Source organism: Barnesiella sp. An55 (assembly GCF_002161555.1).
In the GTDB taxonomy this organism is placed as follows: domain Bacteria; phylum Bacteroidota; class Bacteroidia; order Bacteroidales; family Barnesiellaceae; genus Barnesiella; species Barnesiella merdipullorum.
In genome coordinates this window covers 1-57,671 of record NZ_NFHZ01000014.1, presented here as the reverse complement: position 1 = coordinate 57,671, position 57,671 = coordinate 1, and the positions used below count along the sequence as shown (strand labels likewise).

50 protein-coding genes and 2 tRNA genes (1 of these 52 running past the window's edge) are annotated in these 57,671 nt (G+C 51.6%); 39 read left to right on the top strand and 13 right to left on the bottom strand.

The genetic code is table 11. The features are described from left to right. The 5 genes from B5G10_RS09415 to B5G10_RS09395 all read left to right on the top strand — a co-directional run. On the top strand, window positions 1–1,744 hold the 3' portion of the coding sequence (locus tag B5G10_RS09415) for a M6 family metalloprotease domain-containing protein (protein WP_087424486.1). Its footprint begins 1,070 nt before the window's first position; the window shows 1,744 of its 2,814 coding nt (coding positions 1,071–2,814); the start codon falls outside the window, past its left edge; its stop codon occupies window positions 1,742–1,744. Continuing rightward, window positions 1,741–3,783: a fibronectin type III domain-containing protein gene (locus B5G10_RS09410; RefSeq protein ID WP_143241114.1), complete on the top strand. Its 2,043-nt coding sequence runs from the start codon at window positions 1,741–1,743 to the stop codon at window positions 3,781–3,783. The genes B5G10_RS09415 and B5G10_RS09410 overlap by 4 nt, the downstream gene beginning before the upstream one ends. Before the next feature lie 260 nt (window positions 3,784–4,043). Beyond that, complete coding sequence (locus tag B5G10_RS09405; RefSeq protein ID WP_087424484.1) at window positions 4,044–4,514, top strand: hypothetical protein; 471 nt, start codon at window positions 4,044–4,046, stop codon at window positions 4,512–4,514. After that, window positions 4,504–4,704: a helix-turn-helix transcriptional regulator gene (locus B5G10_RS09400; protein WP_087424483.1), complete on the top strand. Its 201-nt coding sequence runs from the start codon at window positions 4,504–4,506 to the stop codon at window positions 4,702–4,704. Before B5G10_RS09405 ends, B5G10_RS09400 begins: the two co-directional genes overlap by 11 nt. Window positions 4,705–5,038: 334 nt before the next feature. Next, window positions 5,039–5,578, top strand: a complete 540-nt coding sequence (locus tag B5G10_RS09395; protein ID WP_087424482.1) for a hypothetical protein — start codon at window positions 5,039–5,041, stop codon at window positions 5,576–5,578. A 190-nt stretch (window positions 5,579–5,768) separates the two neighbouring features. Here the strand turns inward: B5G10_RS09395 and B5G10_RS09390 are convergent, their stop codons facing one another. The 3 genes from B5G10_RS09390 to bioB all read right to left on the bottom strand — a co-directional run bounded on the left by B5G10_RS09390 (window position 5,769) and on the right by bioB (window position 7,798). After that, window positions 5,769–6,149, bottom strand: coding sequence for a hypothetical protein (locus B5G10_RS09390; RefSeq protein ID WP_087424481.1), 381 nt, complete (start codon window positions 6,147–6,149; stop codon window positions 5,769–5,771). Beyond that, window positions 6,146–6,616, bottom strand: coding sequence for a hypothetical protein (locus B5G10_RS09385; RefSeq protein ID WP_087424480.1), 471 nt, complete (start codon window positions 6,614–6,616; stop codon window positions 6,146–6,148). The genes B5G10_RS09390 and B5G10_RS09385 overlap by 4 nt, the downstream gene beginning before the upstream one ends. A 222-nt stretch (window positions 6,617–6,838) precedes the next feature. Next, on the bottom strand, window positions 6,839–7,798 hold the full coding sequence (gene bioB / locus B5G10_RS09380; RefSeq protein ID WP_087424479.1) for a biotin synthase BioB: 960 nt from the start codon (window positions 7,796–7,798) through the stop codon (window positions 6,839–6,841). Between the two features lie 324 nt (window positions 7,799–8,122). Here bioB and B5G10_RS09370 point away from each other — a divergent pair. Together B5G10_RS09370 and B5G10_RS09365 are read left to right on the top strand one after the other, a co-directional pair. Then, a tRNA-Thr gene (locus B5G10_RS09370) sits at window positions 8,123–8,196 on the top strand. Between the two features lie 142 nt (window positions 8,197–8,338). Further along, window positions 8,339–8,911, top strand: a complete 573-nt coding sequence (locus B5G10_RS09365) for a 30S ribosomal protein S16 (RefSeq protein ID WP_087424477.1) — start codon at window positions 8,339–8,341, stop codon at window positions 8,909–8,911. A 97-nt stretch (window positions 8,912–9,008) separates the two neighbouring features. Here the strand turns inward: B5G10_RS09365 and B5G10_RS09360 are convergent, their stop codons facing one another. Next, the gene (locus tag B5G10_RS09360) at window positions 9,009–9,377 is read right to left on the bottom strand and encodes an arsenate reductase family protein (protein WP_087424528.1); all 369 of its coding nucleotides are present in this window, start codon (window positions 9,375–9,377) and stop codon (window positions 9,009–9,011) included. A 132-nt stretch (window positions 9,378–9,509) separates the two neighbouring features. Here B5G10_RS09360 and B5G10_RS09355 point away from each other — a divergent pair, with 132 nt between their 5' ends. The 15 genes from B5G10_RS09355 (at window position 9,510) to B5G10_RS09285 (ending at window position 26,652) form a co-directional block, all read left to right on the top strand. Beyond that, window positions 9,510–11,954 (top strand): ATP-binding protein, encoded by a 2,445-nt coding sequence (locus B5G10_RS09355; protein WP_087424476.1) that lies wholly within the window; start codon window positions 9,510–9,512, stop codon window positions 11,952–11,954. Continuing rightward, window positions 11,951–13,279, top strand: a complete 1,329-nt coding sequence (locus B5G10_RS09350) for a sigma-54 dependent transcriptional regulator (RefSeq protein ID WP_087424475.1) — start codon at window positions 11,951–11,953, stop codon at window positions 13,277–13,279. Before B5G10_RS09355 ends, B5G10_RS09350 begins: the two co-directional genes overlap by 4 nt. Window positions 13,280–13,547: 268 nt before the next feature. Next, entirely contained in the window at window positions 13,548–14,003 is a 456-nt protein-coding gene (locus B5G10_RS09345; protein WP_143241112.1) for a hypothetical protein, read from the top strand. 350 nt (window positions 14,004–14,353) lie between these two features. Then, on the top strand, window positions 14,354–14,875 hold the full coding sequence (locus B5G10_RS09340) for a UpxY family transcription antiterminator (protein ID WP_087424473.1): 522 nt from the start codon (window positions 14,354–14,356) through the stop codon (window positions 14,873–14,875). 44 nt (window positions 14,876–14,919) lie between these two features. After that, window positions 14,920–16,287 carry a hypothetical protein gene (locus B5G10_RS09335; protein WP_087424472.1) on the top strand — a complete coding sequence of 456 codons (1,368 nt, stop codon included), beginning with the start codon at window positions 14,920–14,922 and terminating at the stop codon, window positions 16,285–16,287. After that, window positions 16,280–17,524, top strand: a complete 1,245-nt coding sequence (locus B5G10_RS09330) for a glycosyltransferase (protein ID WP_087424471.1) — start codon at window positions 16,280–16,282, stop codon at window positions 17,522–17,524. The genes B5G10_RS09335 and B5G10_RS09330 overlap by 8 nt, the downstream gene beginning before the upstream one ends. Before the next feature lie 102 nt (window positions 17,525–17,626). Then, on the top strand, window positions 17,627–18,625 hold the full coding sequence (locus B5G10_RS09325) for an EpsG family protein (protein ID WP_158098808.1): 999 nt from the start codon (window positions 17,627–17,629) through the stop codon (window positions 18,623–18,625). A gap of 2 nt (window positions 18,626–18,627) precedes the next feature. Continuing rightward, the gene (locus B5G10_RS09320) at window positions 18,628–19,785 is read left to right on the top strand and encodes a glycosyltransferase family 4 protein (protein WP_087424469.1); all 1,158 of its coding nucleotides are present in this window, start codon (window positions 18,628–18,630) and stop codon (window positions 19,783–19,785) included. Beyond that, window positions 19,782–21,065 carry a glycosyltransferase family 4 protein gene (locus tag B5G10_RS09315; RefSeq protein WP_087424468.1) on the top strand — a complete coding sequence of 428 codons (1,284 nt, stop codon included), beginning with the start codon at window positions 19,782–19,784 and terminating at the stop codon, window positions 21,063–21,065. The genes B5G10_RS09320 and B5G10_RS09315 overlap by 4 nt, the downstream gene beginning before the upstream one ends. Window positions 21,066–21,169: 104 nt before the next feature. Beyond that, complete coding sequence (locus tag B5G10_RS09310) at window positions 21,170–22,162, top strand: glycosyltransferase family 4 protein (RefSeq protein WP_143241111.1); 993 nt, start codon at window positions 21,170–21,172, stop codon at window positions 22,160–22,162. 4 nt (window positions 22,163–22,166) lie between these two features. Then, entirely contained in the window at window positions 22,167–23,189 is a 1,023-nt protein-coding gene (locus B5G10_RS09305) for a polysaccharide biosynthesis protein (protein ID WP_087424466.1), read from the top strand. A gap of 12 nt (window positions 23,190–23,201) precedes the next feature. Next, complete coding sequence (locus B5G10_RS09300) at window positions 23,202–24,338, top strand: NAD-dependent epimerase/dehydratase family protein (RefSeq protein WP_087424465.1); 1,137 nt, start codon at window positions 23,202–23,204, stop codon at window positions 24,336–24,338. Between the two features lie 29 nt (window positions 24,339–24,367). Beyond that, window positions 24,368–25,498, top strand: a complete 1,131-nt coding sequence (wecB, locus tag B5G10_RS09295) for a UDP-N-acetylglucosamine 2-epimerase (non-hydrolyzing) (protein WP_087424464.1) — start codon at window positions 24,368–24,370, stop codon at window positions 25,496–25,498. Between the two features lie 16 nt (window positions 25,499–25,514). Beyond that, window positions 25,515–26,255: a glycosyltransferase family 2 protein gene (locus B5G10_RS09290; RefSeq protein WP_087424463.1), complete on the top strand. Its 741-nt coding sequence runs from the start codon at window positions 25,515–25,517 to the stop codon at window positions 26,253–26,255. A gap of 4 nt (window positions 26,256–26,259) precedes the next feature. Then, the gene (locus tag B5G10_RS09285; RefSeq protein ID WP_087424462.1) at window positions 26,260–26,652 is read left to right on the top strand and encodes a WbuC family cupin fold metalloprotein; all 393 of its coding nucleotides are present in this window, start codon (window positions 26,260–26,262) and stop codon (window positions 26,650–26,652) included. Between the two features lie 82 nt (window positions 26,653–26,734). On the opposite strand, the gene B5G10_RS09280 is transcribed toward B5G10_RS09285, so the two are convergent. From B5G10_RS09280 to B5G10_RS09245, 8 genes are all read right to left on the bottom strand, one after another. Next, window positions 26,735–26,807, bottom strand: a tRNA-Lys gene (locus B5G10_RS09280). A 133-nt stretch (window positions 26,808–26,940) separates the two neighbouring features. Next, a complete protein-coding gene (locus B5G10_RS09275) occupies window positions 26,941–27,633 on the bottom strand; it encodes an LrgB family protein (protein WP_087424461.1) in 693 nt (230 codons plus the stop codon). Beyond that, window positions 27,630–27,995 carry a CidA/LrgA family protein gene (locus tag B5G10_RS09270; protein WP_143241110.1) on the bottom strand — a complete coding sequence of 122 codons (366 nt, stop codon included), beginning with the start codon at window positions 27,993–27,995 and terminating at the stop codon, window positions 27,630–27,632. The genes B5G10_RS09275 and B5G10_RS09270 overlap by 4 nt, the downstream gene beginning before the upstream one ends. Before the next feature lie 60 nt (window positions 27,996–28,055). Then, window positions 28,056–29,966 carry an ATP-dependent DNA helicase RecQ gene (locus B5G10_RS09265; RefSeq protein ID WP_087424460.1) on the bottom strand — a complete coding sequence of 637 codons (1,911 nt, stop codon included), beginning with the start codon at window positions 29,964–29,966 and terminating at the stop codon, window positions 28,056–28,058. A 206-nt stretch (window positions 29,967–30,172) separates the two neighbouring features. Next, the gene (recJ, locus tag B5G10_RS09260; protein ID WP_087424459.1) at window positions 30,173–31,894 is read right to left on the bottom strand and encodes a single-stranded-DNA-specific exonuclease RecJ; all 1,722 of its coding nucleotides are present in this window, start codon (window positions 31,892–31,894) and stop codon (window positions 30,173–30,175) included. Between the two features lie 249 nt (window positions 31,895–32,143). After that, entirely contained in the window at window positions 32,144–32,677 is a 534-nt protein-coding gene (locus tag B5G10_RS09255) for a GNAT family N-acetyltransferase (RefSeq protein WP_087424458.1), read from the bottom strand. 143 nt (window positions 32,678–32,820) lie between these two features. Continuing rightward, window positions 32,821–33,693: a mechanosensitive ion channel domain-containing protein gene (locus B5G10_RS09250; protein WP_241147748.1), complete on the bottom strand. Its 873-nt coding sequence runs from the start codon at window positions 33,691–33,693 to the stop codon at window positions 32,821–32,823. A 75-nt stretch (window positions 33,694–33,768) separates the two neighbouring features. Then, window positions 33,769–34,956: a clostripain-related cysteine peptidase gene (locus B5G10_RS09245; protein WP_087424456.1), complete on the bottom strand. Its 1,188-nt coding sequence runs from the start codon at window positions 34,954–34,956 to the stop codon at window positions 33,769–33,771. A 116-nt stretch (window positions 34,957–35,072) separates the two neighbouring features. Between B5G10_RS09245 and B5G10_RS09240 the strand changes: the two genes are divergently transcribed. From B5G10_RS09240 to B5G10_RS09175, 14 genes are all read left to right on the top strand, one after another. Next, on the top strand, window positions 35,073–35,900 hold the full coding sequence (locus B5G10_RS09240; protein WP_087424455.1) for a tetratricopeptide repeat protein: 828 nt from the start codon (window positions 35,073–35,075) through the stop codon (window positions 35,898–35,900). A gap of 100 nt (window positions 35,901–36,000) precedes the next feature. Further along, the gene (locus tag B5G10_RS09235) at window positions 36,001–37,002 is read left to right on the top strand and encodes a hypothetical protein (protein WP_087424454.1); all 1,002 of its coding nucleotides are present in this window, start codon (window positions 36,001–36,003) and stop codon (window positions 37,000–37,002) included. A 60-nt stretch (window positions 37,003–37,062) separates the two neighbouring features. Then, window positions 37,063–37,821: an RNA methyltransferase gene (locus tag B5G10_RS09230; protein ID WP_087424453.1), complete on the top strand. Its 759-nt coding sequence runs from the start codon at window positions 37,063–37,065 to the stop codon at window positions 37,819–37,821. 3 nt (window positions 37,822–37,824) lie between these two features. Further along, window positions 37,825–39,198, top strand: a complete 1,374-nt coding sequence (gene radA / locus B5G10_RS09225) for a DNA repair protein RadA (RefSeq protein ID WP_087424452.1) — start codon at window positions 37,825–37,827, stop codon at window positions 39,196–39,198. 16 nt (window positions 39,199–39,214) lie between these two features. Then, complete coding sequence (locus B5G10_RS09220) at window positions 39,215–40,786, top strand: FAD-dependent protein (RefSeq protein WP_087424451.1); 1,572 nt, start codon at window positions 39,215–39,217, stop codon at window positions 40,784–40,786. Between the two features lie 31 nt (window positions 40,787–40,817). Next, on the top strand, window positions 40,818–41,540 hold the full coding sequence (locus B5G10_RS09215) for an MBL fold metallo-hydrolase (protein WP_087424450.1): 723 nt from the start codon (window positions 40,818–40,820) through the stop codon (window positions 41,538–41,540). Between the two features lie 6 nt (window positions 41,541–41,546). Further along, window positions 41,547–41,924, top strand: a complete 378-nt coding sequence (locus tag B5G10_RS09210) for a VOC family protein (RefSeq protein WP_087424449.1) — start codon at window positions 41,547–41,549, stop codon at window positions 41,922–41,924. 232 nt (window positions 41,925–42,156) lie between these two features. Next, window positions 42,157–43,593, top strand: a complete 1,437-nt coding sequence (locus B5G10_RS09205; protein ID WP_087424448.1) for a carbon starvation CstA family protein — start codon at window positions 42,157–42,159, stop codon at window positions 43,591–43,593. A gap of 1 nt (window position 43,594) precedes the next feature. Further along, complete coding sequence (locus B5G10_RS09200) at window positions 43,595–44,437, top strand: histidinol-phosphatase (RefSeq protein WP_087424447.1); 843 nt, start codon at window positions 43,595–43,597, stop codon at window positions 44,435–44,437. Between the two features lie 112 nt (window positions 44,438–44,549). Beyond that, window positions 44,550–47,984, top strand: coding sequence for an isoleucine--tRNA ligase (gene ileS, locus B5G10_RS09195; RefSeq protein ID WP_087424446.1), 3,435 nt, complete (start codon window positions 44,550–44,552; stop codon window positions 47,982–47,984). A 103-nt stretch (window positions 47,985–48,087) separates the two neighbouring features. Further along, window positions 48,088–48,471 (top strand): TraR/DksA C4-type zinc finger protein, encoded by a 384-nt coding sequence (locus tag B5G10_RS09190; RefSeq protein WP_087424445.1) that lies wholly within the window; start codon window positions 48,088–48,090, stop codon window positions 48,469–48,471. 167 nt (window positions 48,472–48,638) lie between these two features. Next, window positions 48,639–49,268: a lipoprotein signal peptidase gene (locus B5G10_RS09185; protein ID WP_087424444.1), complete on the top strand. Its 630-nt coding sequence runs from the start codon at window positions 48,639–48,641 to the stop codon at window positions 49,266–49,268. A 6-nt stretch (window positions 49,269–49,274) separates the two neighbouring features. Further along, on the top strand, window positions 49,275–50,123 hold the full coding sequence (locus B5G10_RS09180) for a DUF4296 domain-containing protein (protein WP_087424443.1): 849 nt from the start codon (window positions 49,275–49,277) through the stop codon (window positions 50,121–50,123). Window positions 50,124–50,135: 12 nt separating this feature from the next. Then, window positions 50,136–50,519, top strand: a complete 384-nt coding sequence (locus B5G10_RS09175) for a hypothetical protein (RefSeq protein ID WP_143241109.1) — start codon at window positions 50,136–50,138, stop codon at window positions 50,517–50,519. Between the two features lie 131 nt (window positions 50,520–50,650). On the opposite strand, the gene gdhA is transcribed toward B5G10_RS09175, so the two are convergent. Next, entirely contained in the window at window positions 50,651–51,985 is a 1,335-nt protein-coding gene (gene gdhA / locus B5G10_RS09170; RefSeq protein ID WP_087424441.1) for an NADP-specific glutamate dehydrogenase, read from the bottom strand. A 177-nt stretch (window positions 51,986–52,162) separates the two neighbouring features. On the opposite strand from gdhA, the gene B5G10_RS09165 reads away from it, so the two are divergent. From B5G10_RS09165 to B5G10_RS09155, 3 genes are all read left to right on the top strand, one after another. Beyond that, window positions 52,163–55,150 (top strand): PEP/pyruvate-binding domain-containing protein, encoded by a 2,988-nt coding sequence (locus B5G10_RS09165; protein ID WP_087424440.1) that lies wholly within the window; start codon window positions 52,163–52,165, stop codon window positions 55,148–55,150. Between the two features lie 105 nt (window positions 55,151–55,255). Further along, entirely contained in the window at window positions 55,256–56,809 is a 1,554-nt protein-coding gene (locus tag B5G10_RS09160; protein WP_143241108.1) for a hypothetical protein, read from the top strand. 12 nt (window positions 56,810–56,821) lie between these two features. Next, window positions 56,822–57,307, top strand: coding sequence for a pyridoxamine 5'-phosphate oxidase family protein (locus B5G10_RS09155; protein ID WP_087424438.1), 486 nt, complete (start codon window positions 56,822–56,824; stop codon window positions 57,305–57,307). Window positions 57,308–57,671: the final 364 nt, after the last annotated feature.

Genomic DNA, 57,671 nt, shown 5'->3' with positions numbered 1-57,671 from the left:
GACCGTACTCAGCGAGACGCAGGATATCACGAACATGCCGGCCGCTACCGATGAGCCGGTAGCCTATGTCGTCAATACCTTGAGAGAGGGCGATTACTATGTGCTTGAGAACCGTCAGCAAACCAGTTTCGACCGGGCTTTGCCGGGGCATGGACTCATTATCTATCATGCCGACGAGAGCCGCATTTCCCCGCGGGTAAATTCAAATAAGGTGAACTCCAGCAGCCAGCAAGGACTATATACCGTGTGTGCGTCGGCCAATTGCCAGCCGGCCGACACCCCCGAGTCGTATGGCAATATCAACTCGCAGGGAGCCCCGTTCCCGGGAGCGTCGGGTGTGACCTCCTTCTCCGATGCCACTCTGCCCGCCATTCACTCCAACGACGGCAAATACTCCTATGCAGCCCTGAACCATATAGCCGAGAGTAACGGCCTTATATCCTTCTCGTTTGTCAAGGGCGAGGAGCCCGAGCGTGTGAAGAATTTTGTAGCCGTGGCCAAGCGGGGTGTTGTCACCTTGACTTGGGAACGGCCCGAGACCGGCAGTGTGAAAAACTATCGGGTTTTCCGCGACGATAAGCTGATGGCCCAACCTACTACCGAGGGCTATATCGATGAGGCGTTGACCGCAACCCAGGCCGTGTATAAAATCGATGTCGCCTATACCGACGGGCTGTATTCACCCTTTGTAACCGAGACGGTGCGTGTGCCCGAGAATCGGGTCGAGACCCTCTCGGGCAGCTCGCCCTATGGAGGTATGTTCCTGCAGTGGAATTTGGACCCTGTCTTGACCCGCACCAGCGTCACGCTCTCCAATGAAAATATTTCGTACCAGACTTTGGACGGCGCCGAAATCGATGTCGCACAACGTTTCAATGCGTCGGATCTGAAGTCCTACGTAGGCTATCGTTTCGACAAGTTGGGATTCTTGCCGTTTACCAGTTATAAACAGACGGTCTATGAGTTGCGCGTATGGCGTGCCGTGGCCGGTACCGACGACTTTGAGGTGGTGGCTACCCGCGAAGCTTCGGAGTATGCCACCGGTTCGTGGCGCGATATGCTTCTCAAAGATCAGGTCGAGATTGAGGCCGGTTATGACTATCTGATAGGCTTCCATGCTTCGTCGAATATCAATTCGCTTCAAGTTATTTGCGATGGCGAGTCGGTCGATAAGGGCTTGGGCAATCTGGTCCTGGTCGATGGGGTGTGGCGCGACGACCTTTTGTCGGCCAATATCTTCTTGCGGGCCACACTGGCCGAGCCGGCTCCGAGTACCGATTTCGTAGCCGATGAAAAACCCGTGTTCAACGACAACTATGACCCGCTGCGCGATACCCGCTATCCCATAGGTTTCAATATCTATCGCGACGATGAGTTTATCGGTTATACTTCGACCCGCTGTTTCTTCGATAATACGGCATCCGCAGGATATCACACCTATGGTATTGCCTGCCTGTACGAGGGCAATAACGAGTCGCGCATCATCGAGAAGTCGTTCATGGCCTCGAGTGTGACCGATGTTGCGCTCGGTCATGGAGCCGATGTGGTGGTGACCGGCCATGTGGTAACGGTGACCCTCGAGGCACCTGCCCGCATGAATCTATATACAACCGATGGCCGTCACATTCTCGCGCGGCAGCTGCCCGCCGGGCAGTCGCAGATTTGGGTCGAGGCTCAAGGCATATATCTGCTGCATGTGGAAAATGATCAATTAATGGAAACAGAAAAAATAGTAATTCGATGAAAACAAATTTATTAAGGGGACTTCTCCCAGGCCTTATGGGCTTGTTGAGTTTGACGGTGGCCGCTTCGCCCACGGTCGATACAAGCTGGAGCAATAGGGCGGTGATTAAGAAAGATAGCAAAGAGTTGCGTGGTGTGTCTCCGGCTCAAAATATGATGCGTTATCCTGCAATCGGGGTGCAGTTGATCCCGTCGGTCAATCGTTTGGCCGCACCTGCCGCGCAGGCCGAAGATACCGAGTGGTCAACCGTTGTGGAGGAAGATTTCAGCCTGTTTACGGCCGGCTCCGAAGATGAACCCGATATGACCAATATCCTCTCGTCTGAGGGGTATATACTCTATGATTATGTACACACCTATGGCTGGGTGGGAGTCTCGGTCTATCAGGCCGGTGGTTGCGCCTATGTTGTGGGCGACGGCATTTCGGTGCTGATGACCCCGGTGCTTAACCTGTCGGGCGATAATGGCCATTTCAAAATCACCTTCTCGTATCGCACCAACACAGAGTCAACCTCGGTTTATGTGATGTGGGGCTCGGGTTCGTCACTGATCGACGGCCGCAAGGCTACGGCCACGACCACCTGGAAAACCGGTACCATCGAGACCGATGGTGGTGTAGCGAACATGGCCATCCAGTTTTATGCCGATGCCGACATCTTCCTCGACGATATTAAAATCGAACAGATGGGCACTGTCGAGCCTGTTGAGCCGGTAGAGCCTACGTTGGATTCGCCTTCGGCCCTGGCTGCAACCGATATTACGGCCACCGGCTTCGTGGCCAACTGGGAGGTGACCGAGGGGGCAACGGGCTATTTGCTCGATGTCTATTACTACGACAACAACGAGCCGCAATATCTGTTGAAAGATGAGCCCGTGACCGAGACCAGCTATACCGTGACCGGTACGCTCGAGGGTAAAGTCTATTACTACACGGTGCGAGCTACCGATGGCACGTTGGTTTCCGAACCCTCCAACGAGGTGCTGGCCAAGGCTGCCTCGACGTCGATAGGTTCGGTAACGGCACTGCCGGCAACCGAGGTGAGCGATGCCGGTTTCCGGGCCAACTGGACGGCTGCCGAAAATGCAGCCTACTATGAGTTGACCACGCTTTCGCTATACACCATCCCCACCGCTGGAAACTTCACGCTCGACGACGAAACATTCGACCGCGTGACCGAAGGTACCGAGGCGTCGCCCGTCTATGGCGCCATCCAGGGATACCTGAACGATTATACCGAGTATGCCGACTGGTCGGCCATTACACCGGTCTTTGCCAACGGCATGGTGGGTTTGAAAAACTACTATAAGGTGATGGGGTATTACAGCATGCTCTATACCCCCATATACTACATCAGTTCCAATACGGCATCGACCGTGACGATTCAACTCGATGTGAAGCGGGTGGACTGTTCGGCCGCTACCGAGGTGGGAGTTTGCCTGGTAAATGCCGAGACCAACGAGTCCGGTGAATGGCAGTTTGCCACCTTGACCGATGCCGAGATGTCGCTCTCTTTCGATTTCGAACCCCTCGAGGGCTACTACCTGGCCATTGGCTTCGACGATCCCAATAATACCGATTACGGTACGACCGGTGTTGTATATATCGATCGGGTGAAAATATCGCAGGCCAATATGTCGGCCGGCGATCAGGTGTTGCGCGTCTATGCCTACGATATGGTATATAACGAGTCGTATTATGTGGATACGCCCAACAAACGGGCTACGGAGCAAATGTCGTATTATGTGATGGCTGTGACCAACGGGGAGTCGGAGTATCTCTATTCCGACCCGTCGAACGAAATCGTGGTGGGGGCAACCGGTTCGGTCGATGAACTTGAGTCCAGTTCTGCCCGGGTGTATGGCGCCGAGGGCATGCTCTATGTAGAGACCGATACCGACGGTATGGTCGAGGTCTATGATGCAGCCGGTATGGAGGTGGCCCGACAGGAGGTCTCCGCCGGAACCACAGGCATTACGTTGCCTCGCGGGCTCTATGTGGTCCGTCTCGATGGAGCGGTTACCAAAGTATTGGTGAAGTAGAAGCTGTATATATTTCTTATATACCTCTGTAATCGAATAGAAAACGGGAGCTCTTGCGAGAGCTCCCGTTTTTTGCATGGAATCGGGGCCGATTGTACGATTGTCCAGGAGAGTAGGGGAGCGGGATCGGTTCGCTACGGAGCGCTTTAATCTTTTTTAGTTTTTTAAATGTCGTGTTTGCTTGTCTAAATGTAAAATATACTTTACATTTGTAGCATGAGAGAAATCAATTTATCTACGAACCGAAATCAGTCATGCTTATGAAAAAGATTTTTCTGTTGCCCCACAGCTTTAAGAAAGTCGGTTGGGCTATTCTCATTCCCACCTTTATTATTGGGCTTATGATGTTCATAGACGGTTGCAACGGTTTTCCCCGATATTTACTCAAGGGGATAGACCCCGCCAGCGGGTTGTATCGGGCATTGGTATCGTATGTGATGACCGGTCTCCTCAACAACATAGCTATCATAGGTATCAGCGTGGGCAGTCTGTTTGTGGTCTGTTCGCGTGAGCCGATTGAAGATGAGCTCATCACCCAGGTGCGGCTCAACTCGTTGCTGATAGCGCTTTATTTGAATACAGCCTTTGTTGTCGTGTCGGCCCTCTGTTTCTATGAACTCGACTATCTGTATGTAATGATCGGGAATATATTCACGGTCTTGCTGGTCTTTTTGATCGTGTATGAGGTAAAGTTGTGGCGGCTGAAAAAATCGATGGAGTATGAAGAATAGGATACGGGCCGAACGGGCCGAGCTTCGCATGACCCAGCAGGCATTGGCCGAAGCGACCGGTGTGAGCCGGCAAACCATCAATGCCATCGAGACGGGGCGGTTTGTCCTCTCGACCATCCTGGCGCTGAAGATAGCCCAGGTATTCCAGAAGTCGGTCGAGCAGATTTTCCAGCTGGAACCGGGCGACTGAATTCCGTAATTATATACTCATTTGAAATTTGCAAATCAGTATAATAGTATCTTACTAAAAATAGTTATATTTGTAATTGAATTTGTGCGCTTGCACTCTTTTCGAACATACAGCCTAATGTCGTCGAACTACCACAACAAGACTATAAAGGCTGATAATCAACTTACCCAATGGGTGAAGTGTGTTCAGCGTCATAGACGTAGAATTGTTCCTATGGGTAAGTTGGCTGTGGTAGGCCACGACGATGTTAGGCAGTGGCTTTACGTTTTCGTTTATCCATTTCGTTCTGCTGTTGCTGTTTTATAGATTGTTGTCGAACAAAATAAAATGTGGAATGAAAACAAAAAAACAAAAAAAGTTTCTGTTGGTGATTCTATTCGCCTTTATCGGTCAATTCAGTTTTGCACAAAACGAAGAGGTAATCACTCCTGAAGAAAAACGGGTGGCATTCCTTACCCCCGAGTACTATACAAACTGGTTAGGAGCTTCGTTTTTCACAATTCCGACAATAGAAAAGGAATTTGATGTTACTCCTGTTCAAATTTTAGATCTGACTTTCTTTTACGATTTCGGTAGTTGTTTTGTAGGTATGGAATCCAACAAGAATGGTGTAGTGGTGCAAATGACCCTTAGACTTTTTGGAGACCAAGCCACAGACTTCATACAAAAAGCCGTTGATTACGGCTATGAATATATCACCAAAGGAGAGAATGTAAACGTGCGCTCAAACACTGGTAAATTGCTTCCCGACATATATGACACGGAAGTGAAACAGTACCGAAAGACTACAAAAAACGGAAACGTCTATATGGAAATAGCGAAGAGTAAAAAATACGCGAACGAATACGATATTGCTATTTATCGGGCGAAATAATTACTATTCCAAAGTTGCATCTGATCAATTGATTTTATGTGCCTACTATGTTTATAGCTGATACGGATTAAAGATTTTATCTATTATTGGGTTGAATTTTGTCAATGGTGTTTTTTATAGCAATAAAGACAAAGAAACCAACTATAAATACCTTTTTGAGCCGTTTTTTTTATTTATAATTCTTGTTATGTTACTTTTCTGTTTTGTTGTCCGCAGAAGAAATACCCTTTACTCTCCAAGAAGTTTCGAGTAATACTACACAGGATTTTTCTGTACTAGTTAGAGGTTTATCTAAACCCCAATAATAGAAATAAGTAGTAGAGCCATCTTTGTTTATAGTACTACGCTTTTCTCCTTTTTTAGTATATAAAACCACCAAATCACCAATTTTTAATTCTTGATCAGGTAACCAATATATATTTTTAATATTCGAAGAGAATGTGGTGCTTGATGTTTCTACACTTTGAGAAACAAGGTATAATCCAAGATTAGTAGGTTGAGTAACTTTAAAAACTGTTCTTTCTTTTTCAAGATTCCCACTATCCTTTATGTATGCAATTTCTAATTTCATTTTTTCTTCAATAACCTTGTTAAAATACCACTAACTAATATAATGAATCCAATCACTCCTATAACAAAACTCATATAGTAAACATTACCTTCTTTATTTTGTATAGACGGAACCATCCCCATAAGAGCGGAACCCAAAGATAACATTACACTATATAATATGTCAAAGTTATTACTTGCCTTTAATTTTGTTTCTAATACTGCATTGTCCTTGTCTTTTTCATGAAACTTGTTTTTATAGTTATCAAGTTGTGATTTACAATCTTCATAATTGTCTAAATCACGAAGAATAAGACGTAATGTCCCAGGCGATTGCAAATCTTCATCTGTTAATTCTCTTTTAAGATTTGAAAATGCGTTCCTACGTTTGTTAGTATCTGGACTAATATATTGTTCAGGATGCTCATCTACTTGTAAAGAAATCTTAGACGGTTCTTCGTCAAACTTTTGTGATTCACGGGATGTCATATAATCGCAATTTTCTCGACAAATATACGCAGATTTCTCTATTCTCAGTTATCTTTATTAGAATAACAATTATATGGCAATTTGTTTCTTGTTTTGGTCAAGATTGTGTATAATCACGATAAGTTATATTTGAATAAACGCAAAAGGCTGCTGCCTCATAAAGGGCAACAGCCTTTTTTATGCGAGTGGGGCAGAGTGTGGAGCCCCGGGTGTTATCGCTTTTTACAGCGGGTCGTATCCGGCCTCGGCAATCAGGGCCTTGTCGTCGTTGACACCCGACCCCAGGGTGGTGAGCATATCGCCCATGAGCAGACCGTTGAGCCCGGCCAGCAGTGCCTGTTTCTGAGTGTCGCGTGAGAGTCGGGCCCGGCCGCCGGCAAAGCGGATGAAGGCGTGGGGCAACACGAAGCGGAAGACGGCTATGGTCACCAGTATATCCTCGTCGCCTATGGGAGCTGTGTGCTCCAGCGGAGTTCCCGGTATGGGGCTGAGGATATTCATGGGTACGGAGCAGACGCCCAGTTCCTTCAGTTCGAAGGCCAGTTCGATGCGTTGTTCCATCGATTCACCCATGCCGATGATACCACCCGAGCAAATTTCGAGTCCCACCTCTTGGGCCGCACGGATGGTCTCCTTCTTTTGAGCCGAAGTATGGGTCGTACACAGTTCGGGGAAGTAGGACGAAGCCGTCTCGAGGTTGCAGTGGTAGCGCTTCACGCCGGCATCTTTCAACTTTTGAAGCTCCTCCCGCTTGAGCAGACCCATTGAGGCGCACAGCCGCAAGTGGGTTTCGCGGCCCATGCGGCGGTACAGGTTGCAGAAGTAGTCGAGATCGTCGCCCCGCACACTGCGGCCGCTGGTTACCAGCGACAGTCGCTTGATACCCTGCGACTCGTGGAGCCGGGCCATCGTCATGGCCTCCTCTTCGGGAATAGCGTCGTAGGTCTCAATATGGGTGTTGTAGTGGGCCGATTGTGCACACCATTTGCAATTCTCGGGGCAGTGCCCCGAGCGGGCATTGATAATCGAGCAACTGTCGAGAGTGTGGTTGCAGAACTTGCGGCGAATCTCGTCGGCCGCGGCGTAGAGCTCGGCGCGGTTGGCGTGTCGTGCCAGTTCGATAGCCTCGTCGGGAGTAATCTCCCCGCCGGCCAATATGCGGTTTTTAATCTCTTGTAGCATGGCTTTCTATGTTTGATCGAAACACATGTCGCGTTTCGGAGGTACAAATGTAGATTTTTTTACCGAACAATCGAAGGTGAAAGAGCCTATAAAAATTCTCACACGAAATATGCAATTCTGAAGCCACCGATGTAAACTATTTGTTCTTAGGAGGATAAGAAAAAATGCACATTTTTTTTGTCCAAACTATTGCTATGTGCGAAAAAATATCTACTTTTGTGCCCGGGTAAGTCCTATACGGCCAGCTCCTTGTGAATCCCCCAGGGCTTGACCGCAGCAAGGGTAGCCGGTTGTAGCGGCGCGATGTAGATAGCTTACCCACCTGCCTCTTTAGCTCAGTTGGCCAGAGCACGTGATTTGTAATCTCGGGGTCGTTGGTTCGAATCCGACAAGAGGCTCAAGAAAAGGCAACCACAATTTCGTGGTTGCCTTTTTCTTTTATCATCTCATTAAAAATAAAGGCCTTTTATTTGTTCGATTCGCAAAGAAGTGCTACCTTTGCGCCGCTAATGCAAATACTAACCAATTAAAAAATTTCAAATGGCAACAAAAATCAGATTACAACGTTTTGGTCACAAAGACTATGCGTTCTACCAAATTGTAATCGCCGATAGCAGGGCACCACGTGATGGTAAGTTTATTGAAAGGATAGGTTCTTATAATCCGAACACTAATCCTGCTACAATAAATTTGAATTTCGAAAGGGCTTTGTATTGGCTGACGACGGGTGCACAACCCACCGATACCGTTCGCAACATCCTCTCTCGTGAAGGTGTGCTGTTGAAAAAACACTTGCTGGGCGGTGTAAAGAAAGGCGCTTTCACCGAAGAAGTTGCCGAGCAACGCTTCGAAGCCTGGTTGAAGAACAAGAAATCGGTTACCGATGCCGAAAAGGCTAAGATCTCTGCCGCCAAAGACGCTGCTGCAAAGAAACGTCTCGAAGAGGAAGTAGAGAAAAACAAAGTGAAAGCCGAAGCTGTTGCAGCTAAGAAAGCTGCCGAAGCTGCCGCCAAGGCCGAGGCCGAAGCCGCTGCCAAAGCAGAAGCCGAAGCTGCCGCTGCTGCCGAAGCTCCCGCCGAAGAAGCAGCTCCTGCTGCCGAGAGTGCTGAATAATTACCCTTATACAGCATATCGAAAACGGAGTAGCCCTCGTGGGCTACTCCGTTATTTTTTATCAATCATGCATGGGGCAATTGTCGGGGATGGGGGACTATCGCGAAAGCCCGCTCAAAGCCTCCTCCCACTGCTGGGCATTGAATCCTACCAGCACCCTATTGTCGGTCACAAGCAGCGGCCGCTTTATCAGCATCCCGTCGGAAGCCAGCAGTGCCACCAGCTCCTCGGGCGAGTCGGTCGAGAAACGCGCCTTCACATTCAGTTCTCGATAACGCTGTCCGCTGGTATTGAAAAACTTCTGCAACGGCAATCCGCTGCGGGCAATCCATTCTGTGAGTTCCTCAACCGAAGGTGGCGCCTCGACGATATGTCGGGTAGTCACCTCGATATGGCGGTCGCGCAACCATTGAGCCGCTTTGCGGCAAGTGCTGCATGGCGGGTATTGAAAAAACAAGATTTCCATACTTCTTTTCTGTTTGATAATTTCCAGATAAAAGTAACCAAAAAAATCGAACGACAATAGTAAGGATTGTTAATACTTTGGGCGGTAGAGTTTTTGCAGAAAATTTTTATCTTCACCGCCAAATCGTGAACTATGACTTCATACTCCAGAAAAGCGACCCGCAATAAAGCGTTGTGGGGATATCTGCTGCTCGTGGCCGTTCTGCTTGCCTCCTCGTGGTTTGTCTATCACGAGATAAGCCTGTTGGTTGCGATACGCGATGTCGAGCAGGATATGGGTGCGAAGCGGCATCGGGTTTCCGACGCATTGTCGTCGCTCTATCGTACCGAGACGTTGGGGCAGTCGCTGGTGTGGGGCCGATATTCTGACTATCCGACGTACAGAGAGAAGATGAACGAGGTGGTGACCGAGGTCGATTCGTTGCGCAGCATTACCACCGACTCGGTGCAGTTGTCGCGTATCGACAGCATCGTCTATCTGTTGAACCGGAAGAATACGGTAATCAGGAGGTTGATGAGTACTTCGATCGATGTGGCCGAGGAGCAGAACCGTAAAATCGAGAATATGATGCGGCAACAGGACTCTTTGCTGCTTATTCATAAATATCAGCAGGCTTTGGCTCAGCAGAGCGACTCGCTGGTCGAGAAACACAGGAAGCGCAATGTGTTTGGTCGCATTGCCGATGCTATCTCGGGCAAGTCGCCGGTGAGTCTCGACAGTATTCGGGTGGAGTCGAAGCGAATAGGTGCATTGAGTGATTCGCTGGCGTCGGACTTGAAGGCGATGGAGAGCGGCTACCACGAGAGTAGAGAGCTGTCGAAGCAGGCCCTCGAGCGGGAGCGCTGGCGATTGCGGAACGACAACCAGCGGTTGAGCGGTCAGATAAGTCGCTTGATGAATAGTTTTGAGCAGGAGCAACTGCTGGTCTCGGAGCGTATTCTCGACCGTAACGAGGCTATACGTCAAGAGTCGATGAATACGCTGCTGGGGGTGACCTCGGGGGCGATTGTGCTGGCTGTAATTTTCGGGATAATGGTTTGGCGTGGGTGGATGCGAGACGATAGGTGGCGCCGCGAACTGGAAGAGGCTCGTCGTCGGGCCGAGGAGCTGCTGGAGGCTCGCGAGAAGTTGATGCTGACGATTACGCACGACTTCAAGGCTCCGTTGAGTTCGATTATCGGCTATGTCGAGTTGATGATGCGACTCGACAACAGCGAACGGCAACGCTTCTACTTGCAGAATATGAAGGCCTCGTCGGATCATCTGTTGGCCCTGGTGAGCGACCTGCTCGACTTTTTCCGTCTGGAGTCGCACAAGCTCGATGTGAATCACATGACATTTAACCCGAAAGCTCTTTTTGAGAAGATTGTTTCGGCCATGCAGCCGGTAGCCGAGAAGAAACAGTTGAAGCTGATCCTGAAGGCCGAGCCTTCGGCCAATGCCTCCTTCTCGGGCGACCCGTTGCGAATCCAGCAGATTGTCGATAACCTACTGTCCAATGCCTTGAAGTTTACCACCCGTGGCACGGTCACCGTGCATGTGTTTGTGCGGGTGCGGTTCCTTGTGTTCTCGGTGAGCGACACGGGGCGGGGAATTGCCCGCGACGACCTCGAGCAGATATTCCAGGCCTTTACCCGACTGTCGTCGGCGCAGGGTGTCGAGGGATTCGGGTTGGGATTGACGATTACCCGGCAGCTGGTCGATTTGATGCACGGTCGTCTCGATGTGCGTAGCCGGGAGGGGGTGGGAAGTACCTTTACGGTAGAAATTCCGCTCGACAAGGTGGCCGAAGAGGTGGCTCCGCCGGCTTTCTCGGGGCGTCGCTGCCTGTTGCTCGACGATGATAAGATACAATTGACTCTTTTTGAGAATCAATTGAAACAGTTGGGCGTAGAGGCTGTTGCCTGTATGCGGGCCGAGGAGGTACTCGGTTATCTGGAGCATGAACCGTTTGACGTCGTGTTTACCGATATGCAGATGCCCGAGATGAACGGGGTGCAGTTCTTGAAGTTTTTGCGGGCCTCTGCGGTATCGCAGGCTCGGAGTATTCCGGTGGTAGTGGTTACGGCACGCAGCGATTCGGACAGGTTGCAGGCCGAAGGCTTTGCGCGTGTGTTGCGCAAACCTTTTTCGTTGGCTCAGCTCGCCGAATGTCTGTCGGCCATTGGCTACAAACCACAAGAGCGGCTGGTGCAGCCGATATTGGAGGCCGACACGGCGGACTCGTCGGGCCGTTATGATTTTTCGCCGCTCACCGCATTTGCGGGTGACGATCGGGCGGCTCGCCATAACATATTGACAACCTTTTTGCAGGAACTTACGGTTCAAATCGATGAGCTGAAGATGGCTTGCGAGAAGCACGACGGGATAGTCGTGACCCGTATCGCCCACAAGTGGCAGCCTATTTTTGCCATGCTGAAACTCTCGGACATGCTCCCGCTGCTCTCGCGGGTCGAAGAAGAGGGGGCCGAGGTCTGGACCGATGCCCTTGCGGGACATTTGACCCGATTGCTCGCTTGTGCCGGGCAGATTCGGGACGAACTTCAATCCATATTAGAGAAGGAGGAACAACGATGAAACATATTCTTATCGTCGAGGACGATACAACGTTTGCCTTGATGTTGCAGACGTGGCTCACCAAGAAAGGCTTTGCCATTACCTCGGCAGCCAGTATTGCCGCGGCTCGCAAGGCGTTGCACGACGGGGCGGTCGATTTGGTGTTGTGCGATTTGCGTTTGCCCGACGGCGAGGGTATCGATTTGCTGGAGTGGCTCAGGAGCTGTCGCCGTTTGGTTCCGGTAATCGTGATGACAAGTTATGCGGCTATCTCTTCGGCCGTTCAAGCCATGAAACTGGGGGCGAAAGACTATGTGGCCAAACCGGTCAATCCCGAGGACCTGTTGCAGAAAATCAACGAGGCGCTTGGGGCTGCGGTTTCTGCTCCCGAGCCGGAGCAGTCGATTGAGAAGGTCCCGGGCGAGTCTGAGGCGGTGGGCTATCTCGAGGGACAGAGCGAAGCGGCTCGGCAACTCTACTCCTATGTGCGCCTGGTTGCACCCACCAACATGTCGGTATTGATAAATGGGGCAAGCGGTACCGGCAAGGAGTATGTGGCCAAGCGCATACACCAGTTGAGCAAGCGGGCCGACAAGCCTTTTGTGGCAATCGATTGCGGAGCTATACCCAAGGAGTTGGCTGCCTCGGAGTTTTTCGGGCACAAGAAAGGTTCGTTTACCGGGGCTATCGAAGATAAGGTGGGTGCCTTTTTCGAGGCCAACGGGGGTACGATATTTCTTGACGAAATAGGCAACCTCAGTTACGATGTACAGATACAGCTGTTGCGGGTATTACAAGAGCGGAGGGTCAAACCGATAGGCACAACGGCCGATATCAAGGTCGATGTACGCTTGATTGCCGCAACCAACGAGGACCTGAAGGCTGCCATAGCCGCAGCTACCTTCCGCGAAGATTTGTATCATCGCATCAACGAGTTTACAATCCATATGCCGCTTTTGTGCGAGCGAGGTGAAGACATCCTGCTTTTTGCCAACTTCTTCCTCGACCAGGCCAATCGGGAATTGGAGAAGCCCGTGCCGGGATTTTTGCCCGATGCCATGGCGCAAATTTGCCGCTACCGCTGGCCGGGCAATCTGCGCGAGATGCGCAACACCGTGATGCGGGCAGCTTTGCTATCGCAGGGTGCTCCCATCGGGGTAGAGCATCTGGGGCTGGATGTCGAAGTCGGGAATCGGGTTGCCACCTTGCACGACCCCGAGAGCGAGCGGGCCAAGATCGTATCGGCTTTGCAACGTTGCGCAGGCAACAAGAGCAAGGCGGCCGAGATGTTGGGTATCGATCGCAAGACGCTGTACAACAAACTCAAATTGTACCAAATCGAGTAGAGATATCTTTTTTGTGAGAGCGCGTTGACCGCTGGTGGGCATTGCGTTCTATACCGACGATAAACTTTTTTGTGGAGCAGTGTGGAATTTTTCCACACTGCTCCACACTTTTTTCTACAAGATTCCACACTCCCCAATATCTGGAGGTTGTCTATAGATAGCTGTTATACAGCATGTTATATTCTGTTTGTGTCGCTTGGCACGACGATTGTATTTTTATTGGGCGAAGAATGGAATAATAGAGTGTATAATTAAAAATGTAAGAATTATGAAAAAGTTAATGTTATCAGTAGCGGTATTTATGATGACGGTTAGCGTTTCGTCTTTTGTTTCGTATGCACAAAGTCCGAGCGAGGAACCGGCACAAACCGATAGTGTCCCCACACAAGAACCCAAGAGTGAAGTGTCTTTGTTTTGTCTGACAGAGGAGCCGGCTCCCACCGACAGTGTCCCCTCTCAAGAACCCAAGAGTGAGATCTCTGCGTTCTTTTTGGCTGAGGAGCCGGCTCCTTCCGACACAGTACCTTCACAGGAACCCAACAGTGAACTCTCGCTGCTTTGCCTGACTGAAGAGCCTACCGACAGTGTTCCCACCCAAGATCCGCAGAAGGATGAGCCCCAGGCAAATATCTCGCTGCTCTGCCTGAGCGAGGAGCCTACCGACAGTGTTCCCACCCAAGATCCGCAGAAAGATGAACCCCAGGTAAATATCTCTATCGCATAACTTTTGTATTAGATAAGTGAGTTAATCTTTAGATACGTTCTTATTTTTTATCTGTTTTAGTGAAGATGATGGGTCTCGTCACTCTCCTTGGGAAAAGGGGGGGTGGCGAGATTTTTTTTGCAGAGGGGGAGAGAGTGGGTAAAATGCAATCGTTTTTTATTTCGATGATGAGGGATAATGGGGCTATTAATATTAAAGAATAACTATTTCTTTCTATATTTGCAGTATTAAATTGTGTTTATAACTCTGTTTAAGAGATAGAAATGCAAGAGATAGCAGGAGAGCCTGATTTTGTCGAGGACGACGTTTTGTTGCCTGGAAGCTTAGGCTTTGTCAAAACCGAACCGAATATGCCGGAGATCGAAGAAGAAGGGTGGTACGTGGCGAAAACCTATCGCCAGGAGCGCAAGATCAAAGAGCTGCTTACCCGCATGGGGGTGAAGCACTTTGTCCCTTTTCACGAGACGGTTAAAGAAATCGGCGGGAAACGCAAAAAAGTCGAAGTTCCCTTTATTAGCGGGTTGATATTCGTGCATGGTCGTAAAAAAGAGTGCATTTCGCTCATCAACGACTATGGTTACCCCATGCGGTATGTGCGCGACTTTTCCAGCCGTTCGCTGCTGCGGGTACCCGGCAAGCAGATGGAAGATTTCATCTATCTGGTCGAACAGCACGAGAACGAGATAGAGATATTGCCTCACGACCTGCGGAGGGGCGATCGTGTGCGGGTAGTTGCCGGCAGCTTTGCCGGCATTGAGGGTGAGTTGGTACGTATTGCCGGTCATCGTCGCGTAGTCGTGCGGCTCGACAACCTGTTTACTATAGCCACGGTCTATATCCCGGGCAGTTATTTAGAGAAGATATGCGATTGACAGTTCTACTGCTCTTGTTTTCTATAGCAGTTGTATAAACCCATATGATAGACTATAATATCATAAGACAAAAATATATAGGTAACCGCAATCTGGTCGATAACGTGTTGGGGGCTTTTGCTGTGCGAGGATTGGGCTTTCTCATATCGTTTGTATTGTTCCCTCTCTATCTGCGCTATTTCAACAACAATGCCATTTTGGGTTGTTGGTTTACCATGTATTCGGTCCTGACATGGATTAATATGTTCGATTTGGGCATTGGTCATGGCTTGCGCAACCACTTGACCGCCGATTTGAGTCTGAAAAACTATGAGAGTGCCCGTAGTCATATCTCTTCGGCTTATATTTTAATGGGGGGTATTACCCTGTTGGTTACTTTGATCGCACTCGTTGTGAGCCGATATATCGACTGGAACCGTATTTTCAATATCTCTACCGATGAGCTGTCGTCTGCAGAACTTTATCAAGGGGTGATTGTAACGCTTTGCGGTGTATTCTCCTTTTTCTTTTTCAAGCTTATTCTATCGGTGCTGTATGCGTTGCAGAAGTCAGCATGGCCCAATCTGCTCAATCTGATTTCGACGGTGCTGATGTTGCTCTTTTTGTGGGTATATACCCCTACGGGCAAGATAGGCAGAGATTTTGTAACTCTGTCGTGGGTGCAAGCCATTTCTGGGACTTTGCCTTTGTTGGTGGTGACGGCTATTGTTTTCGGTAAAGAATTGAAAAGTTGTTTGCCCTCTTTTCACTGTTTTAAATGGAACAAGGCGAATGATGTCTTGTCGCTCGGTTTCCTCTTTTTGCTGGTGCAGATGGTCTATATGGCGATTACGGTGACCAATGAATTTATCATTTCTTACTTTTTTGGCCCTGCGTTTGTAGTCGAGTATCAAATCTATTTCAAGCTCTTTTCTATTGTAAGTTCGTTGGTCGCTTTGGCTTTGATACCGGTGTGGTCGGCTGTCACAAAAGCCTTTGTCGAGAAGCGATATGGTTGGATACTCAAATTGATACGTTTCCTGTATGGCATAGCTGCGCTTTCGGTGCTGTTGCAGTTGGCCATTATTCCCTTTCTCGACCCGATATTGAAACTCTGGTTGGGTAGTAAGGCTATTGAGATCGATTTGCCTGTCGCTTTGCTGTTTGCCTTGATGAGTTGCGAGATGATATGGGTATCGGTGTTGACCAGTATTTCCAACGGTCTGGGCAAGCTTAAATGTCAGTTGTATGGATTCCTGTTTGCGTCAGTCTTTAAGATAGGAGCCATTGTCGCTTTGGCGTCGCACACATCGTGGACGATTGTGATTATTGTGACAATTATTGGCTTGTTACCCTATTGTATTGTCCAACCTGTATTGATGCATAGACAATTGCAGGCTTTAAATAAAAAAGAGGAGGTGCAACATGGCTAAGAAATTGCTTATCGTAAATACTTATGGGAATATGTGGTCAACCGGTCGCATTGCCGCCGAGATAGGTGATATAGCCGAGAAGCACGGCTGGCAATATCGTTTTGCTTATGCCCGTGAGGCCAATCTCGAGGAGTCGCGGGGGATAAAGATAACTCGCAGCACATTGTCAGGGTTGCTGCATACCTATCTGTTTTCACGCATTCTCAATTTGAAAGGATTCGGTTCGATAATCGATACTTGGCTTTTTATCAGGGAGATCAAGAAGTTCTCTCCCGATCTGATACACCTGCACAATATCCATCAGAATTTTTTGAATTTCCCGTTGCTCTTCTCTTTTTTGCACAAAGCCAATATCCCGGTCGTGTGGACGTTGCACGACTGTTGGGTAGTTACGGGCGGTTGCACTCACTTTGCCTATTACGGATGTGAGCAGTGGCGCAATGGCTGTCACCGGTGTCCCCGCTGTGGAAATAGCGATACCGGCGGCGAGTTGAAAGGGATTTATCGCACGATGCCTTGGGTATTGAAGCGGAAGGTATCGAGTTTCTCGTCGGTGCCTCGGTTGACATTTGTCACCGTGTCGCAGTGGTTGGCTTCGGTAGTGCGCAGTTCGGCCCTTGGTGCAATACCCGTGCAGGTGATATCGAACGGCATAGATACCTCGGTGTTTTATCCGCGGGGTGGGGGCGACTCGCTTAGACGCCAATATGGTTGGGGCGACCGTTTCGTGGTCGTAGGAGTAGCCTCGCACTGGAGTGCTGCCAAAGGGTTGTATGACTATTATAAATTGAGAAACGTGTTGTCCGCCGACCGTTTTGCAATTGGATTGGTAGGTCTCACTCCGCAGCAGGTGGCTGAGTTGCCCGAGGGCATTACCGGGATAGAACGCACAGGAAGTCCCGATGAGTTGGCCCAGATTTATTCGACAGCCGATGTAGTAGTAAGTCTATCGTATCAGGAATCGTTTGGAACTACCCCACTTGAGAGTTTTGCCTGTGGAACTCCTGTCGTGGCGTATGACAATACGAGTCACCCTGAACAGATAACTCCCGCCACGGGACGGATGGTTGAATCGGGTAATATTACTTGCCTGGCCGAAGCCGTTATCGAGGTTTGTAAGAAGGGTAAATTGTCCTATACGCAAGCCTGTAGGGATGAGGCGATTACTCGATATGATAAGAACCAGCAGTATGAAAAATATGTCGAACTGTATGAGCAAATGCTTGGCACATTATAGCAGAGAGAAGGTATGGTAGCGACAATTATTATAGGAATTATTTGTGTAATATTGGCATATTTTGCCCGTTTCAAGCAATTTCCGTGGGCTCTTCCCGCAGTTATGCTGATTTTGTTTGTCTTTCTAGCCATACGTTATGAGTGGGGCAATGACTACCAGCAATATATCGACAAGTTTACGATTTATAATTCGATAAATCGTTTTGACTATTCCGACCCAGAGGAGCGTTGGGAGGTAGGATGGATATTGCTGTACAGGCTTTTCAAGCCCTTGGGCTTTTTCTCGCTGGTGATTGTACTCACGGCTTTTGAGATAGGAGTCTATTACTGGTTTATCAAGAAGTATGTGCCTCGGGAGTGGTACTGGTTTACCATATTCCTGTATGTATTCAATCCCAATTTCATGATTACGCAAGCCTCGATGATGCGTCAGACACTGGCCATGTGTATCGTATTGCTGTCGATTCCCTACATCTTCAGGAAACGATTTATCGTAGCGGCGCTGATTATCTTTTTCTCCTCGTTATTTCATAGTAGTGCCAAGATATTGCTGCCTCTTGCATTCCTGGGATATGTCAACTTGCGATTAGGCAAGCGGGGGGTAATCATCGGGATATCTTTGTTCTTGGCGGTGCTTCTTTTCAGGAGTATAGCCATGCGCATGATTGAGGATACGCTTTCTTCGGTAGGATTGAGTAAATATGCCTACTATTTCGAAGAGGGCAAAGGGGCCCCGAAATTAGGCTCGGGCATAGGTATTGTTTACCAGATAATCATCATGTGTATGATTCTTTATTATGAGAAGAGGCAAGATAGAGAAATGGGGCTGTTGTATAAGATTACGGCTATCTCGTTTTTGATCACGCCGTTAAGTATTGTAAATCAGTTGTTTGCTCGATTAGCTTATTATTTGCAGTTACCGATGTTGGCTTCTTATCCATCGTTGGTACGTAGCATCGACAACAAGATAGTGAGTGTTGGAATCCTGTTGTTGATTATGGCTTTTACGCTATATGATTTTCAGGTGTTTTTTTACTCCAGTATATATCACGATTCATTCTTTACATACCACACCATTTTTGAATCGTTTGTTTGGCGATAGAGATGAAATTATTGTTTGTTGCAGCGGTATCGCATGAGAAGTTATTGGCCGATTTGTTGAAGGAGCAACCCCGGTATTATGGCATACAGGGGCAATACTTTATGCGGTTGATACTGTTGGGGTTGAGAGAGAACGGGGTGGATGTTCGCGTCTTGTCCAATTTCCTGGGAGCGAGCTATCTACCGGCTGGAAACGCCTGTGAGCAGACCATTCGTGAAAACGGGATTGAATATAACTATTTGCCCCGAAAACGTCGGGGTGGGTATATAGGTACATGGAGAAAGGCCATACGGTTTATCAAACAGTGGAAGAAAGATGCCGGCTATGAGAAGGCTGTCGTGTTGTGCGACGGATTGAACTTTACCTTGTTGATGGCTTGCCACTTGTGCAAATGGCTATACCGTATTGAGACGGTCGTTTTCCTGACCGATATGCCTCGCTATCTGGCAAAAGGATTGCCTGCACGGGTGAGAGCCTGGATGCAGGAGTGCATCATACACCGGATGAGTGGTTTCATGACGTTGACTCGGTATATGGATGAAGATTTGAATCGGCATCATAGACCCGGTATCGTGATCGAAGGTATGGTCGATGCCTCGGTGCAAAGAGCCTCGGCCGGTACCATGCCGCGTGAGAAGGTATGCTTGTATTCGGGGTCGATACATAAAATCTATGGCATAAAGAGACTGGTCGATAGCTTTTTGCTGATGAACAGACCCGGTTGGGTGCTCGAGATTTATGGTGATGGCGATTATCGGGAAGAGCTTGTCGAGATTGCCTCGCATCATGCCTGTATAGTCTATGGTGGATTGCTTTCGCGCGAGCAAATCGTGGAACGGCAGAAACAGGTGTCGCTGTTGATTAATCCGAGACCGAGCGAATATGAATATACCCGGTACTCATTTCCCTCGAAGACCATGGAATATATGTTGTCGGGGACTCCGGTCTTGACTACGAAATTGCCCGGGATACCGGCCGAATATGACCAGTATCTCTATTACTTCGAGGGAGAGTCGGTAGAGGCCATGGCCGGGAAGTTGACCGAAATATTGTCGATGGATTATGCCTGCTGTTTATCGCGGGCAAAGGCAGCACAACAGTTTGTGATGAGCCAAAAGAACAATGTGACCCAAATGCAAAAGCTGATATCCATACTATGAGCGATAACCGGGTGAAGATAGGATTTTATTTTGGCGATGAGGGGCTGAGGGGTATCGACTGTTCCCGTCCCGACCGGGGGAATCCCGGGGTAGGGGGGACGCAGTACTGTTTCTTGCTCGTGATCTATTATATGCTTCGATTCAAACCCGATACCTATCGGGTAACTATCTATTGTACCTCCGACTGCACATTCCCCGAGGGGGTCAATGTGGTGCGGGTGAACGATATCCTGGAAGGGTTGCTTGAGTCGAAAAAGAATAACGACAGTTTCATCGTCATCAAAGACAATAAGGATAGCCGGGTGACCCGTTACATCGATGAACTGAAGCACAGGATTGTCGTGTGGGGACACAATTTCTATTTCAACGATTATGCCGACTGGGTGGCTGCGAGTCCTTGTGTAATAGCCAATGTCTTTGTTGGTCGGCAACAGTACGACCGATACATCGATCATCCTATTTGTCGCAAATCGTTGTTTATCTATAACATAGTGCCCGATGCGGTGGGCTCCAGACCGCGGACGAACGACCGGAAAACCGTTGTTTATGTGGGGTCGTTGACTCCCGAGAAGGGATTCCTTGTCGTCGCCAAGATGTGGAAATATATTTTGAGTCGGGTCCCCGAAGCCCGTTTACAGGTCGTGGGAGCCGGTAATCTGTATTCGAGAGATTGCCGATTGGGTCCATTGGGTGTGGCCGATGAGGCTTTTGAAAAAGAGTTCTTCCCCTATCTTTCAGAGGGAGGGAAGCTGTTGCCGTCGGTCCTGTTCCGCGGTATATTGGGTGCCGAGAAATATGAGCTCTTTTTGCAGTCGTCGGTGGGCATTGTCAATCCAACGGCTCGCACCGAGACTTTTGGCATGGGAGTTATCGAGATGAATTGTGCCGGCATGCCGGTCGTTACCTTAAACAAAAACGGTTATCCCGATACGGTCGAAAACGGGACTACCGGCTATTTGTGTCACTCCTACAAGTCGATAGCCGATCACGTTGTGTTTCTGCTCACTCATGCCGAGGTCAATGAACGATTGGGCCAGACAGCCAAAAGCGAGGTGTCTCGATTTGCACCCGAGTGCATTATGCCCTGTTGGTTCGACTTGTTTGACCAGTTGGCTCAAGGTTCCCCACGAATCAGTTACAGCAGACCGATAAACCACTATTTCAACAACCTGAAGTTTGTGCGGCTCTTTATACGGTTCCTGCGCAAGAGTTGTCGGCTGACTGTCATCCCGCCCTTGATAAAGATAGAATCGACAGTATATCGATGGATTAAAAGGTAACCCCGACTAAAGTATTGAAGAGGATAATGAGAGTTGCGTTAATCTTGGCTACGAGTATAGAAAAGTCGCCATATGTTCAATATTATATAGACATATATGAGCGTATGGGTGCCGATATCGAGATTATCTTGCTGAACAGAGACAAAAAGGTGATTAAGCGAGAGACTCTCCATCGCATTTATTCTTGTGATATTGTGGCCCGAGAGACAGCTCCCGGCTATCGCAAAGTGTATGATTATATTCGCTACTCCCGGTTTGTGCAAGAGGTATTGGGCAAGTCGAGCTACGACCAAGTGGTGGTCTTCACCATTGCCAATGCCTTGTTCCTGTCGCCTTATCTGCTGAAGTATTATCGGGGTAGGTATATTTTTGATATTCGGGATTACTCGCCGTTGGTGGGTTACTCGGGTCCAGTACTCCGCCGGTTGCTAAAAAATTCGTCATTGAATGTATTGTCGTCGCCGGGTTTCAGAGCCTGGTTGCCCAAGTGCGAGAGTGTGATCTGTCACAACGTGAGGCCCTCTTTCCTGGCCGACTCTGTGGGGCAGGCTCGCGACATCGATTGTAGAAATATCGTTGTGCTGACTATCGGGCAATTGCGCGACTATGAGACCAACCGGTGGGTGATGGAAAGTCTGGGCGACAAGCCCGCAGTGCGGTTGCAATTCTCGGGCAAAGGCATTGCCTGTGAATCGCTTGAACAGTATAAGGTCGAGCAAGGGTACAACAATGTGTCGTTCACGGGCTATTACCACAAGAGCGACGAGTTGTCGATTGTCGATGGCTGCGATTTCATGAATATCATATTGCCCGATGATAAATTGAGCCGGCATTTGATAAGCAATCGTTTTTATCTGGCTTTGTTGAGGCGGAAGCCCATGCTCGTTTCTGAAGGAAGCATTCAGGCCGAGTATGTAAAAAAATTCGGTTTGGGAATTGTTATTTCGGCAGAAGATAATATCTTTGATAAAATAATCGCTTATGCCCGTTTGTTCGACCCGCATGCGTTTGAACAGAATTGTAACCGGCTGTTACAGCAAGTAAAGTTTGATACAGAGGATTTTAGTAAAAGAATTTTAGATAGCTCAATCGTATAACATTATGTCGATTTTTAAAGATAAAATATTGCTCATTACCGGAGGAACCGGTTCGTTTGGCAATGCCGTTTTGCGGCGCTTTCTGGATAGCGACGTGCGCGAGATTCGCATATTCAGTCGCGATGAGAAGAAGCAGGACGATATGCGCCATCGACTGCAAAATCCCAAGGTGAAATTCTATATTGGCGATGTGCGCGACAAACGCAGTATCGATGGGGCCATGACCGGGGTCGATTATGTATTTTCGGCTGCGGCCTTGAAACAGGTTCCCTCGTGCGAGTTCTTCCCTATGCAGGCTGTGCGCACCAATGTGCTGGGCACCGAAAATGTGCTCGATTCGGCTATCGAGCATGGGGTGAAGAATGTCGTGGTACTCTCGACCGACAAGGCGGCCTATCCCATCAATGCCATGGGAATAAGCAAGGCCATGATGGAGAAGGTGGCCATTGCCAAAGGCCGCCAGTTGGGCGACTCGGCCACAACCACGATTTGTTGTACGCGCTACGGTAACGTGATGGCGAGCCGTGGCTCGGTCATCCCCTTGTGGATAGACCAGATGAAAAACGATGCCGTGATAACGATTACCGATCCCCACATGACGCGCTTCATGATGACGCTCGACGATGCGGTTGATCTGGTACTCTATGCTTTTGAGCATGGCCAAAACGGCGATTTGTTTGTGCAGAAAGCGCCGGCTGCAACGCTGGAGACTTTGGCTACTGCCTTGAAACAACTCTATGGCAAGGATACCCCGGTGAAGGTTATCGGGACTCGCCATGGCGAGAAATTGTACGAGACGCTGGTTACCCGCGAGGAGATGGCGCGCGCGGTGGATATGGGCAATTACTTCCGTATTCCCTGCGACAGTCGTGACCTCAACTACGATAAATATTTTATCGAGGGAAATGAAACGATTTCGCAGATCGAAGACTACCATTCGCACAATACACATCGGCTCGATGTCGAGGAGATGAAACAGCTGTTGCTCAAACTCGACATGGTACGCGAGGATTTGAATCTGAAGTAAAGCGAGGGGGAGATGATACGAATAGGAGTTACCGGCCAGTCCGGATTCGTAGGTACACACTTGTACAACACGTTGGGCCTTTATCCCGATGAGTTTGAGCGGGTGCCGTTTGAAGACTCTTTTTTTGCTGACCGTGAACGACTGGAGTCGTTTGTGCAGTCGTGCGATGCGATTGTACATTTGGCTGCCGTCAACCGTCACCCCGATGCTCAGGTGCTCTATGAGACCAACGTTGGGCTGGTGCGCCAACTTGTGGAGGCCATGGAAGCGACAGGAGCACGTCCCTATGTGCTTTTTTCGTCGAGCACACAGGAGGAACGCGACAACGAGTATGGCCGCAGCAAGCGCGATGGCCGACAGATGTTCGAGGAGTGGGCTCGTCGCAGCGGAGCCTCGTTCACCGGCATGGTGGTGCCCAATGTCTTTGGTCCCTTTGGCCGTCCCAACTACAATTCGTTTATTGCCACCTTTGCCCATAAACTCACCCATGGCGAAGAGCCTGTGGTGATGCAGGACAGTGCAGTGCACCTTATCTATGTAGGTAGTCTTTGTGAGCATATCGTTAAGCAGATACGTCGTCATGCCGTAGCCCTTGAGCCGCAGGTCGAGCGCGACGAGGTACCGTTCGACTTTGTCATGAAGGTGAGCGAAGTGCTCGAGCGTTTCGGGCAATACAAGAGCCTCTATCTCGAGCAGGGCATTGTTCCATCGTTGTCCAGTCGTCACGAGTGGAATTTGTTCAATACTTTCCGCAGTTACATCGATATGGCACATCACTTCCCGGTACAACTGGTGCAACACACCGATGCCCGAGGCAGTTTTGTCGAGACGGTGAAGATGGGCGTCGGAGGACAGGTGAGCTTCTCGACCACGGTACCCGGTGTGACTCGGGGCAACCATTACCACACTCGCAAGATGGAGCGTTTTGTCGTCATTAAAGGGAAAGCCCGCATCCAGCTTCGCAAGGTAGGTACCGACGAAATACTCAACTATTATCTCGACGGTGACCATCCGGCATATGTCGATATGCCGGTATGGTACACACACAACATATCGAATATCGGCAACGAAATTCTGTACGCTCAGTTTTGGATCAACGAATGGTACGACCCCAACGATGGCGATACTTACTTCGAACCGGTTGAATAAGAACCATGAAATAACTCAAGAACAAGATCATGAAACTTTTGAAAGTCCTTACTGTGGTGGGCACACGACCCGAAATCATTCGGCTTGCGTGTGTGTTGCAGAAACTCGATGCCAGTCCTGCCATAGAACATGTGCTGGTGCATACCGGTCAGAATTACGACTACGAACTCAACGAAATATTTTTCCAGGATCTGGGGTTGCGCAAACCCGACTACTTCCTCCATGCCGCAGGCAACAACGCCACCTCGACAGCGGGGCAGATCTTGATCAATATCGACCCCGTGCTCGAGCAGGAGCGTCCCGATGCCTTCCTGGTATTGGGCGATACCAATTCGTGCCTGTGTGCCATTGCCGCCAAGAAACGTCATATCCCCATCTTCCACATGGAGGCCGGCAACCGTTGTTTCGACCAGCGGGTCCCCGAGGAGAGCAATCGCAAGATTGTCGATCACATCTCCGACATCAATATGACTTACAGCAGTATAGCTCGTGAGTATCTGTTGCACGAGGGCATCCCTGCCGATCGTGTGATCAAAACCGGGAGTCCCATGTATGAGGTGCTCAACCAGTATCGGCCCAAAATCGAGGCATCGACCATACTCGATACCCTGGGTTTGGAGCGCGACCGCTATTTTGTGGTGTCGGCTCATCGCGAAGAGAATATATCGAGCGAGCGGAACTTCGGCAATTTGGTCGCCATACTGAATGGCATTGCCCGGGAATATGGCTATCCCGTTATCGTTTCGACCCATCCCCGTACCCGCAAGAAAATCGAGGAGACGGGAGTCGAGTTCGACCCCCTCATCCGGTTGATGAAACCCATGGGATTGAGCGACTATAACAAGCTGCAGCTCAATGCACGAGCCGTTATCTCCGACAGCGGAACCATCAGCGAGGAGTCGTCGATACTCAACTTCAGAGCCTTGAACATACGCGAGGCCCACGAGCGTCCCGAAGCCATGGAAGAGGCCGCGGTCATGATGGTCGGTCTCAACCCCGATCGGGTGATGCAGGGATTGGCCGAGTTGCAGAATCAGAATCTCGAGCAACGCAATTTCCGTCCGGTAGCCGATTATTCAATACCCAATGTGAGCGATAAAGTAGTACGAATTATTCTATCCTATACCGATTATGTCAAACGAGTTGTCTGGGGCGAATAATTCAGTGAAAAACACGATGAAGGTCTCCATTGTTACAGTGACTTATAACAGTGGGGCGACCTTGCGCGATGCAATCGAAAGCGTGCTGTCGCAAGACTACGACAACATAGAGTATATAATAGTCGATGGGCAGAGTACCGATGCCACGCTGGCCATTATCGATGAGTACCGAGATCGCATCTCGGTAGTCGTTTCCGAACCCGACCAAGGCATATACGATGCCATGAACAAAGGAATCGAGCGGGCTACCGGCGATATTGTAGGCATACTTAACTCCGACGATTATTTCCCCGATAATCACATTGTCTCGATGATTGCCGGCGAGTTCGATGGCACTATCGATGCCGTTTATGGCGATGTGGCCTTTATCTCGCCCTCCAATCCCCAGAAAATTATCAGGTACTACTCGTCAAAAATATTTAAGCCGTCGCGTATGATAATGGGGCTTTCGCCGGCGCACCCCAGCTTTTATGTCAAGAGAGCGTTTTATGAGCAATACGGTAAGTACAACGTCTCCTATCAGATAGCTTCCGATTTTGACCTGTTTGTGCGCTTCTTTTCGTCGCCCATGCGCTATCGGTACATCGAAAAGGTATTTGTGAAGATGCGTACGGGAGGGATAAGTACGAGAGGATTGAAATCGAAATATATCCTGAATAAGGAGATTTTGAGAATCTGCAAGCAAAACGGTATTCGCACCAATCTGTTTATCGTATTGTCGCGATACTTTTTTAAGTTGTTTGAAATAAAAGTATAAAAAGATGTTGATTGACGAAAAACTGCTCGACCGGGTGACGGCCGAGGCTCAAGCCAGCCCTCGGCTGCGCATGAATTATAATTTTCACGAGACGCTCGATGCCCCTTCGCAGCGGTTGCTCAACGCGCTCGAGCCGGGTACCGTGCTACCCATACATCGCCACACCCACACAGCCGAGACTTACATCGTGCTGCGCGGTCGGCTCAATGTCGATTTTTACAATGCCGACCGCCAGGTGACGGCTCACTATGAACTCGATCCCACGAAGGGTGCCTATGGCGTGAATATTCCCCGTGGACAGTGGCACACCATCGAGGTGCTGTGCAGCGGTACTGTCATATTCGAGGTGAAAGACGGTCCCTATACCCCGCTTGCTCCCGGCGATATATTGGAGTAGGTAACAGGAGGGCTAATTCCCAAGGCCCCCACACGCAAAAAAGAAGAGGCTATCTCATTGAAGTAGCCTCTTCTTTTTTCGGTGATCCGCCTGGGGCTCGAACCCAGGACCCCAACATTAAAAGTGTTGTGCTCTACCAGCTGAGCTAGCGAATCTAACCTTGGTGCTTTTTGTTAAAAGCGTTGCAAAGATATGTGTTTTTATCGTAATATACAAGGGCTGGGCCCAAAATTATTGTATTTAATTTTGTCTCAGGAGCCCAGGTTTATCTCTCGGGAGATTCGGTCGTTAACGCATGATGCTCTCGCATAAAGGGATAAGCAGCGAGGTGATGACCCCCATCAGGCCGATAGCCAGGCCACTGATGGCTCCTTCGACAGCACCCAGTTCGATGGCACGGGCGGTACCCAGTCCGTGAGCTGCCGAACCCAAAGCGAGTCCGCGGGCTACCCGGCTGTTGACGTGACAGCGGTCGAGTACGGCCGGGCCGATGATTCCGCCCAGTAATCCGCAGCCGAACACGATGACGGCCGTGAGCGAGGGGATGCCGTGCGAGTGCTCCGAGAGGGAGATGGCGATGGGTATCGTCACCGATTTGGGTTGCAGCGACGAGGTGATGGCCTCATCGACTCCCATGATGCGGCAGATGGCGATGACGCTCACGATACCCACGATGCCACCGGCAAAGACGGCGGTGAGCACGGGTATCTCTTTGCCTCGTATCTGCTCAATCTGTTCATAGAGGGCATAGCCCAGTGCTACGACCGAGGGCCCCAGCAGGAAGCTGATGAAACTGCTGCCGGCACAGAAGGTGTCGTAGTCGATATCGAGCAGGGTGAGGAGCCCGATGATAAGCACCATGGCTACCAGCAGCGGGTGGAAGATGGCGATGTGTTTCTTCTGTTGCAGTTTGCATCCGGCCAGGTAGCTGCCCAGGACCAGCAGGAGGATGAAGGGGGTGGAGGAGAAGATGGTATTCATTGTTCAACTCCTCCTTTCCTGCGCGATAGTTTGCGGTCGAGGTGCTCTTCGGTAAGTCCCACAACAACGATAACCAGCAGCGTGGTGACTACCGACACGGTGAGCAGTACAACCCAGTTGCTCATGAGTATCTTGTATTCGTGCATGAGTCCGATACTGGCCGGGACAAAAAAGAGAGCCATGTTGCGGGTGAGTGCCGAGGCGGCCTTATCGACGTCGCGCGGACGTATCCATCTGAGGGTGAGTGCCAGGAACAGCAGTATCATGCCGCACACGCTGCCGGGGATGAGTTTCCCGATGAGCAGGCTTACCATCTCTCCCAATACATAGAAGAGCATGATGTAGCAAAAACCTTTAATCATTTTCTTAATACCTTACTTTGTTAATACCTAAATACCTATAAAATCTTTTTCCTTATCTTTTTATGTTTTGTTCGTATAGTGGATATCGTCTTCGCTGACGACGAAACCTTCATCGCGCAAGAAGCGCAGGGCTTCGATTACCTCGTCCTCGGGATAGGGGAGCGAGGCAGTAATCTGGTTGCGGCTCACGATGCCGTTGCCGATGAATTGCTGTATGGCCCGGGCTATTTGGGCCGGGTCTTGTGCGGTCGCCTGTTCGCGTTTTTTGCGTTCGATGCAGTTGTCGCAACAGCCGCAGGTGTAGTCGTCGCTTTTTTCGCCGAAGTATTCGAGCAGCATCTGTTGGCGGCAGCGGGTCGAGGTGGCATAGGTAATCATGCTCTCGATGCGGTCGGCCATGCGTTGGCGTCGCTCTTCGTAGGCTTCGTGGGTAATTTGCACATAACGGGGCTCCATCCGTTCACGGGTATATACGATGTAGGGGGTACGCCGCCGGGGGATGTAGTGGAGTACATGCATCCGGTTCAGTTTGAGCAGGGCCTCATAGACTTCTTGTTGAGTCATCCCCGACCGTTGGGCGAGCAGCTCTTCGTGGATGTGGGTATAGTCGGCAAAGAGTCCGGTGTAGGAACGCAGCAGAGATTGCAGCACGCAATCGGTCTGCGGGTCGCAGTCGCGCAGGTTGTAGAGCTCCTCCTTGTGTACCAGTATCATGACCCGTGATAGTGAATCGGTCTCTTCGATAAATTCGATGTAGCCCGATATGGTGAGAATCTTCAACGCACTCAATACCGGGGTAGCCGTGTAGTTGAAGGTCGCGCAGAAGCGCTTCAGGTTGAACTCAAAGATCGAGTCCATGCCGCAGCCGAGGGCTATCTCGAGGAAGTTGCTCACCCGTTCATAGACTTTCAATACAAACTCTTTGTCGGGGAATTCTTCGGTGAGCCGCTTGTGCAGATTGGCTTTGTCGCGGCGGGCATAGAGCAGCACGGCATAGGCGCGGGCCCCGTCACGACCGGCACGGCCGGCCTCTTGAAAGTACTCCTCGGGAGCGTTGGGCATATCGAGGTGCACGACAACCCGCACATCGGGTTTGTCGATACCCATCCCAAAGGCGTTTGTCGATACCATTACCCGGATTTCGTCCTCCTTCCACCGGCGTTGTTTTTCGTTTTTATCCTCCTGTCCCAGTCCGGCGTGGTAGTAGTCGGCCGAAAGTCCGGCACGACTCAACATCTCAGCTACCTCTTTGGTGCGTTTGCGGTTGCGCACATAGACGATGGCGCTACCGGGTACCCGGTTGAGGATGCGTAGCAGTTGCTGCATCTTGTCTTCGCCTTGTCGTACGACATACGAGAGGTTGGGGCGGGTGAAGGGGGTGCGGAATACTCGCCCGTCGTGGAAGTTGAGTTTTTGCTGTATATCTTCGGCGACCCGGGGTGTTGCCGTGGCGGTGAGGGCCAGCACGGGAACGTGAGGCAGAATGTGCCGTATCTGGGCGATTTTCAGATAGGCCGGCCGGAAGTCATATCCCCATTGCGAGATACAGTGGGCTTCATCGACAACGATAAACGAGACCGACAGGCCTTGGATGCGGGCGGTGAATAGTTCGGTATCGATGCGCTCGGGCGAGATGTAGAGAAACTTGAATCGTCCGTAGAGGCAGTTGTCAAAGGTAACAACCATCTCGCGGCGCGACATGCCGGCATGGATATAGGCGGCTCGTATGCCCCGGGCACGCAGGTTGTCCACCTGGTCTTTCATGAGGGCTACGAGGGGGGTAATAACCAGGCAAAGCCCTTCGCGGCAGAGTGTGGGTACCTGGAAGGTGAGCGACTTGCCTCCGCCGGTAGGCATGAGCCCGAGTGTGTCGTGGCCGTCGAGCAGCGAGGTGATGATCTCTTCTTGCATGGGGCGAAATTTGTCGTATCCCCAGTACTCGTGCAATATTTCGTAGATAATCTCGTGCATGCCTTATCCGAAAAATCGGCTGCAAAAATACAATTTTATCTTTTATCCCATGATACGAACGCCTCGAAAATATAGAGGGGGAGGCTATAAAAGATAGTGCTGGTCTTGTGGCGATTTTGGATTGCCGTCTCGAAACGGAGTGGCACAAATCATTTACCCACACCTTGGGTGTGGGTAAATGTGATGGGTTTTGGATAGCTTATTGATTATTCCGAAGGACGTATATCCTTGATAAACAACTGGATCGATCCGCTGTTGTGGGTGTTCTCCTCGATGGTGTAGCAGATGTCAAACGGTTTGCCCGCCTTGATGTGATCGAAATGGCGGCTCATGTTGAAGGCGATGCCGTTCATGATGTTCTTCGACTTGCTATCGACCAGTTCCAGTTTCACATGCTCGTTTTTCTTGCCTACGAGCCGGCTTGTACCATAGTCGGTCACATGTCGTGTGCTGAATATGGGCTTTTGGTTGCCGGGCCCGAAGGGGTTGAACTGCTTGAGCAGGGCAAAGAATTCGGGGGTGATTTCGTTGAAGGCGATTTCGGTGTCGATATCGATTTGGGGCTCCATCTGTTCGGGCAGAATGTGTTTGGCCACATGCTCTTCGAACCGGGCGGTAAACTCCTTGATGTGCTCCTCTTTCATCGAGAGGCCCACGGCATAGGTGTGGCCTCCGAAGTTCTCGAGCAGGTCGCGGCACGACTCTACTGCCTTGTAGATATCGAATCCCTGTACCGAGCGGGCCGAGCCAGTGGCCAGTCCGTCGGAGAGGGTGAGTACCACGGCCGGGCGGTAGTAAAGTTCGGTGAGACGCGAAGCCACGATACCGATGATGCCTTTGTGCCAATCCTTGTTATAGATGACAATCGATTTGCGGTGGTTGATGTCGATATGTTCCTCGAGTATCTTGCTGGCCTCCTCGGTAATACGCTTGTCGAGTTCCTTGCGGTTCTCGTTGTACTGGTCGATGTTTTGGCTCTTTTCGAGCGCACCAGCCATATCCTTGGCTACCAGCAGATCGACTGCCTCTTTGCCCGATTGCATACGCCCCGAGGCATTGATGCGGGGGCCTATTTTGAATACGATGTCGCTGATGGTGATGTTTTTGTTGTTGAGACCACATACCTTCAGGATACCCCGTAACCCCATGCTGGGGTTGGAGTTGAGCCGTTTGAGCCCGTGATAGGCCAGAATGCGGTTCTCGCCGGTGATGGGCACGATGTCCGAGGCGATGCTCACGGCTACCAGGTCGAGCAGTGGTTCCAGGTCGGCCGCAATATCGATGCCGTTGTTGAGGGCAAAACCTTGCATGAACTTGTAGCCCACGCCGCACCCCGACAGGTGTTTGTAGGGATAGGTCTCTCCCTCGAGTTTGGGGTTGAGAATAGCCACAGCTTCGGGCAGTTGGTCGTCGGGCATGTGGTGGTCGCAGATGATGAAATCGATGCCCTTGCTCTTGGCATAGGCAATTTTCTCTACGGCCTTGATACCGCAGTCGAGGGCGATGATGAGCGTGATGCCGTTCTCGGCAGCATAGTCGATGCTCTTGTCCGATATGCCGTAACCCTCGTCGTAGCGATCGGGGATGTAATAGTCGAGCCCCGAGTAGAAATTCTGTAAGAACTTGTAAACCAGCGATACGGCAGTCGTTCCGTCCACGTCGTAATCGCCATAAATCATAATCTTTTCTTTACTCCCTAATGCGCGATTCAGCCTCACTACCGCTTTTTCCATATCTCGCATGAGGAACGGATCATGGAGATCGGAAAGCTGGGGTTTGAAAAACTTCTCCGCTTCGGCGACAGAAGTTACCCCTCGTTGAGCGAGTAGTTTACAGAGCGCGGGGACCCGCGGGTATCGGGCCTCTAATCTCCGGGCTATTTGCTGTTCGTCTGATGTAAGGGGTAAGTAATTCCATTTACTTATCATTTATATTGTTTTTATTTTTTATCGCTCTCGGTTCCCGCTGCAACCGGTCGGGAAATTGCATCTTTGCCCCGACAGAACCGACGGGAAAAACGGGGCTCTTGCCAAGCTATGTGGCTTGCCCTCATTTATATAGCAATGAGTAGGAGATGTAATTGCTTACAGGCAGTCCTTTTTCACCTCATTATTGCCGTAAAGTTATAAAAAGACATTCAATGTTGAACCGTTTTTGCACATTAAAATTGCAATTCTTCAAAATTTTAACGTCGCCGATTCGCTACGGTCGAGAGAGGTTTGTGCGGTCAACAGCAATTCGTAATCGACTACGTCGAGCCACTGCCCCAATTTGTAGCCTACCTCCTTGAATAGCGATACCTGGGAGAATCCGAGTCGCTCGTGAAATGTGCGGCTGGCCTCGTTGTTGCCGGTGATACAGGCTATCAATGCCCGATAGCCCCGGGCCCGGCACTCGCCGATGAGCTTCAGCATGAGCTGTTTGCCAATGCCTCGGCTTTGGCTCTCGGGCGACAGATATACGGTGGTTTCGAGGGTGTGCCCGTAGGCGGCCCGCTCTTTCCAGGGGTGGGCGTAGCAATAGCCAACGATGACGCCTCCCTCCTCGGCCACGAAGTAGGGATATTGGTTGGCAATGTGAGCGATGCGGTCGTGCATGGCTTCGACCGTGAGTGGCTGGGTCTCGAATGAGATGGTGCTGTGTAGAATATATTCGTTGTAGATGCCCGTAATGGCAGCGGCATCGGTCTGTGGATTTACCTCTCGTATCATTGTATCGTCTCTTTTTGCGCACGAATATACAAAGAAACCGCAAACTTCTCGTGCAGGCGCGGCAGCTTTCCCCTGGAAAAATGCGGGAGGCATACTCGTTTGCGAGTATGCCTCCCGGTAATCAGTGAATAGGTTGATGTCGTTTATTGATCGACCATGTGTACATCGACTTGCGGATAGGGGAAGTGCAGGTTGTACTTCTCGAACTGTTTGTAAACCTGTTCGTTGAAGTCGAAATAGACACCCCAGTAATCTTCGGCTGCAGCCCAGGCGCGCACGGTAATCTCGATGGCACTGTCGGCCAGGCTGCTCAGAGCTACAAACGGAGCCGGCTCGGTCAATACGCGCTTGTCGGCGGCCAGCAGTTGCAGAATCACCATGCGGGCCGTGTCGAAGTCGTCGCCATAGGCGATGCCAATCGTCCAGTCCACCCGGCGGCGTCCCTCTTTCGAGTAGTTGTTGAGGCTGCCGGTCGAGAGCCCTCCGTTGGGGATGATGATGGTTTTGTTGTCGGGGGTATTGAGGATGGTGTTGAATATCTGAATCTCTTTCACCGTGCCCGAGTAGCCTTGGGCCTCGATGAAGTCGCCTACCTTGTAGGGCTTGAAGAGGAGTATCATCACTCCGCCGGCAAAGTTTTGCAATGTGCCGCTCAAGGCCATACCTATGGCGAGACCGGCCGAAGCAAAGATGGCCAGGAACGAACTGGTGTTGATACCCAGCACCCCAATGACGATGACGATGAGGATGAGCATGAGGATGATGCGGATGAGGCTCAGCAGGAAGGTGCGCAGCGAGAGTTCGACGTTGCGGCGGACGAAGGCTTTGGCCACGAAGTTGTGGATGCGGTTGATAATCCATTTACCAATGAAGAAGATAGCCAGGGCGATGGCAATCTTGACCAGGCCGTGCAGGATGGCGTCGATAGCTTGTTCGACGAATTGTTCGAGCGAGAGCGACGAGAGCGACGAGAGTTTCTGCTGCCAGGTCTGCGCCACTTCTTCAGGAGCTGGCATTTCGGGCGTTTGAGCCCACAGCGTCAATAGGGAATTAAGAATAGACATAATTGAATGATAGGGTTAAATGATTTTTCAATAGTTGGTTGGATAGACTTGCTGGTACCAGTCGAGGGTGGTGTAGTAGCTGTCGAGGGTGGCATCGCCGCTCCCCAAAGCGTAGCAACTGAGCCCGCAGTGATGATATATGGGAAGTGACCCCAATATCGATGGGGTGGCCGCCTGGTATAGCACACACTCGGCGAGAGCCTGGTCGAGGCGGGCCATCTCGTCGTCTGTGGCTATTTGCGACAGGTAGTCGCGCAAGTCGAAAAATATGTAGGGACGTTGCCGATCGAAGTGCTGAACCCCCGAGAGGTCGGGAGCCGCTTCGTTGCTGTGTGCCTCGAAAATCGGGCGGACAGCGTCGGCTAGTACCTCAAGCTTGCCGCAATCAATCAGGCTTGTCGTAGCGGTGCGATAGACTCCCGACATGCCGTTGTAATAGTCGTAGATCGATTGGCACACATTCCCCAGATTGAGGGTGTAGTCAAACAGCAGGGGGATGTTGAGGGTGTAGGGCATACCGGCGCCCATTACTTCGGCTACCGAGCCTATGTAATAGTCGGTTTTGTTGCGCAGCTGGTAGGCACACTCGACCCCACCCATGAAACAGACGTCGGTGAGGATGAACCGGAACCGATGGTCGGGCAGAGCATCGGCCAGTTCGTCGAGTTCCATATAATACGAGCCGTCTTGTCCGAACGAGCGGGTAGGGGGGCCTTGCAATCGCCTCCGCGAAAGGGCCAGCGACGAGTTGCCCGGGACCCATCCCGTGCTGTGCGACCACAGAATCAATCCATATTCGGCTGCCGGGAACAGTTGCATCGTTTCGTCAATGACCGACCGCATGACCTCGCCCGAAGCCGAGTTGCGGTCGGGGTATTCCTTGACTACTACCTGTTGGGCCTGCCCCGACAAGTTTCGCTTGATCTGAATCAGTTGCGGGTTGGTGTCGTAGCCGTCGCGATAGATGACAAGGTTGCCTCCGTTCAATTTACCGGCTGCTGCAACCTGCATCATCTCGTCGATATTGTGCGAGTCGAAGCCGTAGCTCGACCCCAGGTTGTTGTTGGCCAGCATATAAACCAGCACCGTGCGATTCACGGCTGCAGGTTCGGGGTCGTCCTTGCAACATCCGGCGAAAAGAGTGGCGATTCCTATCCATAGCAACAAGGCCCATCGGCCCGTGCGGGTAAGAAATATCGAGCGGTAATGTTTCATATTTCGCAAAAATAACAGAATTTTTTTCAAGGACTGTTTTTTTTGAGTACTTTTTAGAATCTCGATAGGTGTATGTAATGCTTAAAGACCTACCTTTGTTAGGTAAAATTTTGACGATGAAAAAGATTGGGATTATAGTGCTTATCCTGTGTCTGCCTCTGGGACTGTGGGCACAGAGCTATTATCAGTGGGTCGAGAAGGCCGACAGTTGCATCAAGGCCAAAGACTGGCTTGGGGCCGAGCATGCCTTGTTGAGTGCGTTGCGCACCGAGCCGGCCAACGGGCAGAACTCGCTGCTCATGTCCAATCTGGGCACCGTGCAGCGCTATGCCGGCAAATATAACGAGGCTCTCAAGAGTTACTCCAACGGCCTGTTGATGACCCCCAACTCGGTTACGCTGTTGCGCAATCGGGCGGCTCTTTACTCCGAAATCGACAGCATCGATCTGGCCTACAACGATTACAGTCAAATCCTGATGATCGACGATACCGACGAGGATGCCCTCTACCAGCGAGGCCTTATCGAACTGGGGCGAGGCGACACGGTTTCGAGTCGGGCCGACTTTGAGCGCCTGCTCAAACTGAATCCTGCCAGTGCCAACGGCCGCATCGGTTTCGCCTCGTTGCTGAAGGTGATGGGCTATTACCCCGAGGCCATCGAGGTCTATTCGCAGGTTATCAAGTTCAACCCCGAGAAAGAGATTCTCTATGTGGGTAGGGCCGAAGCCTATCTTTTTGCCGGACAGTATGCCAAGGCCGACAAGGATATCGAGAAGGCCATGGAGCTTGACCCCGACGACCCGGTGGTGTATGTGCTGCGGGCCCTGGGCAAGTTGGCTCGGTATGAGCGGGAGTCGGCCAAGGCCGATTTGAAACGGGCTGTCGAGTTGGGCTATGACCGGCAGGCCGCCGAGCGACTGCTGCAGGAAGACGATGAAAAATAGTTCTTGCGGCATGGACGCTTGAGCCCGTTGCCGGTCGAAAAAATAAAGATTTTTTTTCTCTTCTGTTGTGCCGACGAAAGAAAATTCATACCTTTGTTGTATGATTGGATTGGCGCGTCATATTGAATACTTGTTGTTGCATAACGACCGGGTTTCTCTCCCGGGCGTGGGTATGTTTGCGGTTCTCTATCGTCAGGCACAGTTGATGCCCGACGGGAGTTCGTTTCTGCCCCCGATGCGTCATATCGAGTTTCGTCCCGGTGAGACCGGCGACGATGAACTCTTGCTCCGCTCGGTCATGCGGGCCGAGTTTATGACTCGCGACGAAGCCTGCGAGGCAATTGCCGTTGAGGTCGATGCCATCCGTCGGGCCGTCGAGGCTGGCGAAGCGTATCGATTGGGGCGGCTGGGCTGTTTTGTACAGGCCGACGGGCAGTTGAGTTTCCGTGTCGATGGAACCAACTTTATCGAATATCCCCGGTTGGGATTTGCCCCTGTCGAGGTAACTCTGCTGGAAGAGCCCGAAGCCGAGAATGAATCGCCGACCGTCGAGGAGACCAAGGCCCCCGATCGCATCTATATCTCGTTCCCCCGTCGCGCTTTGCGGGCTGCGGCTGTGGCAGCTGCGGTCATCGTCTTTTTGCTGATGCTGTCGAAGCCTGTCAATACCCCCGACACCACGGTCAACTATGCCGGCGTGCTTTCGGCCGAACTTTTCAGCACCGCAGGCGATACGGCCCAATTGCTCGAAATCGATGAGGCCGACGAGTCTGTTGCCGATGCAGCGATTCCGGGCGATAGCGCCGAGGCACCGGTCGAATCGGTTGCCCCCGAAGCTGCGGTAACTCCTGCAAACTCCACTGCCGATACCTATTATATCATAGTCTCGTCACTTCCCTCCAAACGTTTGGCCGAGAAACAGATCGAATGTTTCCGTCAGCAAGGTGTCTCGTGCGACCTGCACATCTATGAAACCCCGCGCAAAGCCCGGCTTTATGTAGCCTCGTTCGGCGACTTCGAGGGGGCTCGTCAATACCTTGCAAGGCTGGTCAAGGAGCAACCCGTTTTTGCAAACGCCTGGATTATGAATACCGGCCATTGAGTGCCGTAGCGTGGGGCCGTTGAGGGAGCCTCACGAGTTTATCGAATTATCGGATAAGCAATGCTTAGTAAAAATCAAATCAAACGCATACAGTCGCTCGCCCGCAAGAAGGGACGGCGCGACGAAGGCTGCTTTATTGCCGAGGGTAATAAACTGGTCGAAGATACATGGGAGGCCTTTGAGTGCGACCTGTTGCTGGCCACCCGCCGGTGGATTGAGTCGCATCCCCAGGCCTGCTACCGGCAGGTGCAGGAGGTAACCGACCAGGAGATGGCCAAGGTGTCGCAACTTACTACCCCGGCCGATGTGATGGCCATATACCGCATACCCCGTTATCGGCTCGATGTCGAGGCTCTGCGGCACGAACTGGTGTTGGCGCTCGACACGGTACAGGACCCCGGCAACCTGGGCACGATTGTGCGTCTGGCCGACTGGTTCGGTATCCGACACATCGTCTGCTCGCCCGAGACGGCCGATCTCTACAATCCCAAGGTGGTGCAGGCCACCATGGGGGCTTTGGCGCGTGTGCGGCTCTACTATACGCCGTTGGCTCAGTTTCTTGAGGCAATGGATAGGAATACCGTCTATGGCACCTTCCTCGACGGTACCGACATCTATCGGTCGGCCTTGTCGTCTCACGGTGTCATTGTGATGGGCAATGAGGGCAACGGCATATCGCCCGAGCTCGAACCCTACATAGGCAGCCGTCTCTATATCCCCAGCTATCCGGCCGGGCAACCCACCTCCGAGTCGCTCAACGTGGCCGTGGCAGCGGCCATTACCTGTGCCGAGTTCCGTAGGAGGCAAATCGTATCGTAAAATATGGCAAAGACAAAATCGGTTTATTTTTGTAACAATTGCGGGGCCGAGTCGCCCAAGTGGATAGGCCGTTGCCCGGTGTGCGGCGAGTGGAATACCTATGTCGAGGAGGTGGTGAGCACGAAGCCCGCCTCGTCGGGGAGTAGCGGATATGGTTTGTCGGGCGAGAGCAAGGTGCGCCCGCAGCGTATCGACGACATTCAGGTGACCGAGGAGTCGCGCATCGACCTGGGAAACGGAGAACTCAACCGGGTGTTGGGCGGAGGACTCGTGCGCGGGTCGCTGGTGCTGATAGGCGGCGAGCCGGGTATAGGCAAGTCAACCCTTATCCTTCAGACCGTTTTGGGGCTCAAGGGATATAAGATATTATATGTGTCGGGCGAGGAGAGTGCCCGGCAGTTGAAGTTGAGGGCCGAGCGCATTGGCGGCAGTGCCCCCGACTGCTATATCGTGTGCGAGACTTCGCTCGAAGATATTTTCGTGCACATACGCAATGTGAATCCCGATATCGTGGTTATTGACTCGATACAGACCATTGCCACTACGGCCATGGAGTCGTCGCCCGGCAGTGTGGGGCAGGTGCGCGAGTGTGCCGCCTCGTTGCTGAAGTTTGCCAAGCAGACCAATACCCCCGTGCTGCTTGTGGGTCATATCAACAAGGAGGGGAGCATTGCGGGTCCCAAAGTGCTCGAGCATATCGTCGATACCGTGTTGCAGTTTGAGGGCGACCGTCACTATATGTACCGTATTCTGCGTTCGATTAAGAACCGTTTCGGCAGCACGTCGGAGCTGGGCATTTACGAGATGCGGCAGAATGGTCTGCGTGAGGTCTCGAATCCCTCGGAGATGCTGCTCTCGCAAGACCACGAGGGGTTGAGCGGCGTAGCCATCGTCGTTACCATCGAGGGGGTACGCCCCTTCCTCATCGAGACTCAGGCGCTGGTAAGTACGGCGGCCTATGGAACTCCGCAGCGTTCGGCCACGGGGTTTGACTTGAGGCGCATGAACATGTTGCTGGCCGTGCTCGAGAAGCGGGTGGGGTTCAAACTGGCCCAGAAGGATGTCTTTCTCAACATTGCGGGAGGCATCAAGGTCAACGACCCGGCGATGGACCTGGGGGTAATCAGTGCTATTCTTTCGTCGAACATGGATATGGCCATCGAAACCGGTACCTGCATGACCGGCGAGGTGGGACTCTCGGGCGAGATACGTCCCGTAAACCGCATCGAGCAGCGCATCCTCGAGGCCGAGAAACTGGGCTTCAAGCGTATGCTCATCCCGCAGAACAATCTCAAGGGGTTCGACACGTCGCGGCTCTCTATCGAGCTGCTTCCGGTGCGCAAGGTCGAGGAGGCCTTCCGCCAACTTTTCGGATAAACAGAATTATGGAATTATGATTCAGGAATTGCAATTGAGAATTTTGCCCGAGCAGGCCGCCTCGGAACAGAGCATAGCGGCGTATGTGGCTCGTGAGCAAGGTATGGATATACGCACGATAAAGAGTGTGAGGGTGCTCAAGCGATCGATCGACGCTCGCCAGCGCACGGTGATGGTCAATGTGAAGGTGCGGCTGTATGTCAACGAGTTCCCGCAGGACGACGAGTTCCCTCGCATCGAGTATGGCGATGTGTCGGGCAAGCCTCGGGCCATTGTGGTGGGAGCCGGCCCGGCCGGATTGTTTGCCGCCCTGCGCCTCATCGAACTGGGGGTGCGACCCGTGGTGGTCGAGCGGGGAAAGAATGTGCACGACCGCCGCAAAGATATAGCCCGCATCAGTCGCGAGCAGCGCATCGACCCCGAGTCGAACTACAGTTTTGGCGAGGGTGGTGCCGGGGCTTTCTCCGACGGGAAGCTCTATACCCGCAGCAAGAAGCGGGGAAATGTCGATCGCATTCTCCAGATCTTTTGTCAACACGGGGCTTCGGTATCGATTCTCTCCGATGCCCATCCGCATATCGGGACCGACAAGTTGCCGGCCGTCATTGAGCGCATGCGTAACCGCATCATCGAGTCGGGCGGTGAGGCCCATTTCGAGACCCGCATGGAGAGTCTCATCGTCGAGGGCGACGAGGTGCGGGGCATTGTCACGGCCGACGGTCGAGAGTTCACGGGCCCTGTCATTCTGGCCACCGGCCACTCGGCCCGCGACGTCTATTACATGTTGCACGACAAGGGGGTAGAACTCGAGGCCAAAGGCATTGCCGTGGGGGTGCGTCTGGAGCATCCCCAGCAATTGATCGACACGATACAGTATCACAATCCTCACGGTCGGGGCAAATACCTGCCGGCTGCCGAGTATAGCTTTGTGACCCAGGTCAACGGACGGGGCGTCTATTCGTTCTGCATGTGTCCCGGCGGATTTGTGGTGCCGGCTGCCAGCGGGCCCGAGCAGATTGTGGTCAACGGCATGTCGCCGTCGAACCGGGGGTCGGCCTGGGCCAATTCGGGAATGGTGGTCGAGTTGCAGCCCGAAGATTTTGCCGATCGCTTCTCGGCCTACGGGGTGCTGGCCGGTATCAAGTTCCAGGAAGATCTTGAGCGCCAGTGCTACCTCAACGGCAATTGCAAGCAGACGGCTCCCGCCCAGCGCATGACCGATTTCGTCAACCGGCGCAACTCCTACGACCTGCCTCGGTCGTCCTATTCGCCGGGACTTATCGCTTCGCCATTGCACTTTTGGATGCCCCCCTTTATCGTGACTCGTTTACAAGAGGGATTCAAGCACTTCGGAAAGGTGTCGCACGGCTTTCTCACCCGCGAGGCGGTGATGATTGGGGTAGAGACCCGAACCTCGTCGCCGGTGCGGATACCCCGCGACAGGGAGACCATGACGCATATTCGTCTGCGGGGACTCTATCCTTGCGGCGAAGGTGCCGGTTACGCCGGTGGCATCGTGTCGGCCGCTATCGACGGCGAACGTTGTGCCGAGGCGTTGGCTATGCAACTCACCGGCAAACAATCGTGACCCGCAACCTGTTTTTATAAGCGGTTTTTATATGGATGAAAGAATGAAACTGACTTATCTTTTTCACAGCGGATTTTTGCTCGAGGCCGATGGCTTTGCCATCGTGTTTGACTATTACCGTGGGGGTGAGGCAATACTCGACGAGGTGTTACGCCGGCAGCAACCCCTCTATGTGCTGGTGTCGCATGAGCATCGCGACCACTACAATCCCGAGATATTGACTTGGAGCCGGTCGCATGGCCGCATCTGTTATCTGTTCCCGCGAGAGATGGCCGGTCGCAAAGAGTTGGCGACTTTGTCCAATGCCGTGTTTTTGAGTCGGGGTGAGTCGTATGCCGACGAACGTCTGCAGGTAACCGCCTTTGGCTCGACCGACCTGGGGGCTTCGTATGAGGTTGAGACCGGCGGGCGCACCATCTTTCATGCCGGCGACCTGAACAACTGGCACTGGATAGACGAATCGACCGAGGCCGAGGTACACGAGGCCGAGGAGGCCTATCGGGCCGAACTCGACTATCTGGCCCGGGAGGTCGAGCGTTTCGATGTGGCAATGTTTCCTGTCGATGCCCGGTTGGGTAGCGACTATATGCGGGGTGCCCGGCAGTTTGTCGAGCGCTTCGAGGTGGGACTGTTCGTGCCCATGCACTTCTATCCCGCTACGGCCAAGGCCGAAGCCTTTGCCCCTATTGCCCGGCAGCACGGTGCCGAATTTGTGCTGCTGAGTCATACTGGAGATTCTGTAACTATAAAATGAGACAATATGGAGATAAAATCAAAATTCGACCACTTCAATGTAAACGTGACCGATCTCGACCGTAGCATTGCCTTCTATCACAAGGCTCTGGGATTTACCGAGGCTCAGCGAAAAGAGGCTGCCGACGGCTCTTTCATTCTGGTCTATCTTACCGACGGCGTGTCGCCTTTCCTGATCGAGCTTACCTGGTTGCGCGACCATACTCAGCCCTATGAACTGGGCGAGAACGAGAGCCACCTGTGTGTGCGGGTCGAGGGCGACTACGATCAGGTGCGAGCCTTCCACAAAGAGATGGGCTGCGTTTGTTTCGAAAACGAAGCGATGGGGCTTTACTTTATCCACGATCCCGACGATTACTGGATAGAGATACTCCCCGCCAAATAGGGTATGTCGCTGTAAACAGCGAGAAGAAAAGCCGCCGCTCCAGCAAAGGAGAGCGGCTTTTTTTCTGGTGGAAAACCCTCTGCCGAATCATAAAAAAATTATACCTTTGTAACACTCCATCAGAGGGAGGATAACGAATCGATTCGATTTGGATAAATAGCTGCATCTGTGCACGAACCTTTTTTCGTGCGAGTGACTTTGTCTGAACCATGATTTACAGAACTGAATAAATATGATCACATTTTGTATTGCCCTGTTGTTGCTGATTGTCGGCTATTTCGTGTATGGTGCCTGGGTCGAGAAAGTATTTGGAGTAGAGCCCGATAGAGCCACTCCCGCTTATACCTCGACCGACGGGATCGACTATATTCCCATGCCCACATGGAAAGTTTTTCTCATACAGTTCTTGAATATTGCCGGGCTGGGGCCCATCTTCGGAGCCATTATGGGTATCCTCTACGGGCCGGCCGCCTATCTGTGGATTGTCTTTGGAACCATCTTTGGCGGGGCCGTTCACGACTATATGTCGGGGATGCTCTCGGTGCGACGCAACGGTGCCAGTCTGCCCGAGCTTGTAGGCGATGAACTGGGAACCGGCATCAAGCAGGTGATGCGGGGATTCTCGCTGCTCCTGATGATACTCATCGGAGCCGTGTTTGTAGTCAATCCGGCCAATCTGCTCGATCTGCTCACGGGCGAGGGTACCACCACGACCATGTGGATTGCCATCATCTTCGGGTACTACATACTGGCTACGCTGTTACCCATCGACAAGCTCATCGGGCAGCTTTATCCCCTGTTTGGTTTCGCGCTCCTGTTTATGGCCATAGGCATCATGGTGGCCCTCTTCATGCGGCCCGACAGTCTGCCCGAGTTTACCGAGGCGATAGGTTACACCCGGCCCGACTCCGATATCAATCCCATATTCCCCATGATGTTCATCTCGATTGCCTGCGGAGCCATATCGGGATTTCATGCCACCCAGTCGCCCATGATGGCCCGTTGCCTCAAAAACGAGAAGATGGGCCGCCGGGTATTCTATGGCGCCATGGTGGTCGAGGGCATTGTCGCCCTCATCTGGGCTGCTGCCGCAATTGCCTTCTTCGACGGCTCGTTCGATTCGCTTTTCGAGTATCTGAAAGGAAAAACCCCAGCGGTGCTGGTCAACGACATATCGGTAGGATGGTTGGGAACCTTCGGGGGTATCTTGGCTATGCTCGGTGTGATAGCCGCACCCATCACTTCGGGCGATACCGCTTTGCGGTCGGCCCGGTTGATTGCGGCCGATTTTCTGCATATATCCCAAAAGAAAGTTCTCAACCGAGTACTCATCTCGCTGCCCATCTTTGCCTTGACCTGGGTGGTGATGATGATCGACTTTGAGGTGCTGTGGCGCTATTTCGCCTGGTGCAACCAAACGCTGGCCACCTTCACGCTGTGGGCTATCACCGTGTGGCTCACCCGGGAGCATAAATGCTATTGGATTTCTCTCATCCCGGCTCTGTTTATGACCGTGGTCACGGTTACCTATATCTTCTTTGCCCAGGAGGGATTCAGGTTGTCCTATGGCATTTCGTTGGGTATAGCCTTTGTGGTTACGCTATTGGTAACCGTTTTGTTCGTTCGGTTCAAACGCTCGTTGCCGGGCCGTGAACCCTTAAAGAGATGATATGAATTTACTGACTAATTACCACTCGCATTGCGAGTTCTGCGACGGGCACGCCCCCATGGAGGAGTTTGTGAAGGAGGCCATTGCCGAGGGCTTCTCGGCCTATGGCATATCGTCGCACGCTCCGTTTCCCGTGCCCAATAACTGCAACATGCACCGGGAGCGGATGAGTGCCTACCTCGATGAGTTCCATCGGCTCAAGGCCCTCTATTCGTCTCAAATCGAATTGTATGTAGGGCTCGAGATCGATTTTCTCGACGACAGTTTCAACCCCTCGATATCCTATTTCAGAGAGTTGCCTCTCGATTATCGCATCGGGTCGGTACACTATATCGTTACGCCCGACGGTACTCCCATCGATACTGACGGCTCTCCCGACCGCTTCAAGACCTATATCGACACCTATTTCGAAGGCGATGTCGATGAGGCGGTGCACCGATTCTATCGCAGTTCGTTCCGGTTGATCGAGTTGGGTGGCTTCGACTTTCTGGGACACCTCGACAAGATAGGGCTCAATGCGTCGCTCTATCGTCCCGGGCTCGACCACGAGGCCTGGTACCGGCGGCTGGTTGCCGACTATCTCGAGGCGATAGCCGCACGCCACCTGATGGTCGAGGTCAATACCAAGGCCTGGGCAACCCGAGGCCGTTTCTTTCCCAACGAAGATTACTTCGAGCAGATGCACCGGTTGGGCATACGGGTGGTGGTCAACTCCGACGCACATATCCCGACCAAAATCAATGCCGGCCGCCCCGAAGCCCTGCAAGCACTGGCCCGGGCCGGCTATACCGCCGTGTGGCAGTTGAGCCGGGGCGAGTGGGTAGAGGTTCCGCTGGAGGGGTAGGAGGGCTGCCTTAAATCTTTCGGTCAAATATTATAAAGCTGTTTCTTTCATGGTTACAGCTTTTTTTGTATCTTCGTGCCGATTTTTTAGTAAATACTATTTCAAGAAATATATGGGTAAGAAATTCACCGAATATTCTCATTTCGACCTCTCTGAAATCAATAAAGAGGTTTTGGAACAATGGGATAAGCAAGATCTTTTTCATCAGAGTTTGGAAACCCGCGAAGGTTGTCCTTCGTTCGTATTCTACGAAGGTCCCCCCTCGGCAAACGGTATGCCGGGTATTCACCACGTAATGGCACGCTCTATCAAGGATATTTTCTGCCGTTACAAGACCATGAAGGGATTCCATGTGAAGCGTAAAGCCGGGTGGGATACCCACGGTCTGCCCGTCGAGTTGGGTGTGGAAAAGGCTTTGGGTATTACCAAGGAGGATATCGGTAAAACCATTTCGGTGGCCGACTACAACGCCACGTGCCGCAAGGATGTGATGAAGTTTACCCGCGAGTGGGAAGACCTCACGCACCGCATGGGCTACTGGGTCGATATGAAGAACCCCTACATTACCTACGACAACCGGTATATCGAGACGCTGTGGTGGCTGCTCAAGCAACTCTACAACAACCACTACCTCTACAAGGGATATACCATCCAGCCCTATTCGCCTGCTGCCGGTACCGGCCTCAGCTCGCACGAGCTCAACCAGCCCGGTTGCTACCGCGATGTGAAGGATACGACCTGTATCGCACAATTCAAGATTCGCAATCCGCGTCCCGAGATGGCGGCTTTCGGTGAGCCCTATTTCCTGGCATGGACCACGACGCCTTGGACTTTGCCCTCCAATACGGCGCTTTGTGTAGGCCCCAATATCGATTACAACCTCGTGCAGACCTACAATCCCTATACGGGAGCGCCCATCAGCGTGATTGTAGCCAAGGTGCTTGTGCCTACGCTCTTCAATGCCAAGGCCGCCGATTTGGCTCTCGATGCCTACAAGCCGGGCGACAAGCTCATTCCCTGGAAAGTCGTAGCCGAGTACAAGGGCAGCGACCTGGCCGGTATGGAGTATGAGCAACTGTTGCCGTGGGTAAATCCCGGCGAAGGAGCTTTCCGGGTGATTACCGGCGACTTTGTGACAACCGAGGATGGTACCGGTATCGTGCACATTGCACCTACCTTTGGTGCCGACGACGATCGGGTGGCCAAGGCCAGCGGTGTACCCCCGTTGATGATGCTCGACAAGGACGGTAACCGTCGCCCCATGGTCGATATGACCGGTAAGTTCTACCTGCTCGAAGACCTCGACCCCGAGTTTGTGAAACAGAATGTCAATGTCGAGGCCTATCGCGAGTATGCCGGCCGGTATGTCAAGAATGCCTACGACGCTAACCTTACCGACGATGATGCCACGCTCGATATCGATATCTGTGTGATGCTGAAGCAGGCCAACAAGGTGTTCAAAATCGAGAAGCATGTGCACAGCTATCCCCACTGCTGGCGCACCGACAAACCGGTGCTCTACTATCCCCTCGACAGCTGGTTCATCCGCACCACGGCTTGTCGCGATCGCATGATTGAGCTCAACAACACTATCAACTGGAAACCCCAATCGACCGGCACCGGCCGATTTGGTAAATGGCTCGAGAATCTGCAGGACTGGAACCTCTCGCGCAGCCGTTATTGGGGAACCCCGTTGCCCATCTGGCGCACCGAGGATGGCAGCGAAGAGATTTGCATCGGCTCGGTCGAGGAGCTCTACAACGAAATCGAAAAATCGATAGCTGCCGGACTGATGACCGAGAACCCCTACAAGAAACAGGGATTCGTGCCCGGTGAATATACGGCCGAGAACTATAACAAGATAGATTTGCACCGTCCCTATGTCGATGATATCGTGCTCGTTTCGCCCTCGGGCAAACCCATGAAGCGCGAGAGCGACCTCATCGACGTGTGGTTCGACTCGGGCGCCATGCCGTATGCCCAGATACACTATCCGTTTGAGAACAAAGAGGCCTTCGACAAACGCGAGGTATATCCTGCCGACTTCATTGCCGAGGGTGTGGACCAGACGCGTGGATGGTTCTTCACGCTGCACGCCATCGCTGCGATGGTATTTGACAGTGTGGCCTACAAAGCCGTAGTCTCCAATGGTCTCGTGCTCGACAAGAACGGCAACAAGATGTCCAAGCGCTTGGGCAATGCCGTCGATCCCTTCAGCACGATCGAGAAATATGGTTCCGACCCGCTGCGTTGGTACATGATAACCAACTCGTCGCCTTGGGACAACCTCAAGTTCGATGTCGATGGTATCGAGGAGGTGCGCCGCAAATTCTTCGGCACCCTCTACAACACCTATTCGTTCTTTGCCCTCTATGCCAATGTCGATGGCTTCACCTTTGCCGAGCCCGAAATTCCCGTGGAGAAACGCCCCGAGATAGACCGCTGGATTATCTCGCTGCTCAACTCGCTCGTCAAGGAAGTCGATGAACAACTGGCCGCCTATGAGCCCACGCGTGCCGGCCGTGCCATTGCCGACTTTGTCAACGACAACCTCAGTAACTGGTATGTGCGCCTGAACCGTAAACGTTTCTGGGGCGGCTCCATGACCGACGACAAGCTGTCGGCCTACCAGACGCTTTATACCTGCCTCGAAACGGTTGCCAAACTCATGGCTCCCATTGCGCCATTCTATGCCGACCGCCTCTATACCGACCTCACCACGGCTACCGGCCGCGACAACCGTTCGGTACACCTGGCCGACTTCCCCGTGAGCTGCGATAAATACATCGACTCGGCTCTCGAGGAGCGTATGCAGATTGCCCAAACCATGACTTCGATGGTGCTGGCTCTGCGTCGTAAAGTCAACATCAAGGTGCGCCAGCCGCTCACAACCCTCATGGTACCGGTGCTCAACCAAGACCAGCAGGCTCATATCGAGGCTGTGAAGGACCTGATTCTGAACGAGGTGAACGTGAAGGAGATGAAGTTTGTCGATAATGCTGCCGGCATCTTGGTAAAACGCGTGAAACCCGACTTCAAGAAACTGGGCCCGCGCTATGGCAAGATTATGAAACAACTGGCTGCTACCATTGCCGCCATGTCGCAACCCGATATTGCCGAGTTTGAGAAGAACGGCACCTTCACCTTCGATATCGACGGGCAGCAAGCCACCATCGAGAAGGGCGACGTGGAGGTTATTTCGGAAGATATTCCCGGGTGGCTTGTGGCCAACGAGGGTAACCTCACCGTAGCACTCGATATTACCGTGACCGACGAACTGCATCGCGAGGGCGTGGCCCGCGAACTGGTGAACCGTATCCAGAATATCCGCAAGACCTCGGGCTTTGATATCACCGACAAAATCGATGTATTCATTGCCTCTAATGCCGAGACCGACCAGGCTGTGAAGGAGTATCGCGATTACATGTCGCGCCAGGTACTGGCCAACACGTTTGAGATAGTCGATAACCTCTCGGGCGAGAATGTCAACGAATTGGATTTCGACACCTTCAAGGTAAATATCAAAATTGTTAAATCAGTAAAATAATAGAGAACCATAGTAATATTTCTGTTATATTTGACCTGAGGTAAGGACCCCCGATGTGGGGGCGTGAGCCAATGAAAATGTATAACTTTAACCAAGAATAATTATGAGTGAAAAAACACGCTATTCCGATGCTGAGTTGGAAGAGTTCAGACAGATTATCAATGAGAAGCTCGAGAAAGCTTATCGTGATTACGATTTGCTCAAAGCCTCTATTATGAATACCGATGGTAACGATGTAACCGATACATCACCCACGTTCAAGGTGCTGGAAGAAGGTGCAAGCACCCTCTCCAAAGAAGAGGCCGGGCAGCTGGCTCAACGTCAGATGAAATTTATCCAGCACTTGCAGGCCGCTCTTGTGCGTATAGAGAACAAGACCTACGGCATTTGCCGCGAAACGGGTAAGTTGATTCCCAAGGAGAGACTCCGTGCCGTTCCTCACGCCACGCTGGGCATAGATGCGAAGGTAGATGGACGCAGAAAATAAGTGGGCCGCACTCCTGCCTGTCGGCTCCCTGCGGGAAGCCGCAGGAGGTTACGCCGGTTTTGTAAAACTTATCGAAGCGATATGCTGAATACAATTCGACCTTCGGTTGCTCTTCTCGACAGGAAAAGCACGAAGGTCGAATCTGTTTTTGAATAAAGAGAAAAATGATGAAGAAATTGACCAAAGGCCAAATCGCCCTCGCGGTGATCGTGCTTGTACTCATTATCGACCAGGTCGTGAAGATATGGGTGAAAACCCACATGTATATCGGCCAGGCCATTCATGTGACCGACTGGTTCTACATTGCCTTTATCGAGAACAACGGCATGGCATTCGGCATGGAGGTGGGGAGTAAGCTTTTCCTGACACTCTTCCGCGTTGTAGCCGTCGTCCTGCTGGTGTGGATACTGAATCGGGTGAAGAAGAACCCCCAAATGCCCACGGGGTTCATCGTCTGTCTGGCACTGATTATTGCCGGGGCAGCAGGCAACATCATCGACTGCCTGTTCTATGGACTGATATTCGACAACCCCATGCCCCCGTTGGTCGCCTCGTTTGTACCGGGCGATGGATACGCCGGGCTCTTCTACGGCCGGGTAGTCGATATGCTCTACTTCCCGCTCTTCAGTTTCTACTGGCCCGACTGGATGCCTTGGGTAGGAGGGGAGCTGTTCGAATTCTTCCGTCCCGTATTCAACATAGCCGATTCGGCCATCTCGGTGGGAGTCATATGTCTCATCTTGTTTTATCACCGATATCTCTCTACCGACCACAAGAAAGAGTCGAAGTCCGAGTAATGCGATATGAGAAACCTGGTATATGTCATAATAGCTCTGTTTGCGGTGGCTGCCTGTAGCCACGACCCCGACTATGTCTTGAGCGAAAAGAAGATGGTCGATCTGCTGGTCGATGTCCATAAAGCCGAGGCGGTAATCGAGTCGAACTACAACATCTACAACAACGATGCCGACAAGAAGAAATTGCGGGAAGCCGTATTCTTGAAACACGGTATCACGCAAGAGCAGTTCGACACCAATCTGGTGTGGTATGGCCATCATATCGAGGAGTATATGACGATATACGAGCAGGTGATAGAGCGCCTCAAGGCCGAGAATGAGGAGGCCAAGAAACTCCTGGCCGAGGACAACTCGCAAACCATGTCGCAACCCGGCGACAGTGTGGATGTGTGGAAACAGACTCGGGCTCATGTCTTCGATACCCGGCAGGCCACCAATCTGCTCACCTTCGATATTGCTCCCGACGAAAACTTCCACACCCGCGACTATTTCGAATTGCGCTTCAAGGTGTTGCTGTTGCCCAAGCTGGCCGTCAAGCCTCAGGTGTATATGGCCATACGTCATAGCAACAACGATGTGGTCTATAACCAGGTCGATGTCACTCGGGAGGGCTGGTGCACACTGCCGCTGCAGTCCGATTCGGTTTCGTCGCTACTGCGCCTCTATGGGTATGTCGTGCTGCCTGTGCAGCCGGTTCAGGGAAAGTTGTATATCGACAGTATCTCGCTTGTTCGCCGGCACTATAACGACCGCTTCCCGCAGGTGAGCACGCAGAAGTCGTTGCCCGAAAGCCCCGACCACGAACAGCATCGGAATTGGCAAGGAGCACTCAAAAGAATAAAAATAGATTCATAAATAGCCAATAGGATGAAAAAAGGATTCTTCTCACATCAGTTATGTTATAGACGCTCGTTGTTGAACAAGCATATTCTCTACCTGACCCAAGAGAATCTGGTGGACAATATATTGCCTTTTCAGCGCGAGGTTTCCCTGACTACCTTTTGTGAGGGCGTATTGTTTGTCGTTTCGCCCAGTTTTGAATCCGAGAAGGAGGAGTTCTGTCGCACCATACGCGAGCAATTGGACAAGAACCATCTGCTTACCGTGGGTGAGGCTATCATTCAAAATCCCGTGTATCTGCGTCACATGGCCGACGATACGGCTCCTTGCAGCCTCTATACCATTACCTCGATCAACTGGGCTACTGCCCGGTTGCGCGACGACCGTCTCGATTTGGTCAAGGTGTTGTAATACCTTTGCGGCGTTTGTAGAGGAGATTCAAAATAGTATATATGAACAAGAAAGAGGGCGACCCCGCAATGCGCGGTCGCCCTCTTCGTTATTTATCGGTAGGTTGTTTTATCTTTTTTATATCCGCCGATTTAGATGACACCTTGAGCCATCATGGCTTTGGCTACTTTCATGAAGCCGGCGATGTTGGCGCCCTTCATGTAGTTGATGTAACCGTCGGGTTCGGTACCATATTTCACACATTGAGCGTGGATGTCGCTCATGATGGTGTGCAGGCGTTGGTCAACCTCTTCGGCCGTCCACGAGATGTGCATGGCGTTTTGAGTCATTTCCAATCCCGAGGTAGCTACACCACCGGCGTTAACAGCTTTGCCCGGACCGTACATGATGCGGTGTTGGATAAAGAGGTCAATCGCTTCGGGACGGCAACCCATGTTGGAAATCTCGCCTACGCAGATTACGCCGTTCTCGATCAGTTTCTTGGCATCCTCTTCGTCGAGCTCGTTTTGGGTAGCGCAAGGCAGAGCGATATCGACTTTCTGTTCCCAAGGACGTTTGCCGGGGAAGAATTGTACACCATATTTCTCGGCATAGGGTGCTACGATATCTTCGCCCGAAGCACGCAACTCGAGCATGTAGTCGATCTTCTCGCCCGAAATACCGTCGGGGTCATATACATAACCATCGGGACCCGATATGGTTACCACCTTGGCACCCAGTTGGGTTGCTTTCGAGGCGGCACCCCAGGCTACGTTGCCGAAACCACTGATGGCGATGCGTTTGCCGGCGATGTCGATACCCTTGGTAGCCAACATCTGTTTTACGAAGTAGAGACCTCCGTAACCGGTTGCCTCGGGACGAATGAGCGAGCCACCAAATTCGAGACCTTTGCCCGTAAACGTACCGGTGTGTTCGTGAGTGAGTTTCTTGTACATGCCAAACATGTAGCCTACCTCGCGGCCGCCTACGCCTATATCGCCGGCAGGCACGTCGGTGTCGGGGCCCAGATGGCGCCACAACTCCAGCATGAAGGATTGGCAGAAACGCATGATTTCGGCGTCTGATTTGCCGCGCGGGCTGAAGTCCGAACCTCCTTTGGCGCCGCCCATAGGCAATGTGGTGAGGGCGTTTTTGAAGGTCTGTTCAAATCCCAGGAATTTCAATATGGAAAGGTTTACCGAAGCGTGGAAACGGATACCGCCTTTGTACGGGCCAATGGCGTTGTTGAATTGCACACGGTAACCCAGGTTTATCTGTATTTCACCATTGTCATCAACCCAGGGTACTTTGAAGGTGATGATTCTGTCGGGCTCGACAAGCCGCTCAATCAGCTTGGCTTTTTCGAATTCGGGGTGTTGGTTATAGACCTCCTCGATAGAGAGTAACACCTCGTGTACCGCTTGTAAATACTCCGACTCACCGGGGTGCTTTGCCTCCAATGATGTCATGATGTGCTCAATGTTCATAGTCGCGATGTTGTTAAGTTAAATTCATGGTTGGGTACCTCCTGGGGGAGATACTCGTTTCTCTTATCGCAAATGTACATAATTCTATGGATAAAAAAATTTTTTTTACTACTTTTGAACAATTAAACTGCAAAAAAGTGAAATAGCATTTTGTAAGGCTAAATCGACAATAGAACAATGAATCGACCAAATATAAATCAATTGTACTTGAAAGATACCTCTTTTGCTAACTTAATGCAAAAAAGGGTCTTCAATGTCTTACTTGTTGCGAGTCGCTACGATGCCTTTATCATGGAGGAAGACGGGCGGGTCGAAGAGCAAATTTATTTTGAGTATGTGTCGTTGAACCTGAGTTCGCCTCCGCGGGTGAAGCAGGTAACGACCAACGAAGAGGCCTTCGAAGAGTTGGCCATGAAGCGCTACGACCTTATCATTACCATGCCGGGTGTCGATTGCTCCGAGACCTTTACCCAGGCCAAAGCCATGAAGCGTCTCTATCCCTATATACCTATTGTGGTGCTCACTCCCTTCTCTCACGAGGTGTCGAGGCGCATCGCCAAGGAAGACTTGAGCGGGGTCGATTACGTCTTCAGTTGGTTGGGCAATGTCGATTTGCTGGTGGCTATCATCAAGCTCATCGAGGACAAGATGAATGCCGAGGTCGATATCACCTCGGTGGGTGTACAGCTCATTCTGCTGGTCGAAGATTCCATTCGTTTCTATTCGTCTATTCTGCCGCATCTGTATAATTTCGTATTAAAGCAGTCGCAAATCTTCTCGACCGAGGCACTGAACGAGCATGAGCGTATGCTGCGCATGCGGGGGCGCCCCAAGGTCATGTTGGCCCGCACCTATGAGGAGGCGATGCAGATCTACGAGAAATACTCGGGGAATATGTTGGGCATCATCTCCGATGTCTCGTTCATTCGAGCCGGAGAGAAAGACAAGAAGGCAGGCATCAAGTTCTGCTCCTATGTGCGTTCGTGCGATCCCTATTTGCCGCTCATCATCGAGTCGTCCGAGTGGGAGAATCACAAGGAGGCCATCCGACTGAATGCTTCGTTTCTGGACAAGAACTCCAAGAAACTGCCTGTCGATTTGCGCAAAACGATTCTGAAGAACTTCGGTTTCGGTGACTTTACCTTTATCAATCCCCATACGGGAGAGCCCATTGTCACCATCAAGAACCTCAAGGATTTGCAGGACAATATCGACATCATCCCCGACGAGTCGCTATATTACCATGCTACGCGCAACCACATATCGCGATGGCTCTATTCGCGGGCCATATTCCCCATGGCCGAAGCGTTGCAGCCGCGTCGCATTACCGACTTGAGCGAGATTTCCGAAATCAGGCAACTCATTTTTGATGCCATCGTGCAGTATCGGAAGATGAAGAACCGGGGAGTAGTGGCCATCTTCAAGCGCGACCGCTTCGACAAATACTCCAATTTTGCCCGCATCGGCGATGGCTCGTTGGGGGGTAAAGGCCGCGGTTTGGCCTTTATCGACGCCATGATCAAGCGAAACCCCATCTTCGACGATATCGAAGGGGTGAATGTGACGGTGCCCAAGACGGTGGTACTCTGTACCGATATTTTCGACACCTTCATGGAGAGCAACAACCTCTATCAGGTAGCGCTCTCCGATATATCCGACGAGGAGATTCTCGACCATTTTCTCAAGGCAAAACTCCCCGAAGAGTTGAACCCTGACCTTTTGGCCTTCTTCGATGTCGTGGGCAAGCCCATTGCCGTGCGTTCGTCGAGCCTGCTGGAAGACTCGCACTACCAGCCCTTTGCCGGCATCTATTCGACCTACATGATACCGGCGCTCGACGACAAGGAAGAGATGCTGCGCTTGTTGCTCGATGCGGTGAAAGCCGTCTATGCCTCGGTATTCTATGCCGACAGCAAGGCCTATATGACCGCTACTTCCAATGTCATCGACCAGGAGAAGATGGCTATCATCCTGCAAGAAGTCGTGGGCACACAGTATGGCGACCGCTACTATCCCTCTTTTGCCGGAGTAGGGCGATCGATCAACTATTACCCCATTAACGACGAGAAGGCCGAAGATGGCGTGGTCGATTTGGCCGTCGGGCTGGGCAAATACATTGTCGATGGTGGACGCAGCTTGCGTTTCTCGCCTCGGCATCCCAACAAGATACTGCAAACCAGCACGCTCGATCTGGCTCTGCGCGATACCCAAACTCGCTTTTACGCCTTGGACATGAAGCGTAGCAATAAAAACTTTTCGATTGACGATGGTTTCAATCTGCTTAAACTCTCGGTGCGTGATGCCGAAAAAGACAACTCCCTGCGGCTGATGGTATCGACCTACGATCCCATGGATCAGATTATACGCGACGGCTATTACGAGGGAGGACGCAAGGTGGTTACCTTTGCCAATATCTTGAAGCACAATGCCTTCCCCCTGGCTACGATTCTCGACTCGATGCTCACGGTAGGCAGTCGCGAGATGGGGCGTCCCGTCGAAATCGAGTTTGCCGGAAACCTCAATGGTACAGGCGGCAATCCCGGTACGGTCTATTGGTTGCAGATACGACCCATTGTCGATATGAAAGAGATGCTCAACGACGAGGTGATGGATATACCCGACGAGAAGACTATTTTGAAGAGCAATACCGCTCTGGGGCATGGTATCATGGACAACGTGCGTCATATCGTGTATGTCAAGTCGCAAAACTTCAAGGCATCAAATAATGTCACGATTGCAAGAGAAATAGAAAAAATAAATCGTACCTTTACCGAGCGGGACGAGTACTATATCCTCATAGGCCCCGGACGGTGGGGCTCGAGCGACTCTTCGTTGGGAATACCGGTCAAGTGGCCGCACATCTCTTCGGCTCGACTCATTGTCGAATCGGCGCTCGACAACTACCGCATAGAGCCGAGTCAGGGTACACACTTTTTCCAAAACCTGACCTCGTTTGGTGTCGGCTATTTCACGGTCAACTCGTTTGCTGGCGATGGCTACTACGACGAAGCCTATCTCAACAGTTTGCCGGCGGTTTACGAGTCTGAATTTTTGAGAATAGTTAAATTCGACCATCCCGTGTTGATCGAGATTAACGGACGCAAGGGCAAGGGACTGGTCACCAAACCGGGCTTAGACCTGAATGAAAACAAAAAAGTAGAATAAGCTATGTCTATATTAAAAAAAGTAGGGAGAGCATTGGGCTTTTCTGGCGAAGACGACGAATTGGAATCACAGCCTTATACGGCCGAAAATATAACGAATGCTTGTGTGCGTGACAAAGGACCGCAAGTCGAGACAGTAGAGAAGGCAACTCCTGCCGGAGCGGAGCAAGGCGCAAAACTTTCTCAGGAGGAGGCGAGTGAGATACAGCTTCCCGATACATTACTCGATGTCTTGGTCGAGATGCTTAATCGCTCGCTGCCCGAGTATGTATTGGCAGCTCTCGACAAGGATACCGAAAAGAAATACCTCTTCGAGCAACTCGACGAGCCCTTCAAGAAGTTTATTGCCGATGTCAATGTGCGTTCTCGTGAGTGGGTCGCCCGCAAGTGGGAGACAAAGCATCAGGCTTTGACTCGCGAAGTCGAGGAGGCTCGGGTCAAGGTGAAAGAGCTCGAAGAGCAGCGCAACACCATGCAGAGTGCCCAGTTGAGTGCCGAGCGTCAGAAACGGGCCGTCACCGAGAAGGTACACGAGTTGGAAGCTCGCATTGCCACGCTCGAGGCCGAGAAAGAACAGTTTGAACTCGAGAACAAAAGCCTGGTCAATAAACTCAAAGTCTCGAACGTGCATCAGGAAGAGCTCGATTCGGCCTTTGCCGAAATAACCCAATTGAAAAGCGAGTTGAAAAAACAGACCGAGAACTCGGCCGAGGTTGATCAGCTCCGCACCGAGTTGCAGCAAGCCCGTGCCGATTTGTCTCAAGCCCGCGAGGCCGAACAGGCTGCGGCAACACAGGCAGAGACGGCCCAAAAAGAGTTGGCCCGACAAGAGGAGAAAGTGGCACAACTCTCTACACAAATACAAACTCTCGAAGCCGAACTCGCCGAAGCTCAAAGTGGGCTGAAAGTTATGGATGAGGTCGAGGCCAAGCTTCATCAGTTCGAGCAGGTAAAAGCCTCCAAGGACGAGAAAATTGCGCAACTCAACAAAGAACTGCAAACCCTTGGCGAAGCCAATTCCCGGTTGCAGACACGACTGAGCGAAATGGCACAGCGCAACGAGCGGCTCGAAAGCCAGACTGAAGAAAGCGCATCACATCTCGAGGCGCTTAATGCCTTGAAGGCCGATTTGGAAAGTGCCAATGCGCTGGTGGCTGCATTGCGCAGTCAGCGGCAGGAACTGCTTTCGCAGATAGAGACTCTCCAGGCTGCCAAACCGGTCGAGGTCGAGAAGTCCGATCCCGTTGTCGCTCCCTCGGCCCCTGTCGAAGAGAAGCCCGAGCCGGCCGTGATAAGTTTCGATGCCGAGTCTGGTGGTCAGCCTGCTGCCGCTTCCGAACTTGCTGTCGAAGTCGAACCGGTAGCCGCACCCGAAAAGCCCGAACAACCCGTCGAGCAATCGGTCGAAACACCAAAGCCCGAAAAGAAACACCGCCGCAAAGCCAAATCACCCGAGAAGGTCGAAGAGGTAGCCGACGACGATTTCCCGGGCCTCGATACCTTTGGCGACAATTGGCTGATTCCTACCCGGCCCGATACCCCCGAGATGATAGCCAAGCGCAAGGAAGAAGAGAAAAAGAAACGCGAAGCCGAGGAACAGGCCGCTCTGGAGCAGAAGAAAGCGCACCAGATCGACCCTTCGCAAATGTCTCTGTGGTAATCCCTGTCATTCATGATATTCGACAATTCAACCGTGCGGCGGCAAGACCGTCTGCTCGACGAGTCCCGTGCGCTGCATCTCCTGCGTGAGGGCGAGTATGGAGTGCTCTCCCTGGTCGATTCCGAAGGTAACCCCTACGGAATCCCCGTCAACTACGTGTGGGATGGACACGACCACCTCTATCTGCATGGCGCTCCTGTCGGGAAGAAACTCGACTGTATCCGTCAACATCCCGAGGCTTCCTTTTGTGTAGTGGGGCATACCCACCTCCTGCCCGATAAATTTACCACCGGCTATGAGAGCATCGTCTTGAAATGTCGGGCACAAATAGGCCTGTCGGCCGATGAGCGGCATCACGCCTTGCAACTCCTGTTGGAGAAATATTCTCCCGACGATATAACCATCGGTTTGAAATATGCCGAGAAGTCGTTTCATCGTACCGAAATCATACGTTTGGATATAAAAGAATTCAGCGGCAAACAAAAGAAAGTCGATTAATGCACCTCGCTATCTCTGTTGGCACGAAAAAACATGGTGGGCAGGGATGGAATACTCGAGAAAGGATAGAGCATCTTCGAAAAAAAATGAGGTTGTAAAACACAGAGGACTAAAGGCTTTGTGTCGAGGCTGAAAATTTTTTGAAAAAAAGTTGGTAAAAAATTTGGAGCGAAAGGGGAAAAGGGTGTACCTTTGCATCACTTTCGCCGCTGGAAAGGGGTCGCGAAGCCCCGGAAAAGCGAGGAAGATAAAGTTCATTGACAAGACTGAAAAGAAGCAAGTGTAGTACAAGAGAGAAAAGAGAACGAAGTCAATTCGGCCGGGAGATCTTCGAAGGTATGAAAATAAATAAACAAGATATACA

Bases quoted from the DNA above. Each gene is read 5' to 3' on its own strand.
- B5G10_RS09330 (WP_087424471.1), top strand. From the start codon at position 16,280: ATGGCTAAGAAATTGCTTATCGTAAATACTTATGGGAATATGTGGTCA.
- B5G10_RS09405 (WP_087424484.1), top strand. From the start codon at position 4,044: ATGAAAAAGATTTTTCTGTTGCCCCACAGCTTTAAGAAAGTCGGTTGG.
- B5G10_RS09180 (WP_087424443.1), top strand. From the start codon at position 49,275: ATGAGAAACCTGGTATATGTCATAATAGCTCTGTTTGCGGTGGCTGCC.
- B5G10_RS09200 (WP_087424447.1), top strand. From the start codon at position 43,595: ATGAATTTACTGACTAATTACCACTCGCATTGCGAGTTCTGCGACGGG.
- ileS (WP_087424446.1), top strand. From the start codon at position 44,550: ATGGGTAAGAAATTCACCGAATATTCTCATTTCGACCTCTCTGAAATC.
- bioB (WP_087424479.1), bottom strand. From the start codon at position 7,798: ATGCTACAAGAGATTAAAAACCGCATATTGGCCGGCGGGGAGATTACT.
- B5G10_RS09305 (WP_087424466.1), top strand. From the start codon at position 22,167: ATGTCGATTTTTAAAGATAAAATATTGCTCATTACCGGAGGAACCGGT.
- B5G10_RS09215 (WP_087424450.1), top strand. From the start codon at position 40,818: ATGGATGAAAGAATGAAACTGACTTATCTTTTTCACAGCGGATTTTTG.
- B5G10_RS09245 (WP_087424456.1), bottom strand. From the start codon at position 34,956: ATGAAACATTACCGCTCGATATTTCTTACCCGCACGGGCCGATGGGCC.
- B5G10_RS09340 (WP_087424473.1), top strand. From the start codon at position 14,354: ATGCCGGAGATCGAAGAAGAAGGGTGGTACGTGGCGAAAACCTATCGC.
- B5G10_RS09285 (WP_087424462.1), top strand. From the start codon at position 26,260: ATGTTGATTGACGAAAAACTGCTCGACCGGGTGACGGCCGAGGCTCAA.
- B5G10_RS09250 (WP_241147748.1), bottom strand. From the start codon at position 33,693: ATGCCAGCTCCTGAAGAAGTGGCGCAGACCTGGCAGCAGAAACTCTCG.
- recJ (WP_087424459.1), bottom strand. From the start codon at position 31,894: ATGATAAGTAAATGGAATTACTTACCCCTTACATCAGACGAACAGCAA.
- B5G10_RS09365 (WP_087424477.1), top strand. From the start codon at position 8,339: ATGGCAACAAAAATCAGATTACAACGTTTTGGTCACAAAGACTATGCG.
- B5G10_RS09240 (WP_087424455.1), top strand. From the start codon at position 35,073: ATGAAAAAGATTGGGATTATAGTGCTTATCCTGTGTCTGCCTCTGGGA.
- B5G10_RS09230 (WP_087424453.1), top strand. From the start codon at position 37,063: ATGCTTAGTAAAAATCAAATCAAACGCATACAGTCGCTCGCCCGCAAG.
- B5G10_RS09165 (WP_087424440.1), top strand. From the start codon at position 52,163: ATGAATCGACCAAATATAAATCAATTGTACTTGAAAGATACCTCTTTT.
- B5G10_RS09175 (WP_143241109.1), top strand. From the start codon at position 50,136: ATGAAAAAAGGATTCTTCTCACATCAGTTATGTTATAGACGCTCGTTG.
- radA (WP_087424452.1), top strand. From the start codon at position 37,825: ATGGCAAAGACAAAATCGGTTTATTTTTGTAACAATTGCGGGGCCGAG.
- B5G10_RS09255 (WP_087424458.1), bottom strand. From the start codon at position 32,677: ATGATACGAGAGGTAAATCCACAGACCGATGCCGCTGCCATTACGGGC.
- B5G10_RS09400 (WP_087424483.1), top strand. From the start codon at position 4,504: ATGAAGAATAGGATACGGGCCGAACGGGCCGAGCTTCGCATGACCCAG.
- gdhA (WP_087424441.1), bottom strand. From the start codon at position 51,985: ATGAACATTGAGCACATCATGACATCATTGGAGGCAAAGCACCCCGGT.
- B5G10_RS09385 (WP_087424480.1), bottom strand. From the start codon at position 6,616: ATGACATCCCGTGAATCACAAAAGTTTGACGAAGAACCGTCTAAGATT.
- B5G10_RS09190 (WP_087424445.1), top strand. From the start codon at position 48,088: ATGAGTGAAAAAACACGCTATTCCGATGCTGAGTTGGAAGAGTTCAGA.
- B5G10_RS09355 (WP_087424476.1), top strand. From the start codon at position 9,510: ATGACTTCATACTCCAGAAAAGCGACCCGCAATAAAGCGTTGTGGGGA.
- B5G10_RS09350 (WP_087424475.1), top strand. From the start codon at position 11,951: ATGAAACATATTCTTATCGTCGAGGACGATACAACGTTTGCCTTGATG.
- B5G10_RS09390 (WP_087424481.1), bottom strand. From the start codon at position 6,149: ATGAAATTAGAAATTGCATACATAAAGGATAGTGGGAATCTTGAAAAA.
- B5G10_RS09270 (WP_143241110.1), bottom strand. From the start codon at position 27,995: ATGATTAAAGGTTTTTGCTACATCATGCTCTTCTATGTATTGGGAGAG.
- B5G10_RS09320 (WP_087424469.1), top strand. From the start codon at position 18,628: ATGAAATTATTGTTTGTTGCAGCGGTATCGCATGAGAAGTTATTGGCC.
- B5G10_RS09210 (WP_087424449.1), top strand. From the start codon at position 41,547: ATGGAGATAAAATCAAAATTCGACCACTTCAATGTAAACGTGACCGAT.
- B5G10_RS09410 (WP_143241114.1), top strand. From the start codon at position 1,741: ATGAAAACAAATTTATTAAGGGGACTTCTCCCAGGCCTTATGGGCTTG.
- B5G10_RS09315 (WP_087424468.1), top strand. From the start codon at position 19,782: ATGAGCGATAACCGGGTGAAGATAGGATTTTATTTTGGCGATGAGGGG.
- B5G10_RS09185 (WP_087424444.1), top strand. From the start codon at position 48,639: ATGAAGAAATTGACCAAAGGCCAAATCGCCCTCGCGGTGATCGTGCTT.
- B5G10_RS09345 (WP_143241112.1), top strand. From the start codon at position 13,548: ATGAAAAAGTTAATGTTATCAGTAGCGGTATTTATGATGACGGTTAGC.
- B5G10_RS09220 (WP_087424451.1), top strand. From the start codon at position 39,215: ATGATTCAGGAATTGCAATTGAGAATTTTGCCCGAGCAGGCCGCCTCG.
- B5G10_RS09360 (WP_087424528.1), bottom strand. From the start codon at position 9,377: ATGGAAATCTTGTTTTTTCAATACCCGCCATGCAGCACTTGCCGCAAA.
- B5G10_RS09155 (WP_087424438.1), top strand. From the start codon at position 56,822: ATGATATTCGACAATTCAACCGTGCGGCGGCAAGACCGTCTGCTCGAC.
- B5G10_RS09325 (WP_158098808.1), top strand. From the start codon at position 17,627: ATGCTGATTTTGTTTGTCTTTCTAGCCATACGTTATGAGTGGGGCAAT.
- wecB (WP_087424464.1), top strand. From the start codon at position 24,368: ATGAAACTTTTGAAAGTCCTTACTGTGGTGGGCACACGACCCGAAATC.
- B5G10_RS09335 (WP_087424472.1), top strand. From the start codon at position 14,920: ATGATAGACTATAATATCATAAGACAAAAATATATAGGTAACCGCAAT.
- B5G10_RS09235 (WP_087424454.1), top strand. From the start codon at position 36,001: ATGATTGGATTGGCGCGTCATATTGAATACTTGTTGTTGCATAACGAC.
- B5G10_RS09275 (WP_087424461.1), bottom strand. From the start codon at position 27,633: ATGAATACCATCTTCTCCTCCACCCCCTTCATCCTCCTGCTGGTCCTG.
- B5G10_RS09395 (WP_087424482.1), top strand. From the start codon at position 5,039: ATGAAAACAAAAAAACAAAAAAAGTTTCTGTTGGTGATTCTATTCGCC.
- B5G10_RS09290 (WP_087424463.1), top strand. From the start codon at position 25,515: ATGAAGGTCTCCATTGTTACAGTGACTTATAACAGTGGGGCGACCTTG.
- B5G10_RS09265 (WP_087424460.1), bottom strand. From the start codon at position 29,966: ATGCACGAGATTATCTACGAAATATTGCACGAGTACTGGGGATACGAC.
- B5G10_RS09205 (WP_087424448.1), top strand. From the start codon at position 42,157: ATGATCACATTTTGTATTGCCCTGTTGTTGCTGATTGTCGGCTATTTC.
- B5G10_RS09300 (WP_087424465.1), top strand. From the start codon at position 23,202: ATGATACGAATAGGAGTTACCGGCCAGTCCGGATTCGTAGGTACACAC.
- B5G10_RS09310 (WP_143241111.1), top strand. From the start codon at position 21,170: ATGGGTGCCGATATCGAGATTATCTTGCTGAACAGAGACAAAAAGGTG.